We start from the raw sequence: 56,900 nt of genomic DNA on the forward strand, positions 1-56,900 counted from the left end.
CTGGTGACGATGGCGAGAAGGTCACACCCGTTCCCATCCCGAACACGGAAGTTAAGCTTCTCAGCGCCGATGGTAGTGAAGGGTTCCCCTTTGCGAGAGTAGGACGTTGCCAGGCAAATAAAAACAGCGACATTCGTCGCTGTTTTTTTGTATCTATTCTAAATCAATTTGCCAAACGTTTTTGCAAAAATGTTTAATGACTATAAAAATGGAATAGAGTAAAATGTATAAATTTAAAAATCAGGATTATGGATAATTAATAATCATATATAACTTCAATTGCCATTTTATAAAAAAAATAATATAATAAATTAAAGTCAAATATAGTCAAAGTCAATTGGTAACAGATATGCAATTGATGGAGGGAGAACATTTGAGAAGTATCTCAGATATTATAGAGGAGTACTTGAAGAAAATTTTAGAAAAAAGTAAAGACGATATTTTAGAAATCAAGCGAAGTGAGATCGCAAGTAAATTCCAATGTGTCCCATCTCAAATAAATTATGTAATTAATACACGCTTCACGATTGAGAGAGGTTACCTCGTAGAAAGTAAACGGGGTGGTGGTGGATATATTCGAATTATAAAGGTTCGACCAAATAGTAAAAAGCAATTTATTGATCAAATGCTTTCATTAGTTGGCAATAAAATATCACAAACGGCTGCCACAGATATCATTGAAAATTTATTAACTGAAGAAGTCATTACGAATCGTGAGGCGAGGTTAATGTTAAATGCTCTAGATCGTTCTATTATCTATTTAGATTTACCTGAAAGGGATTTTTTGAGAGCAAGAATTTTAAAAGCTATGCTTATTTCTTTAAGATATGAGTAGTGAGGTGATTCGGGTGAAATGTCAAGAATGTCAAAAGCGACCAGCAACAATCCATTTTACAAAAATTATTAATGGCGAAAAAACGGAAGTTCATCTATGTGAACAATGTGCTCAAGAAAAAGGCAATGTCATTATGTTTAATAACACATCGGGATTATCAATTAATAATTTATTAGCAGGATTATTTAATTTTAACCCGAATATAGAACATACACAAAAAAATGCATTGCATCCAAATGAAATTATTCAATGTGACCATTGTGGTATGACTTTGAATCAGTTTATAGAAATTGGACGTTTTGGTTGTGCCAATTGTTATGATGCATTTCAGGATCAAGTTACAACTATTTTGAAAAGACTGCATGAAGGAAATTGGAAACATAGAGGGAAAATACCACAACGTTCAGGTGGCAATATCCATTTGCGAAAAAAAATCGATATTTTAAAAGAAACCCTCCAATCTCTGGTTGCCAGGGAAGAATTTGAAAAGGCAGCTGAAGTTCGAGATGAGATTCGTCTATATGAACAACAATTACAAGAGGGAGGGGAATAATATGTCACTTGAACGATTTTTAAATCAATCGGTTAGTCCTTGGATGAATGCTGAAGGTCCAGAGTCGGATATTATTTTAACTTCTCGAATCCGATTGGCTAGAAATTTAAAGAACCATGCCTTCCCAACAATATCCTCACAAGAAGAGGCGAAAAAAGTATTAGAGAAATTTCAAGGAATGATACCATTATTAAATTTGTATCCTTTAAAAGATGCAGAGTTTTTAAAAATGGAACATTTACAACCTTTACACAAACAAGTATTAGTAGAAAAACACTTGATTAGCCCTAATCTTGCTGAACAATCTTCTCATGGCGCTTGTTTACTGTCACAAGATGAAGTGATAAGTATTATGGTTAATGAAGAAGACCATATACGGATTCAATGTATTTTCTCTGGTCTACAGTTGGAAGAGGCATTCAATTTAGCCAATGCGGTTGATGATCAATTGGAACAACATTTGGATTATGCATTTAGTGAAGTAAGAGGATATCTTACAAGTTGTCCTACCAATACAGGAACAGGATTACGTGCTTCAGTTATGATGCATTTACCAGGTTTAGTTATGACACAACAAATGAAACAATTAATTCCTTCAATAAATCAACTTGGTTTTGCTGTGCGTGGAATTTATGGAGAAGGCAGTGAAGCGTTAGGCAATATTTTCCAAATTTCGAATCAAATGACACTTGGGAAATCAGAACAAGAAATAATCCTAGATTTAAAAAATGTTGTTGAACAAATTGTCCAACAAGAACGATCGGCAAGAGAATCGATTGTAAAAACAGCTGGTATCCAACTCGAAGATAAAGTTTGGCGATCGCTTGGTATTTTAAAAAATAGCAGAATTATTGAAACAAAAGAAGCTGCAAAATGTTTATCTGATGTCCGTTTGGGCATAGATATAGGATATATAGAAAATATTTCCAAAAATATATTGAATGAACTTATGATTTTAACCCAACCTGGATTTTTACAACAATATGCAGGCGGACCTCTCCGTCCATTTGAACGGGATGTACGACGTGCCACTTTAATACGAGAACGTTTACTATTAGAAAAGAATTCCTAAAAGGGGGAAATGAAATGTTATTTGGTCGATTTACAGAAAGAGCTCAAAAAGTGCTTGCCTTGTCACAAGAAGAAGCGATTCGTTTAAATCACAGCAATGTGGGAACCGAACATATTTTGCTAGGTTTAGTCCGTGAAGGTGAAGGAATAGCAGCTAAGGCACTTTTTGCCATTGGTCTTACATCAGAAAAAATTCAAAAAGAAGTTGAAAATTTAATCGGTGTAGGAAAAGAGAAAATACAGACACCACAGTATACTCCAAGAGCAAAAAAGGTTATCGAATTATCAATGGATGAAGCTAGGAAATTAGGTCATTCTTATGTCGGAACGGAACATATTCTTCTTGGCCTAATTCGTGAAGGAGAAGGAGTAGCAGCCCGTGTTTTAAGTAATCTTGGTGTAAGTCTAAACAAAGCGCGTCAACAAGTATTACAATTGTTAGGCAATAATGATTCTGGTAGTGCGAATGGTGCGCAGACTAATGTGAACACACCTACATTGGATAGTTTAGCAAGGGATTTAACGCAAGTGGCGCGAGAAGGTGGTTTAGATCCAGTTATTGGGCGTAGTAAGGAAATTCAACGAGTTATTGAAGTGTTAAGTCGAAGAACGAAAAACAACCCAGTTTTAATCGGTGAACCTGGTGTTGGGAAAACAGCGATTGCAGAAGGATTAGCACAACAAATCGTCGATAATGAGGTCCCAGAAATATTAAGAAATAAGCGTGTAATGACATTAGATATGGGTACAGTCGTTGCTGGTACGAAATATCGTGGTGAGTTTGAAGATCGGCTGAAAAAAGTGATGGATGAGATTCGTCAAGCTGGGAATATAATTTTGTTTATTGATGAGTTGCACACATTAATTGGTGCTGGTGGAGCTGAAGGTGCAATAGATGCATCCAATATTTTAAAACCTTCATTAGCTAGAGGAGAACTTCAATGTATTGGCGCTACAACTCTTGATGAATATCGTAAATATATAGAAAAAGATGCAGCATTAGAGAGGAGATTCCAACCGATTACGGTTGATGAACCGACAGTGGAAGAGTCTATTAAAATTTTACAAGGACTACGTGATCGTTATGAAGCTCACCATCGTGTTGCAATAACGGATGATGCAATAGAGGCTGCAGTGAAATTATCTGATCGTTATATTTCCGATCGCTTCTTACCGGATAAAGCGATTGATGTGATTGATGAAGCAGGTTCGAAAGTACGTCTACGTAGCTTTGCAACACCACCAAGCTTAAAAGAATTGGAAGGAAAACTGGAAGAAGTTCGTAAGGAAAAAGATGCGGCTGTACAAAGCCAAGAATTTGAAAAAGCCGCTTCATTAAGAGATATGGAGCAAAGACTACGTGAACAATTAGAAGAAACAAAGAAAGAGTGGAAGGAAAAACAAGGAAAAGAAAATAGTAAAGTGACTGTCGATGATGTAGCGAAGGTCGTAGCAAGCTGGACAGGAATACCAGTATCGAAAATTGCTGAGTCTGAAACTGCAAAATTGTTAAAACTTGAAGAAGTTCTTCATTCCCGGGTGATTGGTCAAGAAGAAGCAGTTAGCGCTGTTTCAAAAGCTGTTCGTCGCGCAAGAGCTGGATTAAAAGATCCGAAACGACCAATTGGTTCCTTTATTTTCCTTGGACCTACTGGCGTTGGAAAAACCGAACTAGCTCGAGCTCTTGCTGAAGCAATGTTTGGTGATGAAGATGCAATGATTCGCATTGACATGTCTGAATATATGGAAAAACATTCGACATCACGTCTTGTTGGTTCACCTCCTGGTTATGTTGGTTATGATGAAGGCGGTCAACTAACAGAAAAAATACGCCGAAAGCCATACTCAGTAATTTTACTTGATGAAATAGAAAAAGCTCATCCTGATGTATTTAACATTCTCCTACAAGTTTTAGAAGACGGCAGATTAACAGATTCTAAAGGTAGGACTGTTGACTTCAGAAATACAATTGTAATTATGACTTCCAATATTGGTGCTGAGTCTTTAAAACGAAATAAATACGTTGGTTTTAATGTCCAAGATAGCAACCAAGATTATAAAGACATGAAGGGTAAAGTTTTGGAGGAATTGAAAAAGGCCTTCCGTCCGGAATTTATAAACCGTGTTGATGAAATTATTGTATTCCATGCTTTAGAAAAAGAACATCTAGTAAAAATTGTTGATTTACTATTAAATACTCTGTTTAAACGTCTTGGAGAACAAAATATCGAGTTAGAATTAACGGACCGTGCAAAAGAAAAAATTGTAGAAGAAGGAAACGATCCGGAATATGGTGCGAGACCACTAAGACGGGCGATTCAGAAAAATATTGAAGACCTTTTATCCGAAGAACTATTGAAGGGTACTGTAACTAACGGTAAAAAAGTAATTATTGATGTGGAAAGTGGAGAATTTGTTGTTCGAACAGATTCAAAAGTATTTTCTTAATCTAAACTTACTACAAAAGTAGGAGTAGGCAACTATCGAATATAAATCTTTCGAGGGGTTGCCTTCCTCCCTTTTTATATGGGAGAATGATTTAAAGTAATATCATGAAGAGTGATAATTAAAAGGGGAAAGTATATGGCAAAGGTTAAATCAAAATTTGTGTGCTCCTCTTGTGGTTATGAAACAGCGAAATGGATGGGGAGATGTCCAAATTGTAATCAATGGAATACGATGGTTGAGGAGATTCAAGAAGTTAAAGGTAATCGTCGTGTTGCTTTCTCCCATTCAACTAAAGTAACAGGTTCAGATATTAAGGCCGTTTCAATAACAAATGTGAAATCCGAAGAAACACCGCGTATCGAAACAAGATCAAAAGAGCTTAATCGGGTTTTAGGTGGCGGAATTGTAAATGGTTCTCTTGTTTTAATTGGAGGAGATCCTGGAATAGGTAAATCCACATTACTTTTACAAGTATCTAGTCAATTGGCAAGTAATGGACTGAAAGTTTTATATATTTCAGGGGAAGAATCCGTCAAGCAAACAAAACTACGAGCGGATCGACTAGGGATCCAATCAGAAAACCTTTATGTTTATGCTGAAACTAATCTGCATTATATTGAACATACGATTAATGAATTACAGCCTGATTTTGCCGTCATTGACTCCATTCAAACAATATTCCATCCTGATATAACTTCTGCTCCTGGTTCCGTATCACAAGTAAGAGAAACAACAAGTGAACTTATGCGTATTGCGAAAACAGTTAATATACCAATTTTTATTGTAGGACATGTAACAAAAGAAGGGGCGATTGCAGGCCCACGGTTACTAGAGCATATGGTTGATACCGTCTTATATTTTGAAGGAGAAAGACATCATACATTTCGTATATTGCGAGCAGTAAAAAACCGTTTCGGTTCAACCAATGAAATCGGTATTTTTGAAATGAAAGAAGAAGGTTTAATTGATGTTGCTAATCCTTCAGATGTCTTTTTGGAAGAACGATTGCAAGGTGCTTCTGGTTCGTCCGTTGTCGCTTCAATGGAAGGTACACGTCCTATATTAGTTGAGATTCAGGCATTACTGACTCCTACGAGTTTTGGAAACCCGAGGAGAATGGCGACTGGTATAGATCATAGTCGTGTATCGTTATTGATGGCGGTTCTTGAAAAGCGTGTCGGATTGTTATTACAAAACCAAGATGCTTATTTGAAAGCTGCTGGTGGTGTTAAACTCGATGAGCCAGCAATTGATTTAGCGATTGCTATAAGTATTGCATCTAGTTTTTATGATAAACCAACCAAAACAACCGACTGTTTTATTGGTGAAGTTGGTTTAATGGGTGAAATCAGACGGGTGTCAAGGATCGATCAGCGGGTTAAAGAAGTCGAGAAATTAGGTTTCGAACGGGTATTTGTACCAAAAAATAATTTAGGGAACTGGGTAACGTCAAGGAATATAGAGGTAATAGGCGTGTCTATGATAAAAGAGGCTATTCAAAAAGCACTAAATTGATAGATCATCTTTATGACAATAAATCAAATAATATTTCATAATGCTAACATTTAATAAATATTTTGTAATTATACGTTTCAAAAATGCCTAGTTGTTTATAATGAATTATGAGGAGGTGAATGACTTGCTAACAAGAATTGTACAAATTTGCTTTCTACTTGTCGGAGGAACTTTAGGTGTATTGTTTTTACCTTTTATTTTTGAATTACTCAAAATAGACCATATCGTATTCCTAAATAACCCTTATACCTCAGCAATTTTAGGTGCTATTATTTTTTTTCTTATGACGTTTTGGGCTGTAAATTATGTGATTCATTTTATAAAGTGGCTGGAAGAAAAGCTTTTAAAGGCGCCAGTTGCTGAATTACTTACTGGAACAATTGGATTAATACTAGGATTGATCGTTGCTTTTTTAATTAACTCTGCTCTAGAATCAGTTCTATTCCCAGTACTAAATGATATCGTCCCTATTATCCTTACTTTGTTATTTGGCTACCTAGGTTTCCAAGTTGGTTTTAAGAAACGAGAAGAACTAATGAGTTTATTTACAAATCGAGGGAATAAGAAAAAGGCAATTGATGAAGAAAGTATTAAAACACAAGGTCCACGGTTAAAGATACTAGATACAAGTGTTATAATTGATGGACGGATTGCTGATATTTGTAAGACTGGATTTCTGGAAGGGACAATTGTAATTCCACAATTTGTACTTTTAGAATTACAACATATTGCAGATTCATCTGATGTGTTGAAGAGAAACAGAGGACGAAGAGGCTTAGATATATTAAATAAAATTCAAAAGGAATTACCGATAAAAGTTGAAATTTATGATGGTGATTTTGAAGATATTCAGGAAGTGGATAGTAAATTAGTTAAATTAGCAAAATTAACAAACGGTACGGTTGTAACAAATGATTTTAATTTAAATAAAGTTTGTGAATTGCAAAAAGTAAAGGTTCTAAATATTAATGATTTAGCTAATGCTTTGAAACCAGTTGTTTTACCAGGTGAAGAAATGAATGTTCTTGTCATAAAAGATGGTAAAGAACAGAACCAAGGTATAGCGTATTTAGATGATGGTACAATGATCGTTGTCGAAGAAGGTCGGAATTATATCGGTAAAACAATTAATGTATTAGTAACGAGTGTATTACAGACATCGGCAGGTCGAATGATTTTTGCAAAACCGAAATTATTAGAAAAGGCATTATAACAATTTAAAGAACTTATTTTGGGAGATCGATATTTGAACAAAGGTCTCCCTTATTTTATTATATATAAAGAATAAAATGAAGGAAAAACAGGGGAATCAATATGGAATATAAGGTTATAATCCCTGCAGCGGGCATGGGAAAAAGAATGGGATTTGAAAAAAATAAACTACGGATTCATTTATTGAATAAACCAATAATCGCTTATACCATTGAGGTTTTTGAAAAAGATCCATGGTGCTCATCCATCCTATTAGTGATTAATGAGCAGGATAGAACATTTATGGAGGAACTGGTGAAGACTTCTAAATTCTCTAAAGTTAAAGAAATTGTTAAGGGTGGACAGGAAAGACAGGAGAGCGTATATAAAGGCTTGAAAAAGATTGAGAAGGAATCAATCGTCCTTGTACATGATGGTGCAAGACCGTTTGTTCATGTTGACGATATACATAAACTCGTTCAAGTTACTAGTCGTAAAGGTGCTGCTGTTTTAGCAGTACCAGTAAAGGATACAATAAAAAGAGTAAAAGAAGGTGTCATACAAGAGACATTGGTTCGTTCAGAACTTTGGTCAATTCAAACACCTCAAGCTTTTCATCTTTCACTATTAAAACAAGCATACGATAAAGCGGAACAAGAAAAATACATCGGTACGGATGATGCAAGTCTTGTGGAGAATATGGGACATAAAGTCGAAATTGTCAAAGGAAACTATAATAATATAAAAATAACAACACAAGAGGATTTACTTTTTGCGCATGCAATTATAAATAATAACGATTTACTAAAAAAGTCGAATCTAAAATTCAAAAGACAAAAGTAAATTAAAATAGAAGAGGAGATATAAGAATGTTTCGTATAGGACAAGGATATGATGTTCATCAATTAACAGAGGATAGACCATTGATTATTGGTGGTATTCAAATTCCACATGAAAAAGGATTACTCGGCCATTCCGATGCGGACGTTTTATTACATGCGATTACGGATGCTATATTAGGTGCGGTTGGACTAGGTGATATCGGCACACATTTTCCAGATACTGATGTTGCGTATAAAAATGCAGATTCATCATATCTTTTAAGTGAAATTTGGAATAAAGTAAAGGATATGGGATATCGTTTAGGAAATGTAGACTGTACCATTATCGCTCAAAAACCAAAAATGGCGCCTTATATTCGGAATATGAAAGAGAACATTGCTAAGCTGTTAGATGCTGAAATAAGTCAAGTTAATGTGAAGGCAACAACGAATGAAAAGTTAGGTTTTATCGGGAGAGAAGAAGGGATTGCTTCAATTTCGGTTGTTCTGCTTGAAAAAATTAAAAAATAGCTTACATTACTTAACAAAGTGCCCTTAATTTGGTGTAAAATAAGATAGGTTTGCTAAACATACATAAAAAGCATTGTTTATTAAAATTGGAGGTATAAATTATGAGTACTATTCGTGTTCGTTATGCTCCTAGCCCAACGGGACACCTACACATCGGGAATGCAAGAACAGCATTATTTAATTATTTATTTGCAAGAAGTCAAAATGGTAAACTGATTATTCGAATTGAAGATACAGATGAAAAGCGTAATATTGAAGGCGGAGAGCAAAGCCAGTTAAAATATTTAAAATGGCTTGGCATAGATTGGGACGAAAGCATAGACGTAGGTGGTGAATACGGGCCATATCGACAATCCGAACGTATCGAAATTTATAAAAAATATTATGAAGAATTATTAGAAAGAGGATTAGCTTATAAATGTTACTGTACGGAAGAGGAGTTGGAAAAAGAAAGGGAAGAACAAAGAGCTCGTGGTATTGTTTCACCTCGTTATTCTGGTAAATGTAGACATTTAACAAAGGAAGATCAAGAACAATTAGAAAAAGAAGGTCGAAAACCAAGTATTCGTTTTCGTGTACCAGAAGGTAAAACCTATCAATTTAACGATATTGTTAAAGATGAAGTTTCTTTTGAATCAAATGATATTGGTGATTGGGTAATTGTGAAAAAAAATGGGGTACCTACTTACAATTTTGCAGTGGCCATTGATGATCATTTGATGAAAATTAGCCATGTATTACGTGGAGATGACCATATTTCCAATACACCGAAACAATTAATGATTTATGAAGCCTTTGGTTGGGAACCGCCTAAATTTGGCCACATGACATTAATTGTGAATGAAAATCATAAAAAATTAAGTAAACGAGATGAAACCATCATCCAGTTTATGGAACAGTATGAAGAGTTAGGCTATCTTCCAGAAGCACTTTTCAACTTCATTACTTTACTTGGTTGGTCACCGGTTGGAGAAGAAGAAATTTTCACCAAGGAAGAATTGATCAAAATATTCGATCCGAAACGTTTATCTAAATCACCCGCGGTGTTTGATCGGAACAAACTAACTTGGATGAATAACCAATATATTAAATCAGTAGACTTAGATAAAGTTGTGGAACTTTCTTTACCACACTTGATTAAAGCGGGGAGAATTTCTGCAAATCCATCTAAGGAAGAAATGGAATTTGCCCGGAAACTTATAGCACTATATCAAGAACAAATGAGTTACGGAGCAGAAATTGTTCCGTTAACAGAGCTCTTCTTTAAAGATGAAATTGTTTATGGTGAAGAGGAGCAAGAAATCTTAAATGAAGAACATGTACATCAAGTGCTAAAAGTATTATTGCAAGAAATGGAACAAGTCGAACCTTTTGTTTCATCGGAGATTATGGCGGCCATTAAGCGAGTACAAAAAGCTACAGGGGTAAAAGGTAAAAAATTATATATGCCAATTCGGGTAGCTGTATCAGGTCAAGCCCACGGTCCTTCAATAGGAGAAACTATTGAGTTATTAGGTAAGGATAAAGTTGTCCAAAGAATTAAAAGACTTTTGGATTAACATTTTTTAAAAAATATAATATAGTAATGATACAAACAAAATTATTGAAGAGAAAGCTTTGAAGAGGAGAAGTAGGTATTGACGCTTTTTTAGAGAGGGTCACCACCGGCTGAAAGTGACCTAAAGCCCCTCAATATCGAAATGCACCTCTGAGCCCTTTATCGAACAACTTTTTATGTTCAGTAGATAAAGGCGGGAGCCTGCCGTTAACAGGAAGAGTTGAGACAATTCTACCTAAATATAATGAGAATTGTCTAAACAGAGTGGAACCGCGCAAACAAGCGTCTCTGTCAGATGGCAGAGGCGTTTTTTTATAGGGGAGATTTCCAAATAGCTTGGAATTTTGGGAGATGGAAAATGAGAAGTAATTCCAAATAGGGGTGATATAAATGTTTAAACGTTTGAAAGAAGATATCGAAGTTGTTTTTGAACAAGATCCTGCTGCTCGAAGTGTGTTAGAAGTTGTGTTAACTTATTCGGGATTACATGCGATCTGGTCGCATCGGATTGCTCATTGGTTTTTCCGCCGCAATATGAAGTTTATTGCACGATTAATTTCTCAAATTAGTCGTTTTTTTACCGGTATTGAAATTCATCCAGGTGCAAAAATTGGAAGAAGACTTTTTATTGACCATGGAATGGGTGTTGTTATTGGTGAGACATGTGAGATTGGCGATAATGTTACGCTTTATCAAGGTGTGACATTAGGAGGAACAGGAAAAGAAAAAGGTAAACGGCACCCGACTTTGAAAGATAATGTATTGGTTGCTAGTGGAGCAAAAGTCTTAGGTTCCATAACCATAGGGGAGAATTCGAAGGTTGGTGCTGGAGCGGTTGTTTTAAAGGATGTTCCTCCAAATGCAACAGTAGTGGGAATTCCTGGGACAGTTGTAGTTCAAGATGGAAAACGGATTAAAAAAGACTTGAATCACGGTGACCTACCAGATCCAGTGCAAGATCGAATTAAGACGATGGAAAAACAAATAGAAGAATTAAAAAAGGAAATCGATCAATTGCGTAAGGAAAGGGGTTTGGAAATTGCCAATAAAAATTTATAATACATTAACACAAAAAAAAGAAACATTTGTTCCTATTGAAGAAGGAAAGGTCAAAATGTATGTGTGCGGACCAACTGTTTATAACTATATCCATATCGGTAATGCACGTCCAGCCATCGTATTTGATACTGTTCGTCGTTATTTAGAGTACCGTGGTTATGAAGTAAATTATATTTCAAATTTTACTGACGTAGATGACAAAATTATTCGAGCGGCAAATGAACAAAAGGAAGATGTGTTTACTTTAGCTGAACGTTATATCCAGGCTTATTTTGAAGACATTACAGCATTGGGCTGCAAACATGCTTCCCATCATCCTCGCGTTACAGAAAATATGAATGAAATTATTGACTTTGTCCAAGGACTAATTGATAAAGGCTATGCTTATGAGTCAGATGGAGATGTTTATTTTAAAACTAAGAAGTTTGCTGAATACGGGAAGTTATCACATCAATCAATTGATGATTTACATTTAGGTGCGCGTATTGAAGTTGGTGAAAAGAAACAAGATCCCCTTGATTTTGCTCTTTGGAAAGCTGCAAAACCCGGTGAAGTATATTGGGACAGTCCATGGGGAGAAGGAAGACCGGGTTGGCATATTGAATGCTCAGCAATGGCGCGAAAGTATTTAGGTGATACAATTGATATTCATGCTGGTGGACAAGATTTATCATTTCCGCATCATGAAAATGAAATTGCTCAAACGGAAAGTTTAACTGGTAAACCTTTCGCTAATTACTGGATGCATAACGGTTATATTAATATTAATAATGAAAAAATGTCAAAGTCTTTAGGTAACTTTGTTCTTGTCCATGAAATTATAAAAAAACACGATCCAAATGTACTTCGTTTCTTTATGTTATCGGTTCATTATCGTCATCCAATCAATTACAGTAATGAAGTATTAAATAACGCAAAATCTTCTTTAGAACGTTTGCAAACGTCTTATTCTAATTTAAAATATCGTTTAGATTTAAGTACAGATATAACAAATGATGATGAAAAATGGCTAGAACAAATCAATGATTTACGCAAACAATTCATAAAGGAAATGGACGATGATTTTAATACTGCAAATGCAATTTCTGTATTATTTGAACTTGCTAAATCAGCCAATTATTACTTAATGGAAAAAACTACCTCAACAACTGTTATCAAGCAGTACATGAAGACATTTGAAGAGTATTTTGATGTATTAGGAGTGTCTCTTGAGCAAGGAGAAAGTGATTTATTAGATGAGGAAATTGAACAATTAATTACAAAACGAAATGAAGCGAGGAAAAATCGCGATTTTAAAACTGCTGATGAAATTCGTGACAAGTTAAAAGCATTGAATATTGTTTTAGAAGATACACCACAAGGCACGCGTTGGAAAAGAGGATAAGATGCATGTTAATCGACAAGTTTGTTACTGACCCAAAAACATTAAATAGTTTAGCTTTGGCCTATATGGGTGACGCCGTATATGAAGTATACGTACGGCGTCACTTAATATCCAAGGGATATGTTAAGCCAAACTTATTACAAAAAAGTTCAATTGAATATGTTTCTGCCAAAGCACAAAATTATATTATTCACTGTTTTCTAGAAGAAGACTTCTTAACAACAGAAGAAGAAGCGGTTGTAAGACGTGGCCGAAATGCCAAAAGCAATACCGTTCCTAAAAATGCTAATGTGCAAACTTATCGTTATAGCACAGCCTTTGAAGCTCTAATTGGATACTTGTTTTTAAAGCAGGATTTTGATCGGATGGAACAGGTGATTAAACGGGCGTTGTTAAAAGCGGAAGAAAGAAAGGAGGATCAGGGTGAAAAATAATTATGTCATAGGAAAAAGTCCAGTTTTAGAAGCAATCAAAGCAAACCGAGATATTAATAAAATTTGGATTGGGGAAGGTTCCCAAAAGGGAGCGATGCAACCAATTATTAAAGCAGCAAAAGAAAGAAAAATCATCATTCAATTTGTACCGAAGAATAAATTAGATGAAATGGTAGAAGGCAATCACCAAGGAGTAATAGCTCAAGTATCTGCTTATCGTTACTTTGATTTAGATGAATTATTTATAAGAGCTCGTGAACGTGATGAAGAACCGTTTTTTCTAATTTTAGATGAAATAGAAGATCCGCATAATCTAGGTTCTATTATGAGAACGGCTGATGCCAGTGGTGTTCATGGTATTATCATTCCTAAAAGAAGATCTGTAGGACTAACTCCAACAGTTGCAAAGACTTCAACTGGTGCAATTGAACATATTCCCGTCGTTCGTGTAACAAATATTGCACGTACAATAGATGAATTGAAAGAAAAAGGTGTTTGGATTGCTGGTACGGACGCGAAGGGGACTATGGATTACCGAGAGATTGATGGCACGATGCCGATTGCACTGATAATAGGTAGTGAAGGTAAAGGGATTGGAAGGCTACATAGAGAAAAGTGTGACTTTCTTTTACGCCTTCCCATGCGAGGTCATGTCACATCATTGAATGCATCAGTAGCTGCAGCTTTACTGATGTATGAGATTTATCGGAAGAGAGTACCGATTTTGTAAAGATGGATATATTAATTGTTGACGGATACAACATGATTGGTGCATGGCCTGAGTTACAAGCATTAAAGGATGAAGACTTAGCAGCGGCACGTGATTTATTGATTGAAAAATTAGCGGAATACAAAGGGTATATGGGAATTCATGTGATCGTTGTTTTTGATGCTTATGTTGTTAAGGGGAAAGAAACGAAATACAAAAACTATAATGTGGAAATCATTTACACAAAGGAAAAGGAAACGGCAGATGCAAAGATTGAGAAACTAGCAAAAGAGATGATGGATCGAAGAACAAAAGTTTATGTAGCAACTTCTGATAGTGCGGAACAGTGGCAAATTTTTGGTCAAGGTGCGTTTCGTATATCAGCTCGAGAACTATATAATGAAATACGACAAATTGAAAATAATATTAAAAAAGAAATAAATGAAATAAAAGAAGAACGGCCGTTTTCAAAAATACCGCTTTCAAAGGAAGTTGCTGATTTTTTTGAAAAATTCAGAAGAGGCGAATAATAAAGTTGACCTAAAAAATTATATTAAGTTATAATAAATCTATCAACTCAAGAGCGGGTTAGGGTGATTTTGTTGCGGGATGAAAAAAATCTGAATCATGTATTTGATGAAATGGAAGACGAACAAATCGTAGAGTTGGTCCATAAGGGGAATAGTGAAGCACTAGATTACTTGATTCATAAGTTCCGTCAATTTGTTCGGGTGAAGGCAAGATCCTACTTTTTAATCGGCGCAGATCGGGAAGATATTGTTCAAGAAGGGATGATCGGTTTATTTAAAGCAATACGTGATTATAAAGATGATAAGTCCACATCTTTTAAAGCGTTTGCAGAACTATGTATTACAAGACAAATTATAACAGCGATAAAAACGGCAACAAGACAGAAACACATTCCACTTAATTCCTATATATCATTGGACAAGCCTGTTTTTGATGAAGAATCGGATCGTACATTAATGGATATGCTTACAGGTTCTCAATCATTAAATCCTGAAGAATTAATTATTAGTCAGGAAGAGTTTGACCGAATTGAAGTGAAAATGAACGAATTATTAAGTGACTTGGAACGGGAAGTGTTAGCTTTATATTTAGACGGTCAATCTTATCAAGAAATATCAGATGAACTAAATCGTCATGTGAAATCAATTGACAATGCGTTACAACGTGTGAAGCGAAAATTAGAAAAATATTTAGATTCTAAGGAATTTGGGTTAAAAGAGTCGCAGCTTTCCAAGTAGGATAGGAGTGGTAAATGGAATATTCCTTTTATCATTACAAATAGTGTTACTCATTGACAGGGTGGGGTTTTACATGATAATCTTTGAAAGATAGAAAAAATTTAATTTTATAATTATGGTGTTCAAAATGATAAAAAAACATGTACTAGCCTGTGCGAATTGTGGTTCAAGAAATTACCATGTAAACATTTCGAAGGAGAAAAGAGATCGGCGTTTAGAAATAAAAAAATACTGTAAGCATTGTCTGAAACATACTGTTCATCGTTTCGAATAGTAATTCGAATAGTAAATATAATAGAACAATCCTTCCGGAGGTAAAACATGCAAAGCGTTCGTAAATTTTTCCACAACATTGCAGAAGAGATGCGGAAAGTAAGGTGGCCGAACCGAAAAGAATTAACGAAATACACAATCACCGTTGTCACAACGCTAATCTTTTTCGTCATTTTCTTTGCACTTGTTGACTTAGGGATTTCTAGTTTAATTAATCTCATCTCTTTAAATTGATGAATAACTGCACAATCCTTTGTTATAATGGTAATATGAACATTTTTAAGACCCGGTTAACGGGTTTTTTCATTGGCTAGAAATTATTAGAGGAAAGTACGTTTTAAATAGACAAATAAAGTAAAAGCTATGGAAATTACGTATAAAAGGAGGGAAGGACGATAAGTCCCCTTTAATGGAAAAAAATTGGTATGTTGTTCATACGTATTCAGGGTATGAAAATAAGGTAAAAGCAAACTTAGAAAAACGTGTTGAAACAATGGGAATGCAAGACAAAATTTTTCGTGTTGTTGTTCCTGAAAAAGAAGAAACAGAGGTCAAAAACGGCAAGTCAAAAGTAGTTAAGAAAAAGGTTTTTCCTGGATATGTATTAGTGGAATTGATTATGACAGATGACTCATGGTATGTTGTGCGTAATACACCAGGGGTTACTGGGTTTGTAGGTTCATCTGGTTCAGGTTCTAAACCGACTCCACTTTTACCAGAAGAAGTAAATTACTTACTTAAACAAATGGGCGTTGATGTTGAACGTATTGATATTGATGTGGAAATTGGTGAAACAGTTCAAGTAACGGATGGGCCATTTAAAGATTTTACTGGAAGAGTCGAAGAAATTGATAAAGCGAAAGGAAAACTTAAAGTTTCAGTCAATATGTTTGGTCGTGAAACACCTGTTGAATTAGATTTTTCGCAAATCGAAAAGATATAACTTCTAAAAGGTCTTGAAAAATAGCAATTTATCTGATAAACTTTTTAAGTCGATAACTCTCGTAAGCGAGATTTGACATAAGCTTAATACTATTTTATTATAAATGTTATGTATTGAGTGGGAGGGTAGTGTACCCATTTACCACATCACGGACTTAAGGAGGTGTGTCTCGTGGCTAAAAAAGTTGTCAAAATTGTTAAGTTACAAATCCCGGCAGGTAAAGCTAACCCTGCACCACCAGTCGGTCCTGCATTAGGTCAAGCTGGTATTAACATTATGGGATTCTGTAAAGAATTTAACGCTCGTACAGCTGATCAAGCTGGTTTAATTATACCAGTAGAAATTACGGTATTCGAAGACCGTTCATTTACTTTCATTACGAAAACTCCACCAGCTGCAGTTCTTCTTAAAAAAGCAGCCGGTATTGACAAAGCTTCAGGAGAGCCAAACAAAAACAAAGTAGCAACAATTAAGCGAGATAAAGTGCGCGAGATTGCAGAAATGAAAATGCCAGACTTAAACGCAGCTAACGTTGAATCAGCTATGCGTATGGTTGAAGGTACAGCTCGTAGCATGGGTATCACTATTGAAGATTAATTGTTTTCGTATGAATATGAGGTTGCGACCGTAGAAGAATCGTCGCAACCTCAATTCGTGGGAGGAAAATCCGTTAAAACCACACTAAGGAGGATCATTATGGTAAAAAGAGGTAAAAAATACATTGAAGCTTCTAAACTAGTTGATCGTTCAAAATCTTATGATGCAACTGAAGCGATTGAACTAGTAAAGAAAATTAATTTTGTAAAATTCGATGCTTCCGTAGAAGTAGTTTATCGTTTAGGTATTGATACAAGAAAAAATGACCAACAAATCCGTGGCGCAGTTGTTTTGCCTAACGGAACAGGAAAAACTCAACGCGTTTTAGTGTTCGCAAAAGGTGAAAAAGCTAAAGAAGCTGAAGCTGCAGGTGCAGATTATGTTGGTGAAGCTGAATACATTGAAAAAATCCAAGATGGTTGGTTCGATTTTGACGTAATCGTAGCTACTCCAGACATGATGGGTCAAGTTGGTAAACTTGGTCGCGTTTTAGGACCTAAAGGTTTAATGCCAAACCCTAAAACTGGTACAGTTACTTTTGACGTTGAAAAAGCAGTTAAAGAAATTAAAGCAGGTAAAGTGGAATATCGTGCTGACAAAGCTGGAAACGTTCATGTTCCAATCGGAAAAGTTTCCTTTGATGCAGAAAAACTTCACGAGAACTTAAAAACGATTCATGATGTAATTGTTAAAGCGAAACCTGCAGCTGCTAAAGGAACATATATGAAAAACATTGTTATTAGTTCAACTATGGGCCCTGGTGTTAAAGTTAACCCTGATTCTATCTAAAAATTGGAAGTTGACTTACAAAAAGGGCTATGCTAATATTAAGCTCGTGAGTTAAAAATAAATAACATTTATACCGTAGACAGTAGGTGCTGCAACCCAGCTTAATTTCCTACCGAGGTAGTGAAATATAAACGTATATAACTAGTGTGACTAGTTATTATGTCGCCGTTTTACTATAAAACCTCCTGTCTATTGGACATGGAGGTTTTATTTGTTTATCCGGTATAGATGTGACATCATCAACTGGGAGGTGTAAATATGTCAAGCGCAATCCTTGAACAAAAGAAACAGTTAGTAGAAGAAATTACAGAAAAATTTAAATCAAGCGTATCAACAATTATTGTTGATTACCGTGGTTTAAATGTTGCTGAAGTAACTGAACTTCGTAAGCAATTACGTGAAGCGGGTGTTGAGTTTAAAGTGTTCAAAAACTCATTAACTCGCAGAGCTGCTGAAGCGGCTGGATTAGAAGGTTTGAATGATGTGCTTGTTGGGCCGAATGCTATTGCATTTAGCACAGAAGATGTTGTGGCTCCGGCAAAAATCTTAAACAACTTTGCGAAAGATCATGAAGCTTTAGAAATTAAAGCGGGTGTTATTGAAGGTAACATTACAACTGTTGAGGAAGTTAAAGCTCTTGCAGAACTTCCATCAAGAGAAGGTTTACTTTCAATGCTGCTTAGTGTACTACAAGCTCCAATTCGCAACTTTGCACTTGCTGCAAAAGCTGTTGCTGATCAAAAAGAAGAACAAGGCGCTTAATATAAATAATATTAACTAAAAATAGGAGGAAAAGAGAATGACTAAAGAACAAATCATTGAAGCTGTTAAAAATATGACAGTCTTAGAATTAAACGAATTAGTTAAAGCAATTGAAGAAGAATTTGGTGTAACTGCTGCTGCTCCTGTAGCTGTAGCTGGTGCTGTTGCAGGTGGTGCTGCAGAAGCAGAACAAACAGAATTTGATGTTGTATTAGCAAACGCTGGTTCACAAAAAATCAAAGTTATTAAAGTTGTTCGTGAAATCACTGGTCTTGGACTTAAAGAAGCAAAAGAACTTGTTGATAATGCTCCAAAACCACTTAAAGAAGGCGTTTCTAAAGAAGAAGCAGAAGAACTTAAAGCTAAACTTGAAGAAGTTGGCGCTGAGGTAGAAGTTAAATAATTCATCTTCTTCTTAAGATTGAATAAAAATTCTCACAACAAAAGCTCGCTGAATAAAGCGAGCTTTTTTTAAAATTTGTTATTATATGTATTGCCACCTTTCAAAACCTTGCAAAGTTATGAGGTGAATATATATTGGCAGAACATTATTTTACAAAAAAACCAACGACAACAAGCGCTCCTAAAAAGTGGACGTATACTTTAAAGGGGAATGTCTTTCGATTTACAACAAATCGAGGGGTTTTCTCAAAAAATGAAGTAGATTTTGGTTCGCGATTACTGATAGAAAGTTTCGAGGATCCAGAAATACAAGGTCCTATTTTGGATGTCGGCTGTGGCTATGGCCCGATAGGATTAGCCCTAGCTAAGTCATTCCCTAAGCGACTTGTACATATGATAGATATTAATGAGCGTGCTATTCAGTTGGCTTTGGAAAATGCAAAGAACAACGAAGTGAATAATGTAAAAATTTATGAAAGTTATTTGTTTGATAATGTAAAAGAGGAATCTTTTGCGGCTATAGTTACGAATCCACCTATTCGTGCAGGAAAAAAAGTTGTTCATGATATTTTTGAGAAAAGCTTGAATTATCTAAAACACGAAGGAACTCTTTGGGTTGTTATTCAGAAAAAGCAAGGTGCACCATCGGCAAAGAAAAAATTAGAAGAATTGTTTAATGAAGTACATATTGTACGTAAAGAGAAAGGTTACTTTATTTTAAAGGCGAAAAAAATTGACTCTATGACAGGTGTATGATAATATATCTTAATGCCAACATATATTTTCCTATTTACCCATTAAATAGTTGTTCTAGTATATATATATCATAAAATGGGAAAAATAGAATAAATAAGGACTATGTTTTTTGTGGTTTTCTTAGGAAACCTTTTATTTTTTGTGATTCAAAAGCTAAGGCTTTTAAAAACGAACAAATTGCTGAGTTCTTCTCGTCAATTGTTTAGTTTTAAAAAGCTATTGCTTTATAAAATATAAAATGCCATGTACATAAATTCATGGCATATATACATGATTATGCATTTCCAAAATGTTTGATTTGAGGGGTGAATCAGTTGACAGGTCAACTAGTTCAGTATGGACGGCACCGCCAACGGAGAAGCTATGCCAGAATTCGTGAGGTTTTAGAATTACCGAATTTGATTGAAATTCAAACAGCTTCTTATCAATGGTTCCTTGATGAAGGTTTGAGAGAAGTCTTCCATGATATTTCTCCTATTGAGGATTTTACAGGAAACCTGTCTCTCGAATTCATTGATTATGATTTGGGAGAACCAAAATATTCTGTAGATGAATCAAAGGAGCGTGATGTTACATACGCAGCACCATTAAGGGTGAAAGTCCGTTTAGTTAACAAAGAAACCGGAGAAGTTAAGGACCAAGAAGTATTCATGGGAGATTTCCCATTGATGACAGAAACAGGTACCTTTATTATAAATGGTGCCGAACGTGTTATTGTTTCCCAATTAGTTCGTTCCCCTAGTGTCTATTTTAGTTCCAAGCTAGATAAAAATGGTAGACATGGATATTCTGCCACAGTTATCCCGAATCGTGGGGCATGGCTAGAATTTGAAACAGATGCAAAGGATGTAGTTTATGTAAGGATTGACCGTACTCGAAAATTACCAATTACTGTATTGTTACGTGCATTAGGTTTCGGGTCGGATCAAGAAATCATTGAATTGATTGGGGATAATGAATATTTAAGAAATACCCTCGAAAAAGATAACACCGATAATTCAGAAAAAGCGTTAATTGAAATATATGAACGCCTTCGTCCGGGTGAACCACCAACTGTAGAAAATGCAAAAAGTCTACTTATTGCTCGGTTCTTTGATCCAAAACGTTATGACTTGGCTAGTGTAGGTCGTTACAAAATGAATAAAAAACTGCATATTTCACAACGCCTTTTCGGTCATACGTTAGCTGAAACGCTTGCCGATCCGGAAACTGGTGAAATTATTGCAGAAAAAGGAACAATTTTAGATCGTCGTACACTTGATAAAATAATGCCATTTATAGAAAAAGGTGTTGGGTTTAAACGGTTCGATCCGGTTGGTGGCGTATTAGAAGATGAAATATTGATTCAATCTATTAAAGTCTACGCTCCAAATGATGATGAAGAAAAAGAAATTAACATCATTAGTAATGCAAACGTCAGCGAAGATGTAAAACATATTACGCCGGCAGACATCGTTGCTTCAATAAGCTATTTCTTTAACCTTTTACATGGCGTAGGGAGAACGGATGATATTGACCATTTAGGAAATCGCCGTTTACGCTCTGTTGGTGAATTGTTACAGAACCAATTTAGAATTGGACTTTCTCGAATGGAACGTGTCGTTCGTGAAAGAATGTCAATCCAAGACACAAATACAATTACACCGCAACAGTTAATTAATATTCGCCCTGTAATTGCAGCTATTAAGGAATTCTTTGGAAGCTCACAGTTGTCACAATTTATGGACCAAACCAATCCATTAGCGGAACTAACTCATAAGCGTCGTCTATCTGCTTTAGGACCAGGTGGATTGACACGTGAACGAGCTGGTTTCGAAGTACGTGACGTTCACTATTCTCACTACGGTCGTATGTGTCCAATTGAGACACCAGAAGGACCGAACATCGGATTAATTAACTCACTTTCAACGTTTGCGAAAGTAAATAAGTTTGGATTCATTGAAACACCGTATCGAAAGGTAGATCATGAAAACCGTAGAGTGACAGATGAAATTCATTATATGACTGCGGATGAAGAAGATAACTATGTAGTTGCTCAGGCAAACGCACTTCTAGATGACGAAGGTAATTTCTTAGAAGATGAAGTGTTTGCTCGTTTCCGTGGCGAGAACTTAGTTGTTCCTATTGAACGTGTAGATTATATGGACGTTTCACCTAAACAAGTTGTATCTGCAGCGACAGCATGTATACCGTTCCTTGAAAACGACGACTCGAACCGTGCGTTAATGGGAGCGAACATGCAGCGTCAAGCTGTCCCATTATTAAAACCAGAAGCTCCAATTGTTGGTACGGGTATGGAACATGTAAGTGCAAAAGATTCTGGTGCAGCCGTTATTTGTAAACATGACGGTATTGTAGAACATGTTGAAGGAAAAGAAATACGTGTGCGTCGAATTTCTGAGGTAGATGGACAAGAAGTAAAAGGTGATCTAGACCGTTATGTTGTTCATAAATTTGTTCGTTCGAATAATGGCATGTCCTTCAACCAACGTCCGATTGTCAAAGTTGGAGACCGCGTGAAAAAAGGTGAAATATTAGCGGATGGTCCGTCAATGGATAAAGGTGAGCTTGCTTTAGGTCGAAATGTTCTTGTCGCTTTCACAACATGGGAAGGATATAACTATGAAGACGCGATTATTATGAGTGAGCGACTCGTGAGAGATGATGTGTATACATCTATTCATATTGAAGAATATGAATCTGAATCACGTGATACAAAACTCGGTCCAGAGGAAATTACTAGAGATATTCCGAACGTTGGTGAAGATGCTCTACGTAATCTAGATGAACGAGGGATTGTTCGTATTGGTGCAGAAGTTAAAGACGGAGATTTATTAGTCGGAAAAGTTACACCAAAAGGGGTAACGGAGTTAACTGCTGAAGAACGTCTACTTCATGCCATATTTGGTGAAAAAGCTAGAGAAGTCCGTGACACGTCTTTACGTGTGCCACACGGCGGAGGCGGAATTGTTCATGATGTAAAAGTGTTCAATCGTGCCGATGGTGATGAATTACCTCCGGGTGTTAACCAATTAGTCCGTGTCTATATTGCACAGAAACGAAAAATTCAAGTCGGCGATAAAATGGCGGGACGTCACGGAAATAAGGGTGTTATATCAAGAGTATTACCTGAGGAAGATATGCCGTTTCTACCAGATGGAACACCGATTGATATTATGTTAAATCCACTAGGGGTTCCTTCTCGTATGAATATCGGGCAAGTTATGGAATTGCACTTAGGTATTGCAGCAAAATATCTTGGTATCCATGTTGCGACACCAGTATTTGACGGTGCGACAGATGAAGATATTTGGAATACTTTAAAAGAAGCTGGTTTGTCTAGCGATGGTAAAACGGTCTTGTACGATGGGCGTACGGGAGAACCGTTTGATAACCGTGTTACAGTGGGTATCATGTATATGATTAAACTTGCTCACATGGTTGATGATAAATTACACGCACGGTCAACGGGACCATATTCACTTGTAACTCAACAACCGTTGGGTGGTAAAGCTCAATTTGGTGGACAACGTTTCGGTGAGATGGAAGTTTGGGCGCTAGAAGCATATGGTGCAGCCTATACTTTACAAGAAATTCTTACTGTTAAATCCGATGATATCGTTGGTCGTGTTAAAACTTATGAAGCGATTGTTAAAGGTGAAAATATACCAGAACCGGGTGTTCCAGAGTCCTTCAAAGTATTAATGAAGGAGTTACAGAGTTTAGGACTGGATGTCAAAATATTATCTGGAGACAAGAAAGAAATTGATATGAAAGATTTAGAAGATGATGATCATAGTCAACAATCAGATACTTTAAATATTCAATCAGAAAATGATAAAAAGGAATCTGAAAAAGTAGGTGTCAGCGAGTAATATGAAAAATGAAAAACTCAATATGTACAGATTCTAAGAATTTGTCTATTGGGTTTTTCTTCTTTCATTTATTTATGCTCACGGGATAAACCCTTACGATTAAAGGAGGTCAGCCCCTTGCTTGACGTAAATAATTTCGAATATATGAAAATTGGTCTTGCTTCACCCGATAAAATTCGTTCTTGGTCCTATGGTGAAGTAAAAAAACCCGAAACCATTAACTATCGTACATTAAAACCCGAAAAGGATGGTTTGTTCTGTGAACGCATCTTTGGTCCTACAAAGGACTGGGAATGTCATTGTGGAAAATATAAACGTGTACGTTATAAAGGTGTTGTATGTGACCGTTGTGGTGTTGAGGTTACTCTTTCAAAAGTACGTCGTGAAAGAATGGGACATATTGAACTAGCGGCACCAGTGTCTCATATTTGGTATTTTAAAGGGATACCAAGCCGAATGGGCTTAGTTCTTGATATGTCACCTCGTGCACTAGAAGAAGTAATTTATTTTGCTTCATATGTAGTAACTGAACCGGGAAATACATCTTTAGAGAAAAAACAACTATTGTCTGAAAAAGAATATCGCTCCTATCGTGAAAAGTATGGCAATAAATTCCAAGCTGGCATGGGAGCAGAAGCAATTAAAAAACTGCTGCAAGACATTGATTTAGAAAAAGAAAGTGCTACATTAAGAGAAGAGTTAGAAACAGCACAAGGTCAAAGAAGAACTCGTGCAATTAAAAGATTAGAAGTTATTGAAGCATTCCGTAATTCTGGAAACAAACCAGAATGGATGATTTTAGAAGTATTACCGGTAATTCCACCTGAGTTACGACCAATGGTGCAATTAGATGGTGGCCGCTTTGCCACATCTGATTTAAACGATTTATACCGTCGTGTGATTAATCGTAATAATCGATTAAAACGTCTATTAGATCTTGGTGCACCTAGTATTATTGTTCAAAACGAAAAACGCATGTTGCAAGAAGCGGTTGATGCATTAATTGATAACGGTCGCCGTGGTCGACCTGTCACTGGACCTGGTAATCGCCCTTTAAAATCCTTGTCTCATATGCTAAAAGGAAAACAAGGCCGATTCCGTCAAAACTTACTTGGTAAACGTGTTGACTATTCTGGTCGTTCCGTAATTGTTGTTGGTCCGAGTTTAAAAATGTATCAGTGCGGCCTACCAAAACAAATGGCAATTGAACTATTTAAGCCATTCGTAATGAAAGAATTGGTAGAAAAAGGGTTAGCCCATAATATTAAATCAGCTAAACGTAAAATTGAACGTCTAGATCCTGTAATTTGGGATGTTTTAGAAGAAGTCATTAAAGAACATCCAGTAATGTTAAACCGTGCACCTACACTTCACAGATTAGGTATCCAAGCGTTCGAACCTGTGTTAGTGGAAGGAAAAGCTATTCAGCTTCATCCACTTGTATGTACTGCGTTTAACGCGGACTTTGATGGAGACCAAATGGCTGTACACGTACCATTATCTGCTGAAGCACAAGCAGAAGCACGTTTACTCATGCTTGCAGCACAAAACATTTTAAACCCGAAAGATGGAAAACCGGTTGTAACACCATCACAGGATATGGTTTTAGGGAACTATTACCTAACTCTTGAACGTGAAGGTATGATCGGTGAAGGTATGGTGTTTAAAGATCGTGAAGAGGCGTTAATCGCCTATCAAAATGGTTATGTACATTTACACACTCGTGTTGCTGTACATGCTGGATCTCTCAACAATCCAACCTTTACTGAAGAACAAAATAAGAAATTATTAATAACGACAATTGGTAAGTTGATTTTCAATGAAATCTTACCAAAGTCATTCCCATATATTAACGAACCGACAAGGGAAAATCTTGAAGAGGCAACTCCGGAGAAATACTTTATTTCACCGACTGAAAATGTAAAAGAGGCAATAGCTTCAAAAGAACTAATACCACCATTTAAGAAAGGGTATTTAGGTAAGATTATTGCTGCTGTATTTAAGCGATACAAAATTACTGAAACATCGAAAATGCTTGACCGCATGAAAGATTTAGGATTTAAATATTCAACGAAATCAGGTATTACGATCAGTATTGCGGATATTGTCGTTTTGGATGAAAAGAACACTATTTTAGACGAAGCTCAAGTGAAAGTTGATAATGTTTTAAAACAATTCCGTAGAGGTTTAATCACGGACGATGAACGTTATGATCGAGTGATATCAATATGGAGTGCGGCGAAGGACCGTATCCAAGAAAGATTGATGAAGTCACTGGATAGGCTGAATCCAATCTATATGATGAGTGATTCAGGTGCCCGTGGTAATGCATCGAACTTTACACAGTTAGCGGGTATGCGGGGACTCATGGCAGATCCTTCCGGACATATCATTGAATTACCGATTAAATCAAGTTTCCGTGAAGGGCTAACAGTATTGGAATACTTTATTTCTACGCACGGTGCTCGGAAAGGACTTGCTGATACGGCGCTTAAGACAGCCGACTCAGGTTACTTAACGAGACGACTTGTCGATGTTGCACAAGATGTGATTGTCCGTGAAGAGGATTGTGGTACAGACCGTGGTATTGAAGTTTCTGCCATTTATGATGGAACAGAGGTTATTGAAGCACTTGAAGAACGTCTAGTTGGAAGATATGCAAGAAAGACAGTTCGTCATCCTGAAACAGACGAAATCATTGTAAGGCAAAACGAATTAATTACTGAAGACATTGCGAAAGAAATTGGAAAAGCAGGAATTGAATCAGTATGGATTCGTTCCGCGTTTACTTGCAATACTCGTCACGGAATTTGTAAAAAATGTTACGGTTACAACTTAGCTACTGGTCAAGAGGTAGAAGTTGGAGAAGCAGTCGGTATTATTGCTGCTCAATCGATTGGAGAACCAGGAACACAGCTTACTATGCGTACATTCCATACCGGTGGGGTTGCAGGAGACGATATTACACAAGGTCTTCCGAGAGTCCAAGAGTTGTTCGAAGCTCGAAATCCTAAAGGTCAGGCAATCATTTCAGAAATTGACGGTGAAGTCACAGCAATTAATGAAGGTAAAGATCGTCAACAAGAAATCACTGTGACAAATGCAATTGAATCTAGAACTTACAGTGCACCTTATACAGCTCGGTTAAAAGTTTCAATCGGAGATCAAGTGACTCGTGGTCAAGAGTTAACAGAAGGTTCAATTGATCCGAAGGAATTACTAAAGGTGTCGAATGTAGAAGCTGTTCAACAGTACTTGCTTCATGAAGTCCAACGAGTTTATCGAATGCAAGGGGTTGAAATCGGCGACAAACACATTGAAGTTATGGTTCGACAAATGCTACGCAAAGTCAGAGTGATCGATTCCGGAGAAACAGATGTATTACCAGGAACACTAATGGATATACATCAATTTACTGATGCCAATAAACAAGCACTACTGGAAGGTAAAACACCTGCGACGGGTAAACCAGTGCTGCTTGGTATAACAAAAGCGTCACTAGAAACAGAGTCATTCTTGTCTGCTGCTTCTTTCCAAGAAACTACACGTGTCTTAACAGATGCAGCAATTAAAGGCAAAACTGATGAACTTCTAGGCCTCAAGGAGAATGTCATTATTGGTAAACTCGTTCCAGCAGGAACAGGAATGCAAGTTTACCGTAAAGCAGAAACGAAAAAAGTAAATACAGAACTGGAACAACAACCGGTAACTGTAGAATGATAGAGAAGGGGCTGTCCTATAAGTCCTAAGAAATATTTGTGGTGGAAATTGGCGACAACTTAGATAACAATGTAGTATTAAGATTCTCTTAGGATTAGCAAGTATACGAATCTTTAGACCTTCTCAGCTAGAATGTTGAGAAGGCTATTCCAAACCATTTGCCTGCCAATGATAAACTGCAAGAATTTAGTAGATGTGACTTTATGGACAACCCCCAACTAAACTTTTTATCTTTTTCAAAATTCGAGTTGACATTAAAAAACAAAGATGCTAATATATTTTAGGTAATTCCAAAAAACCTGTTGCTTTGGAGGATAGTAAAATGTCTAATGATAAAGTTAAACAGGATAAAAAAGTTGTAGTTGGAAAAAAACAAACAGCAAAAGCTTTAAAATCAGGCGATGTTGAAACTGTAATTATCGCCAAGGATGCTGATCCTAACATTATACAAGAAATTAAGGATTTGGCAAAAGAGCGAAATGTTCCAATCAAATATGCTGAATCTATGAAAAAATTAGGTAAAGCATGTGGGATTGATGTTGGAGCAGCGGCAGTTGCTGTACTAAATTAACTAGGTGGAATGTAGTGTTTTAAACTACAAATTATTTTTGCCCAAAAATGAACCACCTGGATGTGTGGGCTTAAAAATATAAGAAGGGAGGATATAAAATGCCTACAATTAACCAATTAGTACGTAAACCTCGTAAAGCAGTTAAAGGGAAATCAAAATCTCCAGCCCTTAATAAAGGCTACAATAGCTTCAAAAAAGTTCAAACAAATGTTTCATCACCACAAAAACGTGGAGTATGTACACGTGTGGGTACGATGACACCGAAAAAACCGAACTCAGCATTACGTAAATATGCTCGTGTTCGTTTATCCAACGGTATCGAGGTTACGGCTTATATTCCTGGTATCGGCCACAACTTGCAAGAACACAGCGTTGTTCTAATTCGTGGTGGACGTGTAAAAGACTTACCAGGGGTACGTTATCATATTGTTCGTGGTGCGTTAGACACTGCTGGTGTAGAAAATCGTAAACAAGGCCGTTCTAAATACGGAACTAAAAAACCAAAAAATTAAATATTAAAAAAGTAGTTCATGATAAAGATATGAAATACTTTTGAAAGGAGGAAAAAAGAATGCCACGTAAAGGTCCGGTTGCTAAAAGAGATGTATTACCAGATCCAATTTATAATTCAAAACTAGTAACACGTTTAATCAACAAAATTATGATTGATGGTAAAAAAGGTAAAGCACAAACTATTCTTTACACAGCTTTCGATATCATTAAAGAACGTACGGGTAAAGATCCAATGGAAGTGTTCGAACAAGCATTAAAAAATGTAATGCCTGTATTAGAAGTTCGTGCACGTCGCGTTGGTGGTGCTAACTATCAAGTACCAGTTGAAGTACGTCCAGACCGTCGTACTACATTAGGATTACGTTGGTTAGTAAATTACGCTCGTCTTCGTGGTGAGAAAACAATGGAAGAGCGTTTAGCTAACGAAATTATGGATGCAGCAAATAATACTGGTGCTTCCGTTAAGAAACGTGAAGACACTCATAAAATGGCTGAAGCTAACAAAGCGTTCGCTCATTATCGTTGGTAATCAAATTATAAATCAATTTACTTGTAAAACTATATTAAAATAAAAAACGATTACTCTAATATGGAAGGAGAAATAGGGATGCCAAGAGAGTTCTCCTTAGAAAAAACTCGTAATATTGGAATTATGGCCCATATCGATGCAGGTAAAACGACAACTACCGAACGCATCCTTTTCTATACAGGCCGTATCCATAAAGTTGGTGAAACACATGAAGGTGCTTCCCAAATGGACTGGATGGAACAAGAGCAAGAACGCGGTATTACGATTACTTCTGCTGCTACAACGGCACAGTGGAAGGGTCACCGTGTAAATATTATTGACACTCCAGGACACGTAGACTTTACAGTTGAGGTTGAGCGCTCCTTACGCGTTCTTGATGGTGCAGTAACAGTACTCGATGCCCAATCTGGCGTTGAACCGCAAACAGAAAATGTTTGGCGCCAAGCAGACACTTATGGAGTACCTCGAATTGTTTTTGCCAATAAAATGGACAAAATCGGTGCTGATTTCTTATATTCTGTTAAAACTTTACATGATCGTTTACAAGCAAATGCGCATCCAATTCAATTACCAATTGGTGCAGAAGATCAATTCGAAGGTATTATTGATCTTGTTAAAATGAAAGCTTATTTCTACGGTAATGATCTTGGTACTGAGATAAGTGAAGGAGAAATTCCTGATGAATATAAAGACCAAGCAGAAGAATACCGTGCGAGATTAATTGAAGCTGTTGCAGATTTAGATGAAGAACTAATGATGAAATACTTAGAAGGGGAAGAAATTACAGTTGACGAGCTAAAAGCGGCTATCCGTAAAGCAACTGTAAATGTTGAATTATTCCCTGTTCTATGTGGCTCAGCTTTCAAAAACAAAGGTGTACAATTAATGCTAGATGCAGTAATTGATTATTTACCATCACCTGTTGATATTCCTGCGATAAAAGGTATCGATCCAGATACTGAAGAAGAGATTGAACGTCATTCTAGCGATGATGAACCATTCTCTGCACTTGCGTTTAAGGTTATGACTGACCCATTTGTTGGAAAACTTACATTCTTCCGAGTGTACTCCGGAACATTAAAATCCGGTTCGTATGTATTTAATTCAACAAAGGGTAAACGCGAACGTATTGGCCGTATTCTACAAATGCATGCAAATCACCGTGAAGAGATATCTGAAGTATTCTCAGGTGAGATTGCGGCTGCTGTAGGTTTGAAAGATACAACTACTGGTGATACGCTATGTGATGAAAAGAATCATGTTATTCTAGAATCCATGGAGTTTCCTGAACCAGTTATTCATGTTGCGATTGAACCAAAATCAAAAGCTGACCAAGATAAAATGTCGACAGCTTTACAAAAACTTCAAGAAGAAGATCCAACATTCCGTGCACATACAGATGAAGAAACAGGTCAAACCATTATTGCTGGTATGGGTGAACTACATTTAGATATCATCGTTGACCGTTTAAAACGTGAATTTAAAGTTGAAGCAAATGTAGGTGCACCACAAGTTGCATACCGCGAAACATTTAAAACTTCAGCACAAGTTGAAGGTAAATTTGTTCGTCAATCTGGTGGTCGTGGTCAATACGGACATGTATGGATCGAATTCACTCCTAATGAGCCAGGAGCAGGATTCGAATTTGAAAATGCCATCGTTGGTGGGGTAGTTCCTCGTGAATATGTACCTGCAGTACAAGCGGGTCTAGAAGATGCTATGCAAAATGGTGTCTTAGCTGGCTATCCTTTAGTTGACATTAAAGCTAAACTTTATGATGGATCTTACCACGATGTTGACTCAAGTGAAATGGCATTTAAAGTTGCTGCTTCTCTTGCATTAAAGAACGCAGCAGAAAAATGTAACCCAGTTCTTCTTGAGCCTATTATGAAAGTAGAAGTTGTTATTCCAGAAGAATATATGGGCGATATTATGGGTGATATTACTTCCCGTCGCGGCCGTGTTGAAGGTATGGAAGCACGCGGTAATGCTCAAGTAGTTAAAGCAATGGTACCTTTAGCAGAAATGTTTGGATATGCAACATCATTACGTTCCAATACACAAGGTCGTGGAACATTCACTATGGTTATGGATCACTTCGAAGAAGTTCCAAAAGCAATCGCGGATGAAATTATCAAAAAAAATAAAGGTGAATAATTGATTTTATAAACCGAATCTTGTATAACTACTATTGTAAGTTAATTTTGCTGTAGGAATGGCTAATCCATTCCTTACAGCTACATATAATAAAAAAGTTATTGAATATTAAAGGAGGATATATCCTAATGGCTAAAGAAAAATTTGACCGTTCTAAACCACACGTAAATATTGGTACAATTGGTCACGTTGACCATGGTAAAACTACATTAACTGCTGCTATTACAACTGTATTAGCAAAATCTGGTAAAGCAGAAGCTCGTGGATACGATCAAATCGACGGAGCTCCTGAGGAAAAAGAACGTGGTATTACAATTTCTACATCTCACGTAGAATACGAAACAGAAAATCGTCACTATGCACACGTTGACTGCCCAGGACACGCTGACTACGTTAAAAACATGATCACTGGTGCTGCTCAAATGGACGGTGCTATTCTAGTAGTTTCTGCTGCTGATGGTCCAATGCCACAAACTCGTGAACACATTCTACTTTCTCGCCAAGTAGGTGTTCCATACATCGTTGTATTCTTAAATAAATGTGACATGGTTGATGATGAAGAACTATTAGAATTAGTTGAAATGGAAGTTCGTGACTTACTATCAGAATATGACTTCCCAGGTGATGATATTCCAGTAATTAAAGGTTCTGCATTAAAAGCATTAGAAGGCGAAGCAGAATGGGAAGAAAAAATTCTTGAATTAATGTCTGCAGTTGACGAATATATTCCAACTCCAGAACGTGACACTGACAAACCATTCATGATGCCTGTTGAGGACGTGTTCTCTATCACTGGTCGTGGTACTGTTGCAACTGGTCGTGTTGAACGTGGTACAGTTAAAGTTGGAGACGAAGTAGAAATTGTCGGTCTTGCTGATGAAGCAAGAACAACAACTGTAACAGGTGTTGAAATGTTCCGTAAACTTCTAGAACAAGCTGAAGCTGGTGACAACATCGGTGCACTTCTTCGTGGGGTTTCACGTGACGAAGTAGAACGTGGTCAAGTTCTTGCTAAACCAGGTTCTATCAAACCACATACTAAATTTACAGCTCAAGTTTACGTATTAACGAAAGAAGAGGGTGGACGTCATACTCCATTCTTCTCTAACTACCGTCCACAATTCTACTTCCGTACAACAGACGTTACCGGTACAATCAATCTACCAGAAGGTGTAGAAATGGTTATGCCTGGTGACAACGTAGAAATGACTGTAGAACTAATTGCTCCAGTTGCGATTGAAGAAGGTACTAAATTCTCAATTCGTGAAGGTGGACGTACTGTAGGTGCAGGATCAGTTTCATCTATCATTGAATAATTAAAGTTAAAAAATATTTCTAATTAAGAAAGACAGATGAATTTCATCTGTCTTTCTTTTATTAAGATGTATTAAGATGTATATGTAAAACATTGCTAGTTTAAATTCGCCAAAGTATATATTGAATTCGCCTAAAAAGATATGTATAATATAAAAGTCCGTGTTATTTATATATAATGGAATTTAAGTTGCATGAACTTATTCTTTTATGTATAATAGTTATTGTTGACTTTTAAAGCGATGAAGTGAAAGGTTGCTGACACACCCGGCCGCTTTGCCATGGCCTGTGTGCAGGAAATTTTCATGGAGAAGTCTTGGAATTAGGCGAAAAGGAGGGAAAATAATGGCAAAACAAAAAATCCGTATTCGATTAAAAGCTTTCGATCATCGAATTCTTGATCAATCTGCAGAAAAGATTGTTGAAACTGCAAAACGTTCTGGTGCTTCTGTAAGTGGCCCAATCCCATTACCAACAGAAAAAAGTGTATACACAATCTTACGTGCAGTTCATAAATACAAGGATTCGCGTGAACAATTTGAAATGCGTACACATAAACGTTTAATTGATATTATTAATCCAACACCACAAACTGTTGATGCTTTAATGCGTTTAGATTTACCGTCTGGTGTTGACATTGAAATTAAATTATAAAAACAATAGGAGGTGTGACTTATGACCAAAGGAATCTTAGGTAGAAAAATTGGTATGACACAAGTTTTCCTTGAAAATGGTGATTTAGTGCCTGTAACAGTTGTTGAGGCATCACCAAACGTAGTTCTTCAAAAGAAAACTGTTGAAACAGATGGATACAATGCTATCCAATTAGGTTACGGAGAAAAACCAGAAAGATTAGCTAACAAACCAGAAAAAGGACATGCAGATAAAGCGAATACCACTCCTAAGCGCTTCATCAGTGAGATTAGAGATGTAAACGTAGACGAGTATGAACTTGGTCAAGAAGTCAAAGTAGATATTTTTGAAAGTGGAAATATTGTTGATGTAACAGGAATTTCAAAAGGTAAAGGTTTCGCAGGTTCTATTAAACGTCACGGACAAGGTCGTGGGCCAATGTCTCACGGTTCTCGTTACCATCGTCGCCCTGGTTCAATGGGTCCAGTAGATCCAGCCAGAGTATTTAAATCTAAAAAATTACCAGGTCGTATGGGTGGAGATCAAATCACAATCCAAAACCTTGAAATTGTAAAAGTAGATCCAGAAAGAAACCTACTTTTAATTAAAGGAAACGTTCCTGGTCCGAAAAAATCATTCTTAAAAATTAAAACTGCAGTAAAAGTAAAATAATCTTATAGGAAAGGAGGACAAAGGAATGCCAAAAGTAACACTTTATAACCAAACCGGATCACAAGTTGGTGAAATTGAACTTAATGATTCTGTTTTCGGTATTGAACCAAATAATCACGTGATGACTGAAGCAGTAATTGCGTTACGCGCTTCTGCTAGACAAGGTACACACAAAACAAAAAACCGTTCTGAAGTAAGTGGTGGCGGACGTAAACCTTGGAGACAAAAAGGTACTGGACGTGCTCGTCAAGGTTCTATTCGCGCTCCACAATGGCGCGGAGGGGGTACAGTATTCGGTCCTGTACCAAGAAGTTATGCATATAAGTTACCTAAAAAAGTACGTCGCTTAGCAATTAAATCTGCATTATCTTCAAAAGTGATAGAAAATAGTTTAGTTGTTCTTGAAGATTTAAAATTTGAAGCACCAAAAACAAAAGATTTTGTTGCGGTTCTTAAGAATTTATCTGTAGATTCTAAAGCATTAGTTGTTACTTCAGCTGAGAATGAAAATGCGTTCTTATCCGGACGTAACATTCCTGGTGTGAAAGTTGTAGCTGCAAATGAGTTTAATGTTATTGATGTATTAGGTCATGATACGTTAATCATGACAAAAGACGCTGTTGAAAAAGTAGAGGAGGTGCTAGCATAATGGATGCACGTGATGTAATCAAGCGCCCCGTAATTACTGAACGTTCAATGGATATTTTAAACGATCGTAAATATACATTTGAAGTTGACTTAAAAGCTAATAAAACAGAAGTCAAGCAAGCTGTTGAGGAAATATTCGGTGTAAAAGTTGAAAAAGTAAACATTATGAACTATAAAGGTAAGTTCAAAAGAATGGGAAGATATGCCGGATATACAAACAAACGTCGTAAAGCAATTGTAACCTTAACAGAAGACAGTAAAGAAATTGAAATTTTTAATGCGTAAAGCTAATAGAAAAGGAGGGAAATATAATGGCGATTAAACATTACAAACCGACCTCTAACGGACGTCGTAATATGACAGTTTCTGATTTTAGTGAAATCACGACTGATCAACCTGAAAAAACATTGTTGCGTCCATTAAATAAAAAGGCTGGACGTAATAGTCAAGGTAGAATCACTGTTCGTCATAAAGGTGGAGGTCATAAACGCCAATATCGTTTAATTGATTTCAAACGTGATAAAGATGGCATACCAGGACGCGTTGCCACTATTGAATACGATCCAAACCGCTCTGCGAACATTGCATTAATCCATTATCATGATGGTGAAAAACGTTATATCTTAGCTCCTAAGGGATTAAAAGTTGGTACAGATATTATGTCTGGTCCAGAAGCAGATATCAAAGTTGGTAATGCTTTACCATTAGCTAACATCCCTGTAGGTACTGTAGTTCATAACATAGAATTAAAACCTGGTAAAGGTGGACAATTAGTACGTTCTGCTGGAACAAGTGCACAAGTACTTGGTAAAGAAGGTAAATACGTTTTAGTGCGTCTTGCTTCTGGTGAAGTTCGTATGATTTTAGCAGCTTGCCGTGCCACTATTGGTCAAGTAGGTAATGAACAACACGAATTAATTAATATTGGTAAAGCAGGTCGTTCTCGTTGGTTAGGCAAACGTCCAACGGTTCGTGGATCTGTTATGAACCCTAATGATCACCCACATGGTGGTGGTGAAGGTAGAGCACCAATCGGTCGTAAGGCACCTGTTTCACCTTGGGGTAAACCAGCACTTGGTCTTAAAACTCGCAAGAAAAATAATAAATCTGATAAATTTATCGTTCGTCGTCGTAAAAAATAATCTGATTGGGCTACGGTTCAAACGTAGAACCGTAGGGCAATCACGAAGGGAGGTTCACTCATGGGTCGTAGCTTAAAAAAGGGACCTTTTGTAGATGATCATTTAATGAAAAAAATAGAGGCTTTAAACGAAAGTGGTAAGAAACAAGTGATTAAAACATGGTCACGTCGTTCAACTATTTTCCCAGCGTTTATCGGTCATACTATCGCTGTATATGATGGACGCAAACATGTACCTGTATACATTACTGAAGATATGGTAGGACATAAACTTGGTGAGTTCGCACCAACCCGTACGTATAAAGGTCATGCTGCTGATGATAAGAAAACAAGACGTTAATGAGAGGAGGGCAAATCCATGGAAGCAAAAGCTGTAGCAAAAACAGTTCGTATTGCGCCTCGTAAAGCTCGCTTAGTAATTGATTTAATTCGCGGCAAAGAAGTAGGCGAAGCAATTGCGATTTTAAAATATACGCCTAAAGCTGCATCTCCGATCGTAGAAAAAGTGCTTAAATCTGCGATTGCCAATGCAGAACATAACTATGAAATGGATGTAAATAACCTTGTAGTTTCTAAAGCTTTCGTTGATGAAGGTCCAACATTGAAACGTTATCGTCCACGTGCTCAAGGACGCGCTTCACAAATCAACAAACGTACTAGCCACATTACAATCGTGGTATCTGAAAAGAAGGAGGGATAGTTAGTGGGTCAAAAAGTTAATCCAATTGGTATGCGTGTTGGGATTATCCGTGATTGGGAATCCAAATGGTATGCTGAAAAAAACTATGCAGATCTTTTACATGAAGATATTAAAATACGTGAATACATTGAAAACCGTCTAAAAGATGCTTCTGTATCTGGAATTGAAATCGAACGCGCTGCAAACCGTGTAAATATCACAATCCATACAGCAAAACCAGGAATGGTTATCGGTAAAGGTGGTTCAGAAGTAGAAGCGCTTCGTAAATCACTAAACGCTTTAACTGGTAAAAAAGTTCACATCAACATTGTAGAAATTAAAAAAGCAGATCTAGATGCTAAACTAGTTGCTGATAATATTGCTCGTCAGTTAGAAAATCGTGTTTCATTCCGTCGTGCACAAAAACAAGCAATTCAAAGAACTATGCGCGCCGGTGCAAAAGGTATTAAAACTCAAGTTTCTGGTCGTCTAGGCGGAGCAGATATCGCTCGTGCTGAACATTATAGTGAAGGAACAGTTCCACTTCATACTTTGCGTGCTGATATTGACTATGCTCATTCAGAAGCAGACACTACTTATGGTAAATTAGGTGTCAAAGTATGGATTTATCGTGGTGAAGTCCTTCCAACTAAGAAAAAATCCGAGGAAGGAGGAAAATAACAATGTTAATGCCTAAACGTGTTAAGTATCGTCGTCAACATCGCGGAAAAATGCGTGGACGCGCAAAAGGTGGTACAGAAGTAAACTTCGGTGAATTTGGTCTTCAAGCTCAAAGTTCATCTTGGGTTACAAACCGCCAAATTGAAGCTGCACGTATTGCAATGACTCGTTATATGAAACGTGGAGGAAAAGTTTGGATTCGTATTTTCCCTCATAAACCTTATACTGCAAAACCACTTGAAGTTCGTATGGGTTCCGGTAAAGGGGCTCCTGAAGGATGGGTAGCAGTAGTAAAACCTGGTAAAGTTATGTTTGAAATTGCTGGAGTTTCTGAAGAAGTAGCGCGTGAAGCGTTCCGTCTTGCGTCACATAAACTTCCTGTAAAAACAAAATTTGTAAAAAGAGAAGAAATTGGTGGTGAAGTAAATGAAGGCTAAAGAAATCCGTGATTTAACCACTGCCGAAATTGAACAAAAGATCAAATCATTAAAAGAAGAACTTTTCAATCTTCGTTTCCAATTGGCTACTGGTCAACTTGAAAATACAGCGCGTATTCGTGAAGTTCGTAAATCTATTGCTCGTATGAAAACAGTTATTCGTGAACGTGAGATCGGTATAAATAACTAATGCTCGAGAGGAGGTAAGGTAATGAGTGAACGCAACCAACGTAAAGTTTACACAGGGCGTGTTGTTTCAGACAAAATGGATAAAACCATTACCGTTTTAGTTGAAACATATAAGAAACATCCTCTTTATGGTAAACGTGTAAAATATTCTAAAAAATATAAAGCTCATGATGAATTAAATGAAGCGAAAATTGGCGATATTGTTCAAATCATGGAAACTCGTCCACTTTCTGCAACAAAGCGTTTCCGTTTAGTGAAAATCGTTGAAAAATCAGTTGTTATTTAATGAGTGTAATAGTGTTTATTCCGAAAGGAGGTTAACGTAATGATCCAACAAGAAACACGTATGAAAGTAGCGGATAATTCAGGTGCTCGTGAAGTATTGACCATTAAAGTTTTAGGCGGCTCTGGTCGTAAATACGCTAATATTGGTGATGTAGTTGTTGCAACTGTTAAATCTGCAACACCAGGAGGCGTTGTTAAAAAAGGAGACGTCGTTAAAGCTGTAGTTGTTCGGACAAAACGCGGAGTGCGCCGTAATGACGGTACTTATATACGATTTGATGAAAATGCATGTGTTATTATTCGTGATGATAAGAGCCCACGTGGAACTCGTATTTTCGGACCTGTTGCACGTGAATTACGTGATAACAACTTCATGAAAATTGTTTCACTAGCTCCAGAAGTACTGTAACTAAATTATGCTTTATGCCATGCAGGGAGGTGCGAACTATGCATGTAAAAAAAGGTGACAAGGTTAAAGTTATCACTGGTAAAGATAAAGGAAAGACTGGTGTTATTTTAAAAGCTTTACCTAAAAAAGATCGTGTAATCGTTGAAGGTGTAAATATTGTTAAGAAGCATGCAAAACCTTCTCAAGATAATCCACAAGGTGGAATTATTGAAATGGAAGCTCCAATTCATGTTTCTAACGTTATGATTATAGATCCAAAAACTGGAGAACCAACTCGTATTAGTTATAAATTTGAAGATGGTAAAAAAGTACGTATAGCTAAAAAATCAGGTGCGGTATTAGATTAATTCATAGTGAAGAAGGGAGGTACATCTTATGAACCGCCTAAAAGAAAAATATTTAAATGAAATTGTTCCAAGTTTAATGGAAAAATTCAATTATAAATCTGTTATGCAAGTACCAAAAGTAGAAAAAATCGTTATCAACATGGGTGTTGGTGACGCAGTTCAGAACGCAAAAAACTTAGATATGGCTGTTGAAGAATTAACTTTAATTACAGGTCAAAAACCAGTTGTAACAAGAGCTAAAAAATCAATCGCTGGATTCCGTTTACGTGAAGGTATGCCAATCGGATGTAAAGTTACACTTCGTGGTGAGCGGATGTATGACTTTTTAGATAAACTTGTTTCAGTATCTTTACCACGTGTACGTGATTTCCGTGGCGTTTCTAAAAATGCTTTTGACGGAAGAGGTAACTACACATTAGGTATTAAAGAACAACTGATTTTCCCTGAAATTGATTACGATAAAGTTTCTAAAGTACGCGGTATGGACATTGTTATTGTAACAACTGCAAATACAGATGAAGAGTCTCGTGAGCTATTGACTCAATTAGGTATGCCGTTTAAAAAGTAATCAATCTATAAAGGAGGCGAAATCGTGGCCAAAAAATCAATGATCGCGAAACAAAAGCGTAAACCAAAATTTAAAGTGCAAGAATATACACGTTGTGAACGTTGTGGCCGTCCACATTCTGTTTATCGCAAATTCAAATTATGCCGAATTTGTTTCCGTGAATTAGCCTATAAAGGTCAAATCCCTGGTGTTAAAAAAGCTAGCTGGTAATGAAACAGTGTTGGGAAGGAGGTAAAATATATGGTAATGACAGATCCAATTGCAGATCTTTTAACACGTATCCGTAATGCAAATATGGTACGTCATGAAAGTTTAGAAGTACCAGCATCAAAACTTAAAAAGGATATTGTAGAAATCCTTAAACGTGAAGGTTTTATTCGTGATGCTGAATATATCGAAGATAACAAACAAGGTATTATCCGTATTTTCTTAAAATACGGTCCAAATAATGAACGTGTAATTACTGGTCTAAAAAGAATCTCTAAGCCTGGTTTACGTGTATATGCAAAAGCTGACGAAGTACCTAAAGTATTGAACGGTCTAGGTATTGCAATCATCTCTACATCAAGTGGTGTATTGACAGATAAGGAAGCTCGTGCACAAAAAGTAGGCGGAGAAGTATTAGCTTACGTATGGTAATCTATTGTTGAATGGAGGTGTAATGTATGTCACGTATTGGAAAAAAGCCAATTGAAATTCCTTCTGGTGTTACAGTAACTGTTAATGATGATAATGTTGTAACTGTAAAAGGACCAAAAGGTGAATTAACTCGCGAATTTAATAAAGATATGAACATTTCTATCGAGGATAACGTAATCACAGTTACTCGTCCTTCTGACTCTAAGGAACATCGTACGATTCATGGAACAACAAGGGCAAATCTAGCGAATATGATAGAAGGTGTATCCAAGGGATTTGAAAAAGCTCTAGAGTTGATCGGGGTTGGATATCGTGCACAAAAACAAGGAAATAAGCTTGTTTTAAACGTAGGATACTCTCATCCTGTTGAATTTACACCTGAAGCCGGATTAGAAATCGAAGTACCATCAAACACAAAAATTGTCGTAAAAGGCTACGATAAAGAAAAAGTTGGTGCTCTTGCTGCGAATATCCGTCAGGTACGTCCACCTGAGCCATATAAAGGTAAAGGTATTCGTTATGAAGGTGAATATGTACGTCGTAAAGAAGGTAAGACTGGTAAATAAGCCTAAATGGGTCTAGAAAGGAGTGACAGACATGATTACAAAGCCTGATAAAAATGTAGTACGTAAGAAAAGACATGCTCGTGTTCGTGCTAAAATCTCCGGTACTCCTGAACGTCCAAGACTTTCAGTTTACCGTTCAAATAAACATATCTATGCACAATTGATCGATGATACAAAAGGTGTAACACTTGTTAGTGCATCGACTTTAGATAAAGATATTAATCTAGAATCTACAAGCAATAAAGAAGCAGCAGCAAAAGTAGGCGAATTGGTTGCAAAACGTGCAATTGAAAAAGGCTACAAATCTGTAGTTTTTGACCGCAGTGGTTACCTATACCATGGTCGTATTCAATCTTTAGCAGAAGCTGCACGTGAAGCAGGACTTGAATTTTAGAATAAAAAGGAGGGAAAATAATGCGTCGTATTGACCCATCAAGACTTGAACTTGAAGAACGTGTTGTTACAATTAACCGCGTTTCAAAGGTTGTTAAAGGTGGACGCCGTATGCGTTTTACCGCATTGGTTGTTGTAGGCGATAAAAATGGTCATGTAGGTTTCGGTACTGGAAAAGCTCAAGAAGTTCCAGATGCGATTCGTAAAGCTGTAGAAAATGCGAAGAAAAATTTAGTTGAAGTACCACGTGTTGGTACAACAATACCACATGAGATCATTGGTCATTTTGGTGCAGGTCGAGTTTTATTAAAACCTGCTAACGAAGGTACTGGAGTTATTGCTGGTGGTCCTGTTCGTGCCGTACTAGAATTAGCTGGTATTAGTGATATTTTAACGAAAAACCATGGTTCAAATACTCCAATTAATATGGTTCGTGCAACAATGGAAGGTATTAAAAATTTAAAACGTGCTGAAGATGTTGCTAAATTACGTAATAAAACAGTTGAAGAATTGTTAGGTTAGGAGGGAAAAACATGGCTAAAAAACTTGAAATTACCCTCACCCGCAGCACAATTGGTCGCCCACAAGATCAAAAGGATACAGTTAAGGCTTTAGGTTTACGTAAATTACATCAAACTGTGGTTAAAGAAGACAACCCAGCTATACGTGGTATGATAAATAAAGTATCACATTTAGTCACTGTAAAAGAACAATAATTCTTATCAGTACAAAAAAGGAGGTGCCAACAGTGAAACTTCATGAACTCAAATTAAACGATGGTGCTCGTAAAAACCGTAAGCGTGTAGGTCGTGGTACAAGTAGCGGACATGGTAAAACAAGTACACGCGGTCAAAAAGGTCAAAACGCCCGCTCTGGTGGAGGTGTAAGACCTGGTTTTGAAGGTGGTCAAATGCCACTATTCCAACGCTTACCTAAACGTGGATTTACCAATATTAATCGTAAAGAGTATGCAATTGTAAATTTAAGTACATTAAATCGCTTCGAAGACGGAACAGAAGTTACTCCTGAATTATTAATTGAAACAGGGGTAGTAAGAAATGAAAAATCCGGCATTAAAATCTTAGCAAATGGTAAATTAGAGAAAAAGCTTACAGTAAAAGCTCATAAATTCTCCGCTGCTGCTAAAGAAGCTATTGAAGCTGCAGGTGGCCAAACTGAGGTGATTTAATGTTCCGTACTTTCTCCAAATTTATGCGTGTACGCGATTTAAGGACAAAAATTATTTTCACATTATTAATGCTGATTGTCTTTCGAATCGGTACATTTGTACCTGTACCAGGTGTTAATGCAGAGGTTCTAAATTTTGGCACTCAAAGTGCTTTTGGTGTTTTGAACATATTTGGAGGCGGAGCTTTGCAAAACTTCTCCATTTTTGCTGCAGGAATTATGCCTTATATTACAGCATCCATTATTATGCAGTTATTGCAAATGGATGTTGTACCTAAACTTACAGAATGGAGAAAACAAGGTGAAGTTGGCCGTAAGAAAATAGCACAAGTAACAAGATATGTTACAGTTGTCATAGCTTTTGTTCAAGGGCTTGCAATGTCTTATGGTTTCAATGCTATTGCAGGTGGACTGTTAATAGAAGACAGCACTTTTGGAAACCATCTTTTAATTGCTCTTGTATTAACAACAGGTACGGCATTCTTATTGTGGTTAGGCGAAACGATTACGGAAAAAGGTGTAGGAAATGGTATTTCCATTATCATCTTTGCAGGTATTGTTGCTGCAATACCATCGATGATTAATCAAATTTATTTATCACAGTTGGCAAATGCAGGAGATCAATTATTTATACGGATTGTTATTTTAGCGCTACTTTTATTGTTAATTTTGGCAATAATCGTCGGTGTCATATTTGTACAACAAGCTGTTCGGAAAATACCAATTCAATATGCGAAACGTGTTGCTGGGAATAGTTCAGTTGGTGGAAACTCCTCACACATTCCTTTAAAGGTAAACTCAGCAGGAGTAATTCCAATCATCTTTGCTATTTCATTCTTAATTACACCACCTACCATCGCTGGTTTTTTCCGTGATCATGCTGTTGCACAATGGATTATTGAATGGTTTGATTATTCTCATCCGTTTGGAATGGTAATCTATGTGGCTTTAATTATTGCCTTTACCTATTTCTATGCTTTTGTTCAAGTAAATCCTGAACAAATGGCAGATAATCTTAAAAAACAAGGTGGATATGTACCTGGTAGAAGACCAGGTAAACAAACCCAAGATTATTTTACAGGTGTGCTATATCGCCTAACATTTGTTGGTTCAATATTTTTAGCTGTTGTCGCGATTTTGCCTGTATTCTTTACCAACGTTGCAGGACTTCCTGCAAGTGTTCAAATTGGAGGAACAAGTTTACTTATTGTCATCGGTGTTGCATTGGATACGATGAAACAATTAGAATCCCAACTAGTGAAACGACACTATAAAGGATTCATAAAATAAGATAGCTTTAGGGTTTAGGACTCCTTTAGGAGATCCTAACTTCCCTGGCTGATTAGGGGGGAATCGTAAATGAATTTAATTCTCATGGGTTTACCAGGTGCAGGTAAAGGTACCCAAGCTGAAAAAATTGTTGAAAAATATAACATCCCTCATATTTCTACTGGAGATATGTTTCGTCAAGCAGTAAAGGACGAAACAGAATTAGGTTTGAAAGCCAAATCCTTTATGGATAAAGGTGAGCTCGTTCCTGATGATGTGACGATTGGAATCGTGCGCGAACGTTTATCAAAAGATGATTGTAGCAATGGCTTTCTACTTGATGGTTTTCCTAGAACAGTACATCAGGCAGAAAGTTTAGAACAAATTTTAACCGATTTAAATAAAAAGATTGATTATTGTATCAATATTCAAGTTGATAAAGAAATATTAATGAAACGTTTAACAGGTAGAAGAATTTGTAAATCTTGTGGCGCTACTTATCATCTTGTATTTAATCCACCTGCACAGGATAATATGTGCGATAAATGTGGTGGCGAGCTTTATCAACGTGCAGATGATAATGCTGAGACAGTCGAAAACCGTTTAGAAGTTAATATAAAACAACAGCAACCTTTATTAGATTTTTATCAAGGAAAAGGTTATTTAGTCACTATTGATGGTGATCAACCTATTGATCAAGTTTTCGATAATATTGATGCTTATTTACGTAAATTAAAATAATGTTTCTAGTTTATATAGAAACATTTATTTGTTATAAATTTCCTTTTGACAATTTCATTTTTTACGTGAATTTGTTAGTAATTAATTGTATAATATTTATTTGTGTAGTGTTTGGATTACCTCAGATAGGTCATAATGTAGGGTGAGGAACAAAACAATCTTGATAGACGGATAAAAATGCCGGTATGTATTCTGTCATTTTGTTTTTGATTGGTTTTTCGAATGTTGGACCACCTATTAGTAGAATATTATAACACACACAATACAGATTTTATGTTTCCCCTAAGTTTAAAATAGTATTGTACAAAGCGGTCGAGTTACAAATGGTAATACGCTTTATGCGTTATATAAATATTTTGTAATGTACTTGACTGAAGAGGAGGGAACGAGCTGAATGGCTAAAGAAGATGTTATTGAAGTTGAAGGTACTGTAGTCGAAACTTTACCAAATGCAATGTTTAAAGTTGAATTAGAAAACGGACATACAGTACTTGCTCATGTCTCAGGTAAGATTCGTATGCATTTTATTCGTATTTTACCTGGCGATAAAGTAACAGTTGAGTTATCACCATATGACTTGACGAGAGGCAGAATTACGTATCGTTATAAATAAATGCTCCGTCTGATAAGGAGGTAGTGCAAGTGAAGGTTAGACCATCTGTTAAACCGATTTGCGAAAAATGTAAAGTCATAAAAAGACGCGGTAGAGTTATGGTTATCTGTGAAAACCCTAAACATAAACAAAGACAAGGATAATTCGAAGGAGGTGCAACTAATATGGCACGTATTGCTGGTGTAGATATTCCAAGAGATAAACGTGTTGTTATTTCACTAACTTACATCTATGGAATTGGTAAACCAACTGCTCAAAAAATCTTAGCAGAGGCTGGAGTTTCTGAAGATACTCGTGTTCGTGATCTTACAGAAGACGAGTTAAATAAAATCCGTGATATCGTTGATAAATTAAAAGTTGAAGGTGACCTTCGTCGTGAGGTATCACTTAACATTAAACGTTTAATGGAAATCGGTTCTTACCGTGGTTTACGTCACCGCCGTGGTTTACCAGTTCGTGGTCAAAACACAAAAAACAATGCACGTACACGTAAAGGTCCTAAGAAAACCGTTGCGAATAAGAAAAAATAATCGGTAAAGGAGGTTTATTAGATTGGCTCGTAAAACTAATACACGTAAACGTCGTGTGAAAAAGAATATTGAATCTGGTGTAGCACATATTCGTTCTACATTCAATAACACTATTGTTACAATAACTGATGTTCATGGAAATGCTGTTTCTTGGTCAAGTGCAGGTGCTCTAGGTTTTAAAGGTTCTCGTAAATCAACTCCATTCGCTGCACAAATGGCTGCTGAAACTGCAGCAAAAGCTTCTATGGAACATGGTATGAGATCATTAGAGGTTAACGTTAAAGGTCCTGGTGCTGGACGAGAGGCTGCTATTCGTGCTCTACAAGCTGCAGGTCTTGAAGTAACAGCTATTAAAGATGTGACACCAGTTCCACATAACGGATGCCGCCCACCAAAACGTCGTCGTGTGTAATTTTCGTGTATAGAATATGCATCGTACGTCTATAATGGGATATGATGCACGAATATAAAGAAAATTGAATGTTGTGCACAAACGGGAATACTTTCTATGGGGAATTTCGGTAGAACGCTACTTTTACCGGGGTTTCGACGTTTTGAAGGAGGGTAAATTTGAATGATCGAAATTGAAAAACCAAAAATTGAAACAGTTGAGATCAGCGATGACGCCACGTATGGAAAATTCGTAGTAGAACCGCTTGAACGCGGATATGGTACAACTTTGGGTAACTCCTTACGTCGTATCCTGCTATCCTCACTTCCTGGTGCTGCTGTTACATCTATTCAAATAGATGGAGTACTACATGAGTTTTCAACACTCGAAGGCGTCGTAGAGGATGTAACTACAATTATTCTGAACTTAAAAAATCTAGCTCTTAAGATATATTCCGAAGAAGAGAAGACACTTGAAATTGATGTGAGTGGAGAAGGTGTCGTCACAGCTCGTGATATTAATCATGACAGTGATGTCGAGATTTTAAACCCTGACTTGCATATTTGTGAACTTGCAGCTAACGGTAAGCTTCGTATGCGCATTACCGCAAAAAGCGGTCGAGGATATAAAGTCGCAGATGAGAACAAACGTGATGATCAACCGATCGGTGTCATCCCGGTTGATTCTATCTATACACCGGTATCTCGTGTGTCTTATTTTGTTGAAAACACTCGGATCGGTCAATCGGCAGATTTTGATAAATTAACTTTAGAGGTTTGGACTAATGGTAGTATCGGTCCCAAAGAAGCTATTTCTTTAGCAGCTAAAATTTTAATGGAGCATTTAAATATCTTTGTAGATCTAACGGATGAAGCACAAAATGCTGAAATTATGGTCGAAAAAGAAGAAGACCAAAAAGAGAAAGTTCTTGAAATGACGATTGAAGAACTAGATCTATCTGTTCGTTCGTATAACTGTCTAAAACGTGCAGGAATTAATACTGTACAAGAACTAACGAATAAGACAGAAGAAGATATGATGAAAGTACGGAATCTAGGTCGGAAGTCTCTAGATGAAGTAAAATCCAAATTAGCTGAATTAGGTCTCGCATTAAGAAAAGATGACTAGAGATTTTTTCACTTCATCAAAAAGGAGGGAAACAACTTGAGAAAATTAGGACGTACAAGTGATCAACGTAAAGCTTTATTACGCGATTTAGCTACAGACTTAATCATAAATGAACGTATTGAAACAACTGAAGCTCGTGCGAAAGAGTTACGTTCTGTTGTTGAAAAACTGGTTACATTAGGTAAACGTGGAGATCTTCATGCACGTCGTCAAGCAGCTGCCTTTGTTCGAAAAGAAGTTGCTAATGAAGATACAAACCAAGACGCTTTACAAAAACTATTTGCAGATATTGCCCCACGATACGAAGAACGTCAAGGTGGTTATACTCGTATCATGAAAGTGGGTCCTCGCCGTGGTGATGGTGCACCAATGGCAGTTATTGAATTTGTTGATTAATATACTTTATAACAGATAAAGTTTTTCTAAAAAAGGGCATTTGATTTGCCCTTTTTCTATAAAAGAATTTCATTTAAGGGATTGAATTGGAAAAAGCGAGTGTTACGATAAAGGTTTCGACCTTTGTCTAGCTCTAGTACCCTTCCTACGATTACATTTGAATACAAGTTTATTGTACTGCACAGGAAGGGTGCAGGCTTTTTTTTATATGATCATTTATTTTAAAGATTTATGTGTATATTATTTAAGAGATTTTCGATGTAACTTTATTATTAATTATTTGTACTCTTATTATAATTATTAGAGAAATTTAATTTTACTTTAGCGTTAAGAATGTTTAGAATGATAGAGAGATATGAGCTGAGCAGAGATTGGTCGTTATTATTGACCAAATGAGTAGGTGATGAAAATGAATAATCAAATTGTACAATTTAAAAATGTATCCTTTCGTTACGATACAGATGCGCCGTATGCTTTAAATAATGTATCATTTGAAGTATTTGAAGGGGAATGGCTAGCGATTGTTGGTCATAATGGTTCAGGTAAATCAACGATTGCAAAATTAATGAATGGATTATTATTTCCAGAAAAAGGAGATATTTATATTCATCATTTAAAACTATCTGAGGAGTTAGTTTGGGATATTCGAGATCTTATTGGTATGGTCTTTCAAAATCCAGATAATCAATTTGTTGGTACTACGGTTCAGGATGATGTGGCTTTTGGTCTAGAAAACCACGGGATTCCTCGTAAAGAAATGATAGAAAGAGTCCATGAGGCGCTACGACAAGTTAAAATGTCCAATTTTCTGGATCAAGAGCCACACCATTTATCTGGAGGTCAGAAGCAAAGGGTGGCCATTGCGAGTGTCCTCGCATTGCGTCCGAGAATAATAATTTTGGATGAAGCAACATCAATGCTTGACCCAAGAGGGAGAAGTGAAGTGTTAGATGTTGTACGCGAACTAAAAAAGAAAGAAAAATTGACGATCATATCCATTACACATGATTTGGAAGAGGCTGCTAGAGCAGATCGTATTATCGTAATGAATCGTGGAGAAGTATATCGAGAAGGGCTTCCTGAAGATATTTTTAAGATGGATGAAGAGTTAATACGTTTAGGATTAGATATTCCTTTTACAACTAAATTAGTAAAAGGTTTACGAGATAATGGTTATGATATTCCAAAAGATATATTAAACGAAGATAAGTTGGTGGATTACATATGGAAATTAAAACAAAACATTTAGAATATACATATCAAAAAAATTCACCGTTTGAAAAACGTGCGCTTATTGATATAAACATAACCATTCCTCATCATAGCTATACAGCAGTTATCGGTCATACGGGTTCTGGTAAATCAACACTATTACAACATTTGAACGGTTTACTTCAACCAACTGGTGGCGAAATCCAAATTGGAGATTTCGTGATCCGTTCGGATAAAAAGAAAAAAGGTTTAAAAGCGCTCCGTAAAAAAGTGGGCATTGTCTTTCAGTTTCCAGAACATCAACTATTTGAAGAAACAGTTGAAAAAGATATTTGCTTTGGGCCAATGAACTTTGGTGTACCTGAGCAAGAGGCAAAACTCCGTGCAAAAGAAGCTTTAAAACTTGTTGGATTAAGTGAGGAATATTTGGAAAGGTCCCCCTTTGATTTATCAGGTGGTCAAATGAGGAGAATTGCAATTGCAGGTGTTTTAGCTATGCAACCTGAGGTTCTTGTTCTAGATGAACCAACTGCAGGACTTGACCCTAGAGGAAGAACTGAAATTATGGAGATGTTTTATTCCCTTTATAAAAATTATGGGCTTTCAATAGTTTTAGTAACCCATAGTATGGAAGATGCATCCAAATATGCTGACTACATTATTGTGATGCATAAGGGAAGTGTATACAAGCATGGTACACCTCGTGAAATATTTGATAAGCCTGAAGAATTGATAAAATTAGGATTAGATGTACCAGAATCTATTCGTTTCCAATTAAAGTTAGAAAAAAGGTTAGGAATCCAAATTTCTGACCAACCAAATTTATCCATTGAAGAATTGACTGAAAGTATTTTGTCTTATTTGAAGTGGGGTGTTACCCAATGATGGAAAAAATGATTTTTGGACGATATATTCCAGTGGATTCAATAATCCATCGTATGGACCCCCGTGCCAAGCTCATCATCGTATTTTTATTTATATTTGTTGTTTTTCTAGCAAATAATTCAATAACATACGGAATATTAGGAGCCTTTACATTAATTGCTATTTTTTTATCGAATATTCAGCTTTCCTTCATTTTTAAAGGTTTGCGCTTTTTATTTTGGTTAATTTTATTTACATTTTTATTGCATATTTTTTTTACTAAAGAAGGAGAACTATTAGTCAGTTGGGGCTTTATAAAAATTTATGAGGGCGGAGTTATTCAAGGGATTTTTATTTCTTTACGTTTTTTCTTTTTAATATTATTTACATCTTTATTAACGTTAACAACGACACCGATCGAGATCACCGATGGATTAGAGAGTTTATTAAATCCATTGAAGAGATTTCGTTTTCCAGTACATGAATTAGCCCTTATGTTATCAATTGCACTCCGCTTTATTCCAACTTTAATGGATGAAACAGATAAAATTATTAAGGCCCAACAAGCTCGCGGTGTTGACTTTTCTGAAGGGTCATTGACAACAAGAGCTAAGGCTGTCATCCCATTACTTATTCCATTATTTATTAATGCATTTAAGCGGGCAGATGAATTGGCAACCGCGATGGAGGCAAGAGGTTATCGTGGTGGAGAAGGACGGACGAAATATCGTTTGTTAAAGTGGGATTTACGGGATACAGTATCTCTCCTTATTTTGGTTAGTTTATCGGTATTATTGTTTTTTATTAGGGATTAAATGTAGTATTTACCAATTTATAAAGGGATGTTAGGATGATACAATGAATAGAGTAAAATGTATCATTAGTTATGATGGATCTGATTTTGTAGGTTACCAAGTACAACCAAATGGACGAACGGTACAAGGTGAAATTGAAAAAGTACTAAGTCGCATGCATAAAGGGGAATTTGTTCGCATTCATGGCTCTGGTCGGACCGACCGCGGTGTACATGCGAAAGGGCAAGTTATTCATTTTGATACTTACCTAGATTTAAAAGGGGAACAATGGACCCGGGCACTTAATGCGCAGTTACCAGAAGATATTGTTGTATTAACGACTGAATCCGTTGATTGCTCATTTCATGCACGTTTTTCAGCAAAAGGAAAGGAATACCATTATTACCTTTATAGGGATACCAAACGTAATCCATTTTTACGAAATTATGCTTTTCACTACCCTTATCCTTTGGAAATAGATTCGATGAAAAAAGCGCTAGAATTCTTCTTAGGGACTCATGATTTTACGAGTTTCTCTTCGGCTAAGTCTGATATAGAGGATCGGGTTCGAACAATTGATATGTTTCGTTTAGTGGAAGAGGAACAAAAACTTATTTTTAAAATAAAAGGGAATGGATTTTTATATAATATGGTTCGGATTATCGTTGGTACAGTTTTAGAAGTAGGAGAAGGAAAGAGAAAACCAGAAGATGTACTTGAAATTCTACAAGCAAAAAATCGAGGTGCAGCTGGTAAAACCGTCCCTGGTCACGGACTATATTTATATAAAGTCTATTATTAATTTTACTAAGGCAGTATTGCTTAAGATTATCTTGACATTAGCCTTATAAAAGGTTATTATATCAGATGGTACATTGTTTTTTCCATGATAAGCCCCGGAAACTTATTATGTTGAAAATAAACAATCGGTAAATTTAGGAGGAGTAAATAATGCGTACGACATATATGGCTAAGCCAAACGAAATAGAACGCAAATGGTACGTAGTAGACGCTGCTGGTCAAACATTAGGTCGTCTTGCTAGTGAAGTAGCATCTATTTTACGCGGTAAACATAAACCAACTTATACACCACATGTTGATACTGGTGATCATGTCATTATTTTAAACGCTTCAAAAATTAAGCTAAGTGGTAAAAAATTAACAGATAAAATCTATTATCGTCATAGTCTTCACCCAGGAGGTTTAAAACAAACAACTGCTGGTGAAATGCTTGAAAAACATCCTGAAAGAATGATTGAATTAGCTGTTAAAGGCATGCTTCCAAAAAATTCTTTAGGACGTAAAATGGCGAAGAAATTACATGTTTATGCTGGATCTGAACATCCACATCAAGCACAACAACCTGAAACTTTAGAATTGCGCGGTTAAAATTAGAGGAGGGAAATCATTTTGGCAAAAGTACAATATTACGGAACTGGTCGTCGTAAAAGTTCTGTAGCACGTGTTCGCTTAGTTCCTGGTGACGGAAAAATCGTGATCAATAAACGTGATATAGAAGATTACATTCCATTTGAAGCACTACGTGAAGTTGTAAAACAACCACTTGTTGCAACTGAAACTTTAGGAAGTTATGATGTATTAGTAAACGTTAAAGGTGGAGGTTACACTGGCCAAGCTGGTGCAATCCGCCACGGTATTGCGCGTGCATTATTAGAAGTTGATCCTGAGTATCGTGCAGTATTAAAACGTGCAGGATTCTTAACTCGTGACGCTCGTATGAAAGAACGTAAAAAATACGGTCTTAAAGGCGCTCGTCGTGCACCACAGTTTTCAAAACGTTAATTCTCTTTGTTTACAAAGACTCTCAACCAATTGGTTGGGAGTTTTTTTATTAAACTCTTTAACGAAGTGACCGTATACTTGTAAATCTTAATTCGTAAGTATTGTTTAAGCACCATATATAGTTATTCTGCAAGAAGTTTTCCTTTCTTATCAAATGTCTATATATTATAATTATTTTATGTATAAGAAAATTACAGTTATGTCAGAAAATGATGTGCGAATTGCGGTCAACTTTGTTCGAAGTTTGGCAAAATCAATACAATTTTCTCAAGTAGATATTCAAAAGTTAATGGTTACAGTTTCAGAATTAACACAAAATGTTGTAGATCATGCAAATGGTGAAGGGTTTATTATTTTAGAAACAATGAATAAGCACGGAGTAAAAATTACCGTAAAAGATTGTGGAAGCGGCATAAGACAACTAAATGATATTCTTCAAGGGAAACGCGATTTTAATCGGAAGGGGTTAGGATTAGGTTTACTTGGTGCAAAGAGATTAATGGATGAATTTATAATAGAGACTTCAAAGAAAGGGACGAAAATCATTGCGATCAAATGGAAAGATGCCAATGGATGGAAAAAAAATACTACGAGATGAATCTACAATTAATCGCTTAGCTGCTGTAGGACAAATTGCAGCAGGTATTGCCCATGAAGTACGCAATCCCTTAACAGCTGTAAAAGGTTTCCTTGATTTATTAAAGGAAAAGCATCCCCATGAATATATAGATATAGCGCTTAGCGAACTGGATCAGGCATTAGTTACAATGCAAAACTTATTAAATGTTGCAAAGCCAAAAATGGATAATGAACCATTTGCTAATATAAATATTACGACAGAACTCGAATCAGTTCTTTATTTATTTCAAAACCAGCAATATCGTATTGAGGTAAAAACAGAATTTCGTGATACAAATGTTCAGATCATTGGTAAAAAGAATCAAATCAAACGAGCATTATTTAATTTAATAAAAAATGCATTTGAAGCTATACGTGATGAAGGTGTTATAATTGTTCGTCATTTTCGTAAGAAGGATCGATTATTTATATCAATTTCCGATACTGGTGTAGGGATTCCTGAAGATAAGATTAATATATTAGGAACACCGTTTTATACATCAAAAGAAACAGGAACGGGGATGGGATTAGCGCAAGTTTTTGCGACGGTTTATGATCATGATGGAAAAGTACATGTACAAAGCGAAGTTAATGTAGGCACAATATTTACTCTAGAGTTTCCAATTTTAGAAAGCACAGAAATAGGGGTGGAAGATTTGAATCTAACATATAAAGAGGGACAAAATTTTTCTGAATTTTTCGAAGTGAACAAACAAAGGTTTATAAATATATTACAATCACAAGCCCAGGATATATTCAATCACATACAATCAGTCGAAGTCATTGATGAAGAATATATAAATGAACATTTAAGAAAGATCGTAAGACTGTTAAATGAATTCGATGAATTTGGTTTAGTAATGCATGCGAAGGAATCTGGCAAGCATTGGGCGAAGTATGAACTAGACTTAATTTTAAAATTAGAATGGTTCCAATCCATTCGTAAAGTATATTGGGACTTTCTATATAATTATTATGAGCATAAAGGAATTACACAAAAAGATCTATTTGAATTAGAAAGAAAAGTGAATCATAACATCGACTCCTTAATTAAACATTTTGCTGCAAGTTACACAGAATATAAAGATTATCTAATTAACGCTCAAAATGAATTAATCGAGGATTTAAATGTTCCAATCATTCCTTTAACTGATTCAATGGCTGTGTTACCAGTGGTAGGAACTGTTGATACAAAAAGAGCTAGATGTATTCAACAAAACGTTCTCGAACAAATTTATCAAAATAACATAAAACGTATAATTATCGATTTATCTGGTGTAACATATATGGATACAGCTGTTTTAGGACACTTATTTAATATTATTAGTGGGATCCGTATACAAGGATGTAAAGCCACACTTACAGGTGTCCGCCCAGAAATTACGAATACCATTGTTGAATTAGGGATTGAATTACATGAAAAAGTCGATACGATGGGAACGTTAAAACAAGCAATTCATATGTATAGTAAGGAGTTTGATGTAATAGAATCTAGAGGACAATAAAGAGCATTACCAACTTATTCAAACATGAACTTTAAGATTTTTAGGGAATGTTATGAATAAGGAGGGATGCAATTGGAGAATAGAATTCGAAATCAAATATTAGTTCCTGAGGCAAGACATAAACTTGACCAATTAAAGGCAAAAGTAGCACGTGTAAATAATCCTGACAAAGCGAAGTATGAGATTGCGAAAGAAATAGGCGTTCCTTTACAAAAAGGTTATAATGGGAACTTAACTTCTGAAGAGGCAGGAAAAGTTGGCGGGCAATTAGGTGGTCGTATGGTTAAAGAATTGATAAAAATGGCACAAAGAAATTTATGACATAAAAACATACAATGAGGAGGAGTTAAGTGCCTCCTCATTCCTTTTATTGCTAAAGAGACCTCTAGTAGAAAATAGCCTCTTTTGCGAAATTATTGGCCTCTGCTGACTAGAAAAACTGTATTCTTTTCCCTTCAATACAAAGACGTTCCTTTTCAACATTCCTTCCATAAATGGTATAAAGGTCAACATTGTTTTGTTATCTTTGTCCTACATTTACCATGTATTCCAACATTTCTTTGAACGTTTCGTTGTAATAGAGAGAACAATAAGAGAAAAGGGGGGGATAAGGTATGCATATAGATATAACAAAAGTTGACACAACGTTTATGAGAAGAAGAAGAGAGCAACAGATAAAGTTTGAACGAAGTGTATTACGTGAACTTTCCATTTCTACGTTGAAAAAAAGTGTCCAACAATTTTTTGGGCGTATAAAATCAGGAGCGGGTATTGTATTTGATCAAGCAATTGAAGAAGGATGTTTTGATATAGCATTAGAAGTTTATTTATTAGGTAGTCGTTACAGTCGTTTAGGGTATTACGGGGAACCCTTTGAAGAAATAAAATATCGTTCTCAAGAGGAATTGGACAATTTTTCCAACGCCCTTTTTGATTTTATTACTTTTTGGGGAAACATCCCTGAGGATGAAAAGGTAACGATTCAAAGAGCTTGTCATTTGTTTATAGAACATTGGTTTTCAGAGGGTTTTCATAAAGGAAAAATGAAGTATAAAATGCGAATACAATAATGAATTCTATTGGAAAAAAAGTTCTATTTTTTGGCTCATCCCCATATAGTTGTATAGGACAAGCAAGGGGGTTGAGCGATGATAAAAAGGTGGATTGCAGTTGGTTTTGTAGTGGTTTTAGTTGGTATTTTTGCATTCTTCATACAATCACGTTTTCTCGACCAAAGTACATGGGATTCTTGGAACTTACCATTATCTGGTAAGATTATTTATATTGACCCCGGTCACGGTGGCCCGGATGGAGGAGCAGAAAAAGGAAAAGCCATAGAAAAAGACATCGCCTTATCTGTTTCACTAAAATTGCGGGATTATTTGCAGCAACAAGGTGCTTTAGTATTAATGACGAGAGAATATGATTATGATTTAGCAGATAAAGACACAAAAGGATTAAGTCGAAGAAAAACGGAAGATCTTCATCGACGGGCAAAATTAATAAATGAATCCCATGCAGATTTTTTTATAAGCATTCATTTAAACGCAATCCCTTCAGCACGTTGGCACGGTGCGCAAACATTTTATCATGAAAAATTTGTAGAAAATAAAATTGCAGCAGAGATGATACAAGATGAATTAATTGATAATCTTGAAAATACAAATCGCATGGCTAAGCCGATAAATCATGTTTACCTATTAAAAACAATAAAAAAGCCTGGAGTTCTTGTTGAAATTGGTTTTTTATCAAATCCAACAGAGCGTGAATTATTAATGGACGATGATTATCAAGAAAGAGTTGCGGCATCGATATATGAAGGAGTTATGCGCTATTTTACTGAAGAAAAAGAATTACAAATAAAAATGGAAAAAAGGAAAAACTAAATTATACGCTGTTCAAATGAATCGGACACATTATTGTGTTTGGTTTTTTTGAACAGTATTTATTTGCGTAAAGGATATTGATGTGAGTTGTTTCACATGAAACATTATTTTAAAATAACTTGTCATCAAAAGATTAACAAACGTATCTACATGATAAAAAATAAACATAAAATTTCTGTATTATCTAAAATTGTTTTATAATAAAATTGGACAACTAGTTAAAGGGGCGAAAAAAATGTTAACTGAAAACGAAGTAAGGAACTTATTAGGGAATTTTCAAGATCCGTTTTTACATAAGTCATTAAAAGAAACGAAAGGGGTTATTGATGTTTCGATTAATGAAGAGAAAAAACATGTCAGTGTTAAGTTAGCGATTTCAAAAACAGGTACGAGAGAACAAATTCAAATTCAGCAAAAAGTTGTAGAAAAGTTAAAAGAATCCGGTTTTGCTACTGTTGGTATCCGTTTTTCACAATTACCAGATGAAATAATAGAAAAGTTTCGGCCAGAAGGACCTGAAAATAATAATGGTCTATTACCAAGTAATAAAACCGTTGTCATTTCAATTGCTAGTGGTAAAGGTGGCGTGGGTAAATCAACCGTTTCCGTCAACTTGGCGGTTAACCTTGCCCGTATGGGGAAAAAGGTCGGGTTGATTGATGCGGATATATATGGATTTAGTGTTCCAGATATGATGGGAATCATTGATAGACCAGTTGTACGTGGCGAAAAGATTTTCCCAGTAGAGCGTTACGGTGTAAAGGTCATATCAATGGCGTTTTTTGTAGAAGAAAACGCACCCGTTATTTGGAGAGGTCCGATGTTAGGAAAAATGTTAACGAACTTTTTTACTGAGGTAGAATGGGGCGATGATTTAGATTTCTTACTTCTAGATTTACCTCCTGGCACAGGTGATGTTGCTTTAGATGTTCACCAAATGTTACCGACGAGTAAAGAAATTATCGTTACAACACCTCATCCAACAGCTGCCTTTGTTGCGGCAAGAGCAGGAGCAATGGCGGTTCAAACGGATCATCAAATACTTGGTGTGATTGAGAATATGTCTTATTATGAAAGCTCTAAAACTGGTGAAAAAG

Annotated in this window: 71 protein-coding genes, 1 rRNA gene and 2 other annotated features (1 of these 74 running past the window's edge); all 72 genes read left to right on the forward strand. The window is 36.3% G+C overall.

Annotation, left to right across the window (positions count from 1 at the left end; all coding sequences use genetic code 11):
* Positions 1-115: ribosomal RNA gene (rrf, locus tag OEV82_RS05975) — 5S ribosomal RNA — on the forward strand.
* A 258-nt stretch (positions 116-373) separates the two neighbouring features.
* The gene (locus OEV82_RS05980) at positions 374-835 is read left to right on the forward strand and encodes a CtsR family transcriptional regulator (RefSeq protein ID WP_173660772.1); all 462 of its coding nucleotides are present in this window, start codon (positions 374-376) and stop codon (positions 833-835) included.
* Positions 836-848: 13 nt separating this feature from the next.
* A complete protein-coding gene (locus tag OEV82_RS05985) occupies positions 849-1,388 on the forward strand; it encodes a UvrB/UvrC motif-containing protein (protein ID WP_173660770.1) in 540 nt (179 codons plus the stop codon).
* 1 nt (position 1,389) lies between these two features.
* Positions 1,390-2,460 (forward strand): protein arginine kinase, encoded by a 1,071-nt coding sequence (locus OEV82_RS05990; RefSeq protein ID WP_173660768.1) that lies wholly within the window; start codon positions 1,390-1,392, stop codon positions 2,458-2,460.
* 14 nt (positions 2,461-2,474) lie between these two features.
* Complete coding sequence (clpC, locus tag OEV82_RS05995) at positions 2,475-4,907, forward strand: ATP-dependent protease ATP-binding subunit ClpC (protein ID WP_173660766.1); 2,433 nt, start codon at positions 2,475-2,477, stop codon at positions 4,905-4,907.
* Between the two features lie 135 nt (positions 4,908-5,042).
* Positions 5,043-6,422, forward strand: coding sequence for a DNA repair protein RadA (gene radA, locus OEV82_RS06000; RefSeq protein WP_263061327.1), 1,380 nt, complete (start codon positions 5,043-5,045; stop codon positions 6,420-6,422).
* A gap of 124 nt (positions 6,423-6,546) precedes the next feature.
* Positions 6,547-7,635, forward strand: a complete 1,089-nt coding sequence (locus OEV82_RS06005; RefSeq protein WP_263061328.1) for a PIN/TRAM domain-containing protein — start codon at positions 6,547-6,549, stop codon at positions 7,633-7,635.
* 101 nt (positions 7,636-7,736) lie between these two features.
* Positions 7,737-8,456 carry a 2-C-methyl-D-erythritol 4-phosphate cytidylyltransferase gene (gene ispD / locus OEV82_RS06010; protein ID WP_263061329.1) on the forward strand — a complete coding sequence of 240 codons (720 nt, stop codon included), beginning with the start codon at positions 7,737-7,739 and terminating at the stop codon, positions 8,454-8,456.
* 26 nt (positions 8,457-8,482) lie between these two features.
* Complete coding sequence (ispF, locus tag OEV82_RS06015) at positions 8,483-8,965, forward strand: 2-C-methyl-D-erythritol 2,4-cyclodiphosphate synthase (RefSeq protein WP_173660758.1); 483 nt, start codon at positions 8,483-8,485, stop codon at positions 8,963-8,965.
* Between the two features lie 101 nt (positions 8,966-9,066).
* The gene (gene gltX, locus OEV82_RS06020) at positions 9,067-10,524 is read left to right on the forward strand and encodes a glutamate--tRNA ligase (RefSeq protein WP_407672747.1); all 1,458 of its coding nucleotides are present in this window, start codon (positions 9,067-9,069) and stop codon (positions 10,522-10,524) included.
* A gap of 49 nt (positions 10,525-10,573) precedes the next feature.
* Positions 10,574-10,816 (forward strand) — a binding site (T-box leader).
* 97 nt (positions 10,817-10,913) lie between these two features.
* Entirely contained in the window at positions 10,914-11,582 is a 669-nt protein-coding gene (cysE, locus tag OEV82_RS06025) for a serine O-acetyltransferase (protein WP_173660756.1), read from the forward strand.
* Positions 11,563-12,966 (forward strand): cysteine--tRNA ligase, encoded by a 1,404-nt coding sequence (gene cysS, locus OEV82_RS06030; RefSeq protein WP_263061330.1) that lies wholly within the window; start codon positions 11,563-11,565, stop codon positions 12,964-12,966. Before cysE ends, cysS begins: the two co-directional genes overlap by 20 nt.
* 5 nt (positions 12,967-12,971) lie before the next feature.
* Entirely contained in the window at positions 12,972-13,400 is a 429-nt protein-coding gene (locus OEV82_RS06035; RefSeq protein WP_263061331.1) for a Mini-ribonuclease 3, read from the forward strand.
* Entirely contained in the window at positions 13,390-14,130 is a 741-nt protein-coding gene (gene rlmB / locus OEV82_RS06040) for a 23S rRNA (guanosine(2251)-2'-O)-methyltransferase RlmB (protein ID WP_263061332.1), read from the forward strand. The genes OEV82_RS06035 and rlmB overlap by 11 nt, the downstream gene beginning before the upstream one ends.
* 2 nt (positions 14,131-14,132) lie before the next feature.
* Entirely contained in the window at positions 14,133-14,639 is a 507-nt protein-coding gene (locus OEV82_RS06045; protein ID WP_263061333.1) for an NYN domain-containing protein, read from the forward strand.
* Positions 14,640-14,711: 72 nt separating this feature from the next.
* Positions 14,712-15,377, forward strand: coding sequence for an RNA polymerase sporulation sigma factor SigH (gene sigH, locus OEV82_RS06050; protein WP_377701664.1), 666 nt, complete (start codon positions 14,712-14,714; stop codon positions 15,375-15,377).
* A gap of 127 nt (positions 15,378-15,504) precedes the next feature.
* Positions 15,505-15,651: a 50S ribosomal protein L33 gene (rpmG, locus tag OEV82_RS06055; RefSeq protein WP_173660746.1), complete on the forward strand. Its 147-nt coding sequence runs from the start codon at positions 15,505-15,507 to the stop codon at positions 15,649-15,651.
* 47 nt (positions 15,652-15,698) lie between these two features.
* A complete protein-coding gene (gene secE, locus OEV82_RS06060; RefSeq protein WP_173660744.1) occupies positions 15,699-15,884 on the forward strand; it encodes a preprotein translocase subunit SecE in 186 nt (61 codons plus the stop codon).
* 175 nt (positions 15,885-16,059) lie between these two features.
* Positions 16,060-16,593 carry a transcription termination/antitermination protein NusG gene (gene nusG / locus OEV82_RS06065; RefSeq protein WP_173660742.1) on the forward strand — a complete coding sequence of 178 codons (534 nt, stop codon included), beginning with the start codon at positions 16,060-16,062 and terminating at the stop codon, positions 16,591-16,593.
* 171 nt (positions 16,594-16,764) lie between these two features.
* A complete protein-coding gene (gene rplK, locus OEV82_RS06070; protein WP_173660740.1) occupies positions 16,765-17,190 on the forward strand; it encodes a 50S ribosomal protein L11 in 426 nt (141 codons plus the stop codon).
* Between the two features lie 99 nt (positions 17,191-17,289).
* Positions 17,290-17,979, forward strand: coding sequence for a 50S ribosomal protein L1 (gene rplA, locus OEV82_RS06075; RefSeq protein WP_173660739.1), 690 nt, complete (start codon positions 17,290-17,292; stop codon positions 17,977-17,979).
* A gap of 55 nt (positions 17,980-18,034) precedes the next feature.
* Positions 18,035-18,199, forward strand: a sequence feature (ribosomal protein L10 leader region).
* A gap of 38 nt (positions 18,200-18,237) precedes the next feature.
* On the forward strand, positions 18,238-18,741 hold the full coding sequence (rplJ, locus tag OEV82_RS06080) for a 50S ribosomal protein L10 (protein WP_173660738.1): 504 nt from the start codon (positions 18,238-18,240) through the stop codon (positions 18,739-18,741).
* A 37-nt stretch (positions 18,742-18,778) separates the two neighbouring features.
* Positions 18,779-19,144 carry a 50S ribosomal protein L7/L12 gene (gene rplL / locus OEV82_RS06085; protein ID WP_173660737.1) on the forward strand — a complete coding sequence of 122 codons (366 nt, stop codon included), beginning with the start codon at positions 18,779-18,781 and terminating at the stop codon, positions 19,142-19,144.
* Positions 19,145-19,278: 134 nt separating this feature from the next.
* The gene (locus OEV82_RS06090; RefSeq protein ID WP_263061334.1) at positions 19,279-19,899 is read left to right on the forward strand and encodes a class I SAM-dependent methyltransferase; all 621 of its coding nucleotides are present in this window, start codon (positions 19,279-19,281) and stop codon (positions 19,897-19,899) included.
* Between the two features lie 314 nt (positions 19,900-20,213).
* Positions 20,214-23,774, forward strand: coding sequence for a DNA-directed RNA polymerase subunit beta (rpoB, locus tag OEV82_RS06095; protein ID WP_173660734.1), 3,561 nt, complete (start codon positions 20,214-20,216; stop codon positions 23,772-23,774).
* A gap of 117 nt (positions 23,775-23,891) precedes the next feature.
* Positions 23,892-27,494: a DNA-directed RNA polymerase subunit beta' gene (gene rpoC / locus OEV82_RS06100; protein ID WP_263061336.1), complete on the forward strand. Its 3,603-nt coding sequence runs from the start codon at positions 23,892-23,894 to the stop codon at positions 27,492-27,494.
* 322 nt (positions 27,495-27,816) lie between these two features.
* The gene (locus OEV82_RS06105) at positions 27,817-28,065 is read left to right on the forward strand and encodes a 50S ribosomal protein L7ae-like protein (RefSeq protein WP_263061337.1); all 249 of its coding nucleotides are present in this window, start codon (positions 27,817-27,819) and stop codon (positions 28,063-28,065) included.
* A 98-nt stretch (positions 28,066-28,163) separates the two neighbouring features.
* Complete coding sequence (gene rpsL / locus OEV82_RS06110) at positions 28,164-28,577, forward strand: 30S ribosomal protein S12 (protein WP_263061338.1); 414 nt, start codon at positions 28,164-28,166, stop codon at positions 28,575-28,577.
* Positions 28,578-28,636: 59 nt separating this feature from the next.
* Positions 28,637-29,107, forward strand: coding sequence for a 30S ribosomal protein S7 (rpsG, locus tag OEV82_RS06115; RefSeq protein ID WP_173658512.1), 471 nt, complete (start codon positions 28,637-28,639; stop codon positions 29,105-29,107).
* A 78-nt stretch (positions 29,108-29,185) separates the two neighbouring features.
* Positions 29,186-31,264: an elongation factor G gene (fusA, locus tag OEV82_RS06120; protein ID WP_263061339.1), complete on the forward strand. Its 2,079-nt coding sequence runs from the start codon at positions 29,186-29,188 to the stop codon at positions 31,262-31,264.
* Between the two features lie 128 nt (positions 31,265-31,392).
* Entirely contained in the window at positions 31,393-32,580 is a 1,188-nt protein-coding gene (gene tuf / locus OEV82_RS06125; protein WP_263061340.1) for an elongation factor Tu, read from the forward strand.
* A 343-nt stretch (positions 32,581-32,923) separates the two neighbouring features.
* The gene (gene rpsJ / locus OEV82_RS06130; protein WP_173658892.1) at positions 32,924-33,232 is read left to right on the forward strand and encodes a 30S ribosomal protein S10; all 309 of its coding nucleotides are present in this window, start codon (positions 32,924-32,926) and stop codon (positions 33,230-33,232) included.
* Positions 33,233-33,253: 21 nt separating this feature from the next.
* A complete protein-coding gene (rplC, locus tag OEV82_RS06135) occupies positions 33,254-33,883 on the forward strand; it encodes a 50S ribosomal protein L3 (protein ID WP_173658890.1) in 630 nt (209 codons plus the stop codon).
* A gap of 25 nt (positions 33,884-33,908) precedes the next feature.
* Complete coding sequence (gene rplD / locus OEV82_RS06140) at positions 33,909-34,532, forward strand: 50S ribosomal protein L4 (RefSeq protein WP_263061341.1); 624 nt, start codon at positions 33,909-33,911, stop codon at positions 34,530-34,532.
* Positions 34,529-34,816 (forward strand): 50S ribosomal protein L23, encoded by a 288-nt coding sequence (gene rplW, locus OEV82_RS06145; protein WP_173658894.1) that lies wholly within the window; start codon positions 34,529-34,531, stop codon positions 34,814-34,816. The genes rplD and rplW overlap by 4 nt, the downstream gene beginning before the upstream one ends.
* Positions 34,817-34,842: 26 nt before the next feature.
* The gene (gene rplB / locus OEV82_RS06150) at positions 34,843-35,673 is read left to right on the forward strand and encodes a 50S ribosomal protein L2 (RefSeq protein WP_173658886.1); all 831 of its coding nucleotides are present in this window, start codon (positions 34,843-34,845) and stop codon (positions 35,671-35,673) included.
* Positions 35,674-35,733: 60 nt separating this feature from the next.
* Positions 35,734-36,012, forward strand: a complete 279-nt coding sequence (rpsS, locus tag OEV82_RS06155; protein ID WP_173658884.1) for a 30S ribosomal protein S19 — start codon at positions 35,734-35,736, stop codon at positions 36,010-36,012.
* Positions 36,013-36,030: 18 nt separating this feature from the next.
* On the forward strand, positions 36,031-36,372 hold the full coding sequence (rplV, locus tag OEV82_RS06160; RefSeq protein ID WP_263061342.1) for a 50S ribosomal protein L22: 342 nt from the start codon (positions 36,031-36,033) through the stop codon (positions 36,370-36,372).
* 3 nt (positions 36,373-36,375) lie between these two features.
* Positions 36,376-37,032 (forward strand): 30S ribosomal protein S3, encoded by a 657-nt coding sequence (rpsC, locus tag OEV82_RS06165; RefSeq protein ID WP_263061343.1) that lies wholly within the window; start codon positions 36,376-36,378, stop codon positions 37,030-37,032.
* Positions 37,033-37,034: 2 nt separating this feature from the next.
* Complete coding sequence (gene rplP, locus OEV82_RS06170) at positions 37,035-37,469, forward strand: 50S ribosomal protein L16 (RefSeq protein ID WP_173658878.1); 435 nt, start codon at positions 37,035-37,037, stop codon at positions 37,467-37,469.
* Positions 37,459-37,659 carry a 50S ribosomal protein L29 gene (gene rpmC / locus OEV82_RS06175; RefSeq protein WP_161920929.1) on the forward strand — a complete coding sequence of 67 codons (201 nt, stop codon included), beginning with the start codon at positions 37,459-37,461 and terminating at the stop codon, positions 37,657-37,659. The genes rplP and rpmC overlap by 11 nt, the downstream gene beginning before the upstream one ends.
* A 21-nt stretch (positions 37,660-37,680) precedes the next feature.
* Complete coding sequence (rpsQ, locus tag OEV82_RS06180; protein ID WP_173658876.1) at positions 37,681-37,944, forward strand: 30S ribosomal protein S17; 264 nt, start codon at positions 37,681-37,683, stop codon at positions 37,942-37,944.
* Positions 37,945-37,983: 39 nt separating this feature from the next.
* Positions 37,984-38,352, forward strand: a complete 369-nt coding sequence (gene rplN, locus OEV82_RS06185) for a 50S ribosomal protein L14 (protein WP_173658874.1) — start codon at positions 37,984-37,986, stop codon at positions 38,350-38,352.
* 38 nt (positions 38,353-38,390) lie between these two features.
* On the forward strand, positions 38,391-38,699 hold the full coding sequence (rplX, locus tag OEV82_RS06190) for a 50S ribosomal protein L24 (protein WP_173658872.1): 309 nt from the start codon (positions 38,391-38,393) through the stop codon (positions 38,697-38,699).
* Positions 38,700-38,727: 28 nt separating this feature from the next.
* Positions 38,728-39,267: a 50S ribosomal protein L5 gene (gene rplE, locus OEV82_RS06195; protein WP_173658870.1), complete on the forward strand. Its 540-nt coding sequence runs from the start codon at positions 38,728-38,730 to the stop codon at positions 39,265-39,267.
* Between the two features lie 24 nt (positions 39,268-39,291).
* A complete protein-coding gene (rpsN, locus tag OEV82_RS06200) occupies positions 39,292-39,477 on the forward strand; it encodes a 30S ribosomal protein S14 (RefSeq protein WP_003348599.1) in 186 nt (61 codons plus the stop codon).
* 30 nt (positions 39,478-39,507) lie between these two features.
* Positions 39,508-39,906, forward strand: a complete 399-nt coding sequence (gene rpsH / locus OEV82_RS06205) for a 30S ribosomal protein S8 (RefSeq protein ID WP_173658868.1) — start codon at positions 39,508-39,510, stop codon at positions 39,904-39,906.
* Positions 39,907-39,932: 26 nt separating this feature from the next.
* On the forward strand, positions 39,933-40,472 hold the full coding sequence (gene rplF, locus OEV82_RS06210; RefSeq protein ID WP_173658865.1) for a 50S ribosomal protein L6: 540 nt from the start codon (positions 39,933-39,935) through the stop codon (positions 40,470-40,472).
* A gap of 31 nt (positions 40,473-40,503) precedes the next feature.
* Positions 40,504-40,866: a 50S ribosomal protein L18 gene (gene rplR, locus OEV82_RS06215; RefSeq protein ID WP_173658863.1), complete on the forward strand. Its 363-nt coding sequence runs from the start codon at positions 40,504-40,506 to the stop codon at positions 40,864-40,866.
* A 20-nt stretch (positions 40,867-40,886) separates the two neighbouring features.
* A complete protein-coding gene (gene rpsE, locus OEV82_RS06220) occupies positions 40,887-41,387 on the forward strand; it encodes a 30S ribosomal protein S5 (RefSeq protein WP_173658861.1) in 501 nt (166 codons plus the stop codon).
* A gap of 11 nt (positions 41,388-41,398) precedes the next feature.
* Positions 41,399-41,581, forward strand: a complete 183-nt coding sequence (rpmD, locus tag OEV82_RS06225) for a 50S ribosomal protein L30 (RefSeq protein WP_173658858.1) — start codon at positions 41,399-41,401, stop codon at positions 41,579-41,581.
* A 32-nt stretch (positions 41,582-41,613) separates the two neighbouring features.
* Positions 41,614-42,054, forward strand: a complete 441-nt coding sequence (gene rplO / locus OEV82_RS06230; RefSeq protein ID WP_173658856.1) for a 50S ribosomal protein L15 — start codon at positions 41,614-41,616, stop codon at positions 42,052-42,054.
* On the forward strand, positions 42,054-43,343 hold the full coding sequence (gene secY / locus OEV82_RS06235; RefSeq protein WP_173658854.1) for a preprotein translocase subunit SecY: 1,290 nt from the start codon (positions 42,054-42,056) through the stop codon (positions 43,341-43,343). Before rplO ends, secY begins: the two co-directional genes overlap by 1 nt.
* A 69-nt stretch (positions 43,344-43,412) precedes the next feature.
* Complete coding sequence (locus OEV82_RS06240; protein ID WP_263061344.1) at positions 43,413-44,063, forward strand: adenylate kinase; 651 nt, start codon at positions 43,413-43,415, stop codon at positions 44,061-44,063.
* A 394-nt stretch (positions 44,064-44,457) separates the two neighbouring features.
* Complete coding sequence (gene infA, locus OEV82_RS06245; protein WP_173658850.1) at positions 44,458-44,676, forward strand: translation initiation factor IF-1; 219 nt, start codon at positions 44,458-44,460, stop codon at positions 44,674-44,676.
* Between the two features lie 29 nt (positions 44,677-44,705).
* Positions 44,706-44,819 (forward strand): 50S ribosomal protein L36, encoded by a 114-nt coding sequence (rpmJ, locus tag OEV82_RS06250; protein ID WP_161920944.1) that lies wholly within the window; start codon positions 44,706-44,708, stop codon positions 44,817-44,819.
* Positions 44,820-44,840: 21 nt separating this feature from the next.
* Positions 44,841-45,206 (forward strand): 30S ribosomal protein S13, encoded by a 366-nt coding sequence (gene rpsM / locus OEV82_RS06255; protein ID WP_173658848.1) that lies wholly within the window; start codon positions 44,841-44,843, stop codon positions 45,204-45,206.
* Positions 45,207-45,228: 22 nt separating this feature from the next.
* Positions 45,229-45,618 (forward strand): 30S ribosomal protein S11, encoded by a 390-nt coding sequence (gene rpsK, locus OEV82_RS06260; protein ID WP_033827266.1) that lies wholly within the window; start codon positions 45,229-45,231, stop codon positions 45,616-45,618.
* 162 nt (positions 45,619-45,780) lie between these two features.
* A complete protein-coding gene (locus OEV82_RS06265) occupies positions 45,781-46,725 on the forward strand; it encodes a DNA-directed RNA polymerase subunit alpha (RefSeq protein ID WP_173658793.1) in 945 nt (314 codons plus the stop codon).
* 36 nt (positions 46,726-46,761) lie between these two features.
* Positions 46,762-47,121, forward strand: a complete 360-nt coding sequence (rplQ, locus tag OEV82_RS06270) for a 50S ribosomal protein L17 (protein ID WP_173658778.1) — start codon at positions 46,762-46,764, stop codon at positions 47,119-47,121.
* 409 nt (positions 47,122-47,530) lie between these two features.
* The gene (locus OEV82_RS06275) at positions 47,531-48,370 is read left to right on the forward strand and encodes an energy-coupling factor ABC transporter ATP-binding protein (RefSeq protein ID WP_173658776.1); all 840 of its coding nucleotides are present in this window, start codon (positions 47,531-47,533) and stop codon (positions 48,368-48,370) included.
* Positions 48,346-49,218 (forward strand): energy-coupling factor ABC transporter ATP-binding protein, encoded by an 873-nt coding sequence (locus OEV82_RS06280; RefSeq protein WP_173658774.1) that lies wholly within the window; start codon positions 48,346-48,348, stop codon positions 49,216-49,218. The genes OEV82_RS06275 and OEV82_RS06280 overlap by 25 nt, the downstream gene beginning before the upstream one ends.
* Complete coding sequence (locus OEV82_RS06285; RefSeq protein ID WP_173658772.1) at positions 49,215-50,012, forward strand: energy-coupling factor transporter transmembrane component T family protein; 798 nt, start codon at positions 49,215-49,217, stop codon at positions 50,010-50,012. Before OEV82_RS06280 ends, OEV82_RS06285 begins: the two co-directional genes overlap by 4 nt.
* Before the next feature lie 43 nt (positions 50,013-50,055).
* A complete protein-coding gene (gene truA, locus OEV82_RS06290) occupies positions 50,056-50,793 on the forward strand; it encodes a tRNA pseudouridine(38-40) synthase TruA (protein WP_263061345.1) in 738 nt (245 codons plus the stop codon).
* 149 nt (positions 50,794-50,942) lie between these two features.
* Positions 50,943-51,380, forward strand: coding sequence for a 50S ribosomal protein L13 (gene rplM, locus OEV82_RS06295; protein ID WP_263061346.1), 438 nt, complete (start codon positions 50,943-50,945; stop codon positions 51,378-51,380).
* A gap of 21 nt (positions 51,381-51,401) precedes the next feature.
* Positions 51,402-51,794: a 30S ribosomal protein S9 gene (gene rpsI / locus OEV82_RS06300; RefSeq protein WP_263061347.1), complete on the forward strand. Its 393-nt coding sequence runs from the start codon at positions 51,402-51,404 to the stop codon at positions 51,792-51,794.
* A gap of 199 nt (positions 51,795-51,993) precedes the next feature.
* Positions 51,994-52,392 (forward strand): ATP-binding protein, encoded by a 399-nt coding sequence (locus tag OEV82_RS06305; RefSeq protein ID WP_173662557.1) that lies wholly within the window; start codon positions 51,994-51,996, stop codon positions 52,390-52,392.
* Positions 52,364-53,917 (forward strand): ATP-binding protein, encoded by a 1,554-nt coding sequence (locus OEV82_RS06310; protein ID WP_173662558.1) that lies wholly within the window; start codon positions 52,364-52,366, stop codon positions 53,915-53,917. Before OEV82_RS06305 ends, OEV82_RS06310 begins: the two co-directional genes overlap by 29 nt.
* Before the next feature lie 72 nt (positions 53,918-53,989).
* Positions 53,990-54,238, forward strand: a complete 249-nt coding sequence (locus OEV82_RS06315) for an alpha/beta-type small acid-soluble spore protein (RefSeq protein WP_263061348.1) — start codon at positions 53,990-53,992, stop codon at positions 54,236-54,238.
* A gap of 293 nt (positions 54,239-54,531) precedes the next feature.
* Positions 54,532-54,987, forward strand: coding sequence for a DUF2521 family protein (locus OEV82_RS06320; protein ID WP_173662065.1), 456 nt, complete (start codon positions 54,532-54,534; stop codon positions 54,985-54,987).
* Positions 54,988-55,068: 81 nt separating this feature from the next.
* A complete protein-coding gene (gene cwlD, locus OEV82_RS06325; protein WP_407672748.1) occupies positions 55,069-55,803 on the forward strand; it encodes an N-acetylmuramoyl-L-alanine amidase CwlD in 735 nt (244 codons plus the stop codon).
* Positions 55,804-56,038: 235 nt separating this feature from the next.
* A protein-coding gene (locus tag OEV82_RS06330; RefSeq protein WP_263061350.1) for an Mrp/NBP35 family ATP-binding protein crosses the window boundary here: on the forward strand, positions 56,039-56,900 show its 5' portion. The gene runs 200 nt beyond the window's last position; only the first 862 of its 1,062 coding nucleotides appear in the window; it begins with the start codon at positions 56,039-56,041; the stop codon falls past the right edge of the window.

It is taken from the genome of Pallidibacillus thermolactis, assembly GCF_025660415.1.
GTDB classification, from domain to species: Bacteria; Bacillota; Bacilli; order Bacillales; family Caldibacillaceae; genus Pallidibacillus; species Pallidibacillus thermolactis.

Excerpts from the sequence above, each read along its gene's own strand:
- truA (WP_263061345.1), top strand. The coding sequence starts at position 50,056 with ATGAATAGAGTAAAATGTATCATTAGTTATGATGGATCTGATTTTGTA.
- rpsH (WP_173658868.1), top strand. The coding sequence starts at position 39,508 with ATGGTAATGACAGATCCAATTGCAGATCTTTTAACACGTATCCGTAAT.
- rpsJ (WP_173658892.1), top strand. The coding sequence starts at position 32,924 with ATGGCAAAACAAAAAATCCGTATTCGATTAAAAGCTTTCGATCATCGA.
- rplC (WP_173658890.1), top strand. The coding sequence starts at position 33,254 with ATGACCAAAGGAATCTTAGGTAGAAAAATTGGTATGACACAAGTTTTC.
- infA (WP_173658850.1), top strand. The coding sequence starts at position 44,458 with ATGGCTAAAGAAGATGTTATTGAAGTTGAAGGTACTGTAGTCGAAACT.
- radA (WP_263061327.1), top strand. The coding sequence starts at position 5,043 with ATGGCAAAGGTTAAATCAAAATTTGTGTGCTCCTCTTGTGGTTATGAA.
- OEV82_RS06035 (WP_263061331.1), top strand. The coding sequence starts at position 12,972 with ATGTTAATCGACAAGTTTGTTACTGACCCAAAAACATTAAATAGTTTA.
- rpsG (WP_173658512.1), top strand. The coding sequence starts at position 28,637 with ATGCCACGTAAAGGTCCGGTTGCTAAAAGAGATGTATTACCAGATCCA.
- rplX (WP_173658872.1), top strand. The coding sequence starts at position 38,391 with ATGCATGTAAAAAAAGGTGACAAGGTTAAAGTTATCACTGGTAAAGAT.
- OEV82_RS06045 (WP_263061333.1), top strand. The coding sequence starts at position 14,133 with ATGGATATATTAATTGTTGACGGATACAACATGATTGGTGCATGGCCT.
- rpsL (WP_263061338.1), top strand. The coding sequence starts at position 28,164 with ATGCCTACAATTAACCAATTAGTACGTAAACCTCGTAAAGCAGTTAAA.
- ispD (WP_263061329.1), top strand. The coding sequence starts at position 7,737 with ATGGAATATAAGGTTATAATCCCTGCAGCGGGCATGGGAAAAAGAATG.
- rplR (WP_173658863.1), top strand. The coding sequence starts at position 40,504 with ATGATTACAAAGCCTGATAAAAATGTAGTACGTAAGAAAAGACATGCT.
- rplD (WP_263061341.1), top strand. The coding sequence starts at position 33,909 with ATGCCAAAAGTAACACTTTATAACCAAACCGGATCACAAGTTGGTGAA.
- tuf (WP_263061340.1), top strand. The coding sequence starts at position 31,393 with ATGGCTAAAGAAAAATTTGACCGTTCTAAACCACACGTAAATATTGGT.
- rplN (WP_173658874.1), top strand. The coding sequence starts at position 37,984 with ATGATCCAACAAGAAACACGTATGAAAGTAGCGGATAATTCAGGTGCT.
- OEV82_RS06280 (WP_173658774.1), top strand. The coding sequence starts at position 48,346 with ATGGAAATTAAAACAAAACATTTAGAATATACATATCAAAAAAATTCA.
- rplA (WP_173660739.1), top strand. The coding sequence starts at position 17,290 with ATGGTAAAAAGAGGTAAAAAATACATTGAAGCTTCTAAACTAGTTGAT.
- OEV82_RS06320 (WP_173662065.1), top strand. The coding sequence starts at position 54,532 with ATGCATATAGATATAACAAAAGTTGACACAACGTTTATGAGAAGAAGA.
- OEV82_RS05990 (WP_173660768.1), top strand. The coding sequence starts at position 1,390 with ATGTCACTTGAACGATTTTTAAATCAATCGGTTAGTCCTTGGATGAAT.
- fusA (WP_263061339.1), top strand. The coding sequence starts at position 29,186 with ATGCCAAGAGAGTTCTCCTTAGAAAAAACTCGTAATATTGGAATTATG.
- rpmC (WP_161920929.1), top strand. The coding sequence starts at position 37,459 with ATGAAGGCTAAAGAAATCCGTGATTTAACCACTGCCGAAATTGAACAA.
- OEV82_RS06265 (WP_173658793.1), top strand. The coding sequence starts at position 45,781 with ATGATCGAAATTGAAAAACCAAAAATTGAAACAGTTGAGATCAGCGAT.
- rplM (WP_263061346.1), top strand. The coding sequence starts at position 50,943 with ATGCGTACGACATATATGGCTAAGCCAAACGAAATAGAACGCAAATGG.
- nusG (WP_173660742.1), top strand. The coding sequence starts at position 16,060 with ATGGAAAAAAATTGGTATGTTGTTCATACGTATTCAGGGTATGAAAAT.
- secY (WP_173658854.1), top strand. The coding sequence starts at position 42,054 with ATGTTCCGTACTTTCTCCAAATTTATGCGTGTACGCGATTTAAGGACA.
- OEV82_RS06310 (WP_173662558.1), top strand. The coding sequence starts at position 52,364 with ATGGATGGAAAAAAAATACTACGAGATGAATCTACAATTAATCGCTTA.
- OEV82_RS06305 (WP_173662557.1), top strand. The coding sequence starts at position 51,994 with ATGTCAGAAAATGATGTGCGAATTGCGGTCAACTTTGTTCGAAGTTTG.
- OEV82_RS06285 (WP_173658772.1), top strand. The coding sequence starts at position 49,215 with ATGATGGAAAAAATGATTTTTGGACGATATATTCCAGTGGATTCAATA.
- rpmD (WP_173658858.1), top strand. The coding sequence starts at position 41,399 with ATGGCTAAAAAACTTGAAATTACCCTCACCCGCAGCACAATTGGTCGC.
- rplV (WP_263061342.1), top strand. The coding sequence starts at position 36,031 with ATGGAAGCAAAAGCTGTAGCAAAAACAGTTCGTATTGCGCCTCGTAAA.
- OEV82_RS06105 (WP_263061337.1), top strand. The coding sequence starts at position 27,817 with ATGTCTAATGATAAAGTTAAACAGGATAAAAAAGTTGTAGTTGGAAAA.
- rplE (WP_173658870.1), top strand. The coding sequence starts at position 38,728 with ATGAACCGCCTAAAAGAAAAATATTTAAATGAAATTGTTCCAAGTTTA.
- rpsQ (WP_173658876.1), top strand. The coding sequence starts at position 37,681 with ATGAGTGAACGCAACCAACGTAAAGTTTACACAGGGCGTGTTGTTTCA.
- secE (WP_173660744.1), top strand. The coding sequence starts at position 15,699 with ATGCAAAGCGTTCGTAAATTTTTCCACAACATTGCAGAAGAGATGCGG.
- clpC (WP_173660766.1), top strand. The coding sequence starts at position 2,475 with ATGTTATTTGGTCGATTTACAGAAAGAGCTCAAAAAGTGCTTGCCTTG.
- OEV82_RS06275 (WP_173658776.1), top strand. The coding sequence starts at position 47,531 with ATGAATAATCAAATTGTACAATTTAAAAATGTATCCTTTCGTTACGAT.
- ispF (WP_173660758.1), top strand. The coding sequence starts at position 8,483 with ATGTTTCGTATAGGACAAGGATATGATGTTCATCAATTAACAGAGGAT.
- rplF (WP_173658865.1), top strand. The coding sequence starts at position 39,933 with ATGTCACGTATTGGAAAAAAGCCAATTGAAATTCCTTCTGGTGTTACA.
- rplP (WP_173658878.1), top strand. The coding sequence starts at position 37,035 with ATGTTAATGCCTAAACGTGTTAAGTATCGTCGTCAACATCGCGGAAAA.
- cysE (WP_173660756.1), top strand. The coding sequence starts at position 10,914 with ATGTTTAAACGTTTGAAAGAAGATATCGAAGTTGTTTTTGAACAAGAT.
- rpsE (WP_173658861.1), top strand. The coding sequence starts at position 40,887 with ATGCGTCGTATTGACCCATCAAGACTTGAACTTGAAGAACGTGTTGTT.
- OEV82_RS06240 (WP_263061344.1), top strand. The coding sequence starts at position 43,413 with ATGAATTTAATTCTCATGGGTTTACCAGGTGCAGGTAAAGGTACCCAA.
- rpsM (WP_173658848.1), top strand. The coding sequence starts at position 44,841 with ATGGCACGTATTGCTGGTGTAGATATTCCAAGAGATAAACGTGTTGTT.
- rplL (WP_173660737.1), top strand. The coding sequence starts at position 18,779 with ATGACTAAAGAACAAATCATTGAAGCTGTTAAAAATATGACAGTCTTA.
- rplJ (WP_173660738.1), top strand. The coding sequence starts at position 18,238 with ATGTCAAGCGCAATCCTTGAACAAAAGAAACAGTTAGTAGAAGAAATT.
- rpsS (WP_173658884.1), top strand. The coding sequence starts at position 35,734 with ATGGGTCGTAGCTTAAAAAAGGGACCTTTTGTAGATGATCATTTAATG.
- rpmG (WP_173660746.1), top strand. The coding sequence starts at position 15,505 with ATGATAAAAAAACATGTACTAGCCTGTGCGAATTGTGGTTCAAGAAAT.
- rplB (WP_173658886.1), top strand. The coding sequence starts at position 34,843 with ATGGCGATTAAACATTACAAACCGACCTCTAACGGACGTCGTAATATG.
- gltX (WP_407672747.1), top strand. The coding sequence starts at position 9,067 with ATGAGTACTATTCGTGTTCGTTATGCTCCTAGCCCAACGGGACACCTA.